This window comes from Paenibacillus ginsengihumi DSM 21568 (genome assembly GCF_000380965.1).
In the GTDB taxonomy this organism is placed as follows: Bacteria; Bacillota; Bacilli; order Paenibacillales; family NBRC-103111; genus Paenibacillus_G; species Paenibacillus_G ginsengihumi.
Genome location: NZ_KB905549.1, coordinates 156,500 through 214,170 on the forward strand (window position 1 = coordinate 156,500; position 57,671 = coordinate 214,170).

General features: G+C 57.0%; 50 protein-coding genes (1 of these 50 cut by a window edge). 13 read left to right on the plus strand and 37 right to left on the minus strand.

What is annotated here, in order from left to right; genetic code table 11:
- Positions 1–154: 154 nt before the first annotated feature.
- From F591_RS0102035 to F591_RS0102080, 10 genes are all read right to left on the minus strand, one after another.
- Positions 155–1,624, minus strand: a complete 1,470-nt coding sequence (locus F591_RS0102035) for a sulfatase (RefSeq protein WP_019532915.1) — start codon at positions 1,622–1,624, stop codon at positions 155–157.
- 313 nt (positions 1,625–1,937) lie between these two features.
- Complete coding sequence (locus F591_RS27200) at positions 1,938–3,374, minus strand: sulfatase family protein (protein ID WP_019532916.1); 1,437 nt, start codon at positions 3,372–3,374, stop codon at positions 1,938–1,940.
- Positions 3,375–3,487: 113 nt separating this feature from the next.
- Positions 3,488–4,360: a carbohydrate ABC transporter permease gene (locus tag F591_RS0102045; RefSeq protein ID WP_019532917.1), complete on the minus strand. Its 873-nt coding sequence runs from the start codon at positions 4,358–4,360 to the stop codon at positions 3,488–3,490.
- Between the two features lies 1 nt (position 4,361).
- The gene (locus F591_RS0102050; RefSeq protein WP_051109076.1) at positions 4,362–5,318 is read right to left on the minus strand and encodes an ABC transporter permease; all 957 of its coding nucleotides are present in this window, start codon (positions 5,316–5,318) and stop codon (positions 4,362–4,364) included.
- Positions 5,319–5,385: 67 nt separating this feature from the next.
- Positions 5,386–7,038: a sulfatase family protein gene (locus F591_RS0102055; protein WP_019532919.1), complete on the minus strand. Its 1,653-nt coding sequence runs from the start codon at positions 7,036–7,038 to the stop codon at positions 5,386–5,388.
- A gap of 106 nt (positions 7,039–7,144) precedes the next feature.
- Positions 7,145–8,653 carry an extracellular solute-binding protein gene (locus F591_RS0102060; protein ID WP_019532920.1) on the minus strand — a complete coding sequence of 503 codons (1,509 nt, stop codon included), beginning with the start codon at positions 8,651–8,653 and terminating at the stop codon, positions 7,145–7,147.
- Positions 8,654–8,746: 93 nt separating this feature from the next.
- Complete coding sequence (locus F591_RS0102065) at positions 8,747–10,549, minus strand: cache domain-containing sensor histidine kinase (RefSeq protein ID WP_019532921.1); 1,803 nt, start codon at positions 10,547–10,549, stop codon at positions 8,747–8,749.
- A complete protein-coding gene (locus F591_RS0102070) occupies positions 10,546–11,559 on the minus strand; it encodes a response regulator transcription factor (protein WP_019532922.1) in 1,014 nt (337 codons plus the stop codon). The genes F591_RS0102065 and F591_RS0102070 overlap by 4 nt, the downstream gene beginning before the upstream one ends.
- A gap of 225 nt (positions 11,560–11,784) precedes the next feature.
- Complete coding sequence (locus F591_RS0102075) at positions 11,785–13,104, minus strand: sulfatase family protein (RefSeq protein ID WP_019532923.1); 1,320 nt, start codon at positions 13,102–13,104, stop codon at positions 11,785–11,787.
- A gap of 98 nt (positions 13,105–13,202) precedes the next feature.
- Positions 13,203–13,979 (minus strand): IclR family transcriptional regulator, encoded by a 777-nt coding sequence (locus F591_RS0102080; RefSeq protein WP_019532924.1) that lies wholly within the window; start codon positions 13,977–13,979, stop codon positions 13,203–13,205.
- Positions 13,980–14,212: 233 nt separating this feature from the next.
- Here F591_RS0102080 and F591_RS0102085 point away from each other — a divergent pair, with 233 nt between their 5' ends.
- The 3 genes from F591_RS0102085 to F591_RS0102095 are packed head-to-tail and all read left to right on the plus strand — an operon-like array spanning position 14,213 to position 16,784.
- Complete coding sequence (locus F591_RS0102085) at positions 14,213–15,148, plus strand: fumarylacetoacetate hydrolase family protein (RefSeq protein ID WP_019532925.1); 936 nt, start codon at positions 14,213–14,215, stop codon at positions 15,146–15,148.
- Between the two features lie 20 nt (positions 15,149–15,168).
- Positions 15,169–15,651: a DinB family protein gene (locus F591_RS0102090; protein ID WP_281166686.1), complete on the plus strand. Its 483-nt coding sequence runs from the start codon at positions 15,169–15,171 to the stop codon at positions 15,649–15,651.
- A gap of 29 nt (positions 15,652–15,680) precedes the next feature.
- Positions 15,681–16,784: a cupin domain-containing protein gene (locus F591_RS0102095; RefSeq protein WP_019532927.1), complete on the plus strand. Its 1,104-nt coding sequence runs from the start codon at positions 15,681–15,683 to the stop codon at positions 16,782–16,784.
- Positions 16,785–16,930: 146 nt separating this feature from the next.
- Here the strand turns inward: F591_RS0102095 and F591_RS0102100 are convergent, their stop codons facing one another.
- The 6 genes from F591_RS0102100 to F591_RS0102125 all read right to left on the minus strand — a co-directional run bounded on the left by F591_RS0102100 (position 16,931) and on the right by F591_RS0102125 (position 25,124).
- Entirely contained in the window at positions 16,931–18,739 is a 1,809-nt protein-coding gene (locus F591_RS0102100; protein ID WP_019532928.1) for a cache domain-containing sensor histidine kinase, read from the minus strand.
- 4 nt (positions 18,740–18,743) lie between these two features.
- The gene (locus F591_RS0102105) at positions 18,744–19,754 is read right to left on the minus strand and encodes a helix-turn-helix domain-containing protein (protein WP_019532929.1); all 1,011 of its coding nucleotides are present in this window, start codon (positions 19,752–19,754) and stop codon (positions 18,744–18,746) included.
- Positions 19,755–20,025: 271 nt separating this feature from the next.
- Positions 20,026–20,895, minus strand: coding sequence for a carbohydrate ABC transporter permease (locus F591_RS0102110; RefSeq protein ID WP_019532930.1), 870 nt, complete (start codon positions 20,893–20,895; stop codon positions 20,026–20,028).
- 2 nt (positions 20,896–20,897) lie between these two features.
- Positions 20,898–21,848 carry an ABC transporter permease gene (locus tag F591_RS0102115; RefSeq protein WP_019532931.1) on the minus strand — a complete coding sequence of 317 codons (951 nt, stop codon included), beginning with the start codon at positions 21,846–21,848 and terminating at the stop codon, positions 20,898–20,900.
- Positions 21,849–21,929: 81 nt separating this feature from the next.
- Entirely contained in the window at positions 21,930–23,459 is a 1,530-nt protein-coding gene (locus F591_RS0102120) for an extracellular solute-binding protein (protein WP_019532932.1), read from the minus strand.
- Between the two features lie 198 nt (positions 23,460–23,657).
- Positions 23,658–25,124 (minus strand): sulfatase family protein, encoded by a 1,467-nt coding sequence (locus F591_RS0102125; RefSeq protein ID WP_019532933.1) that lies wholly within the window; start codon positions 25,122–25,124, stop codon positions 23,658–23,660.
- Between the two features lie 641 nt (positions 25,125–25,765).
- Here F591_RS0102125 and F591_RS0102130 point away from each other — a divergent pair.
- Together F591_RS0102130 and F591_RS0102135 are read left to right on the plus strand one after the other, a co-directional pair.
- Entirely contained in the window at positions 25,766–27,163 is a 1,398-nt protein-coding gene (locus F591_RS0102130; RefSeq protein WP_019532934.1) for a sulfatase family protein, read from the plus strand.
- Positions 27,164–27,654: 491 nt separating this feature from the next.
- Positions 27,655–28,164 carry a hypothetical protein gene (locus F591_RS0102135; RefSeq protein ID WP_019532935.1) on the plus strand — a complete coding sequence of 170 codons (510 nt, stop codon included), beginning with the start codon at positions 27,655–27,657 and terminating at the stop codon, positions 28,162–28,164.
- Here the strand turns inward: F591_RS0102135 and F591_RS0102140 are convergent.
- From F591_RS0102140 to F591_RS0102160, 5 genes are all read right to left on the minus strand, one after another.
- Positions 28,080–29,102, minus strand: coding sequence for a formylglycine-generating enzyme family protein (locus F591_RS0102140; protein WP_019532936.1), 1,023 nt, complete (start codon positions 29,100–29,102; stop codon positions 28,080–28,082). The genes F591_RS0102135 and F591_RS0102140 overlap by 85 nt on opposite strands.
- Positions 29,103–30,249: 1,147 nt before the next feature.
- Positions 30,250–31,098, minus strand: a complete 849-nt coding sequence (locus F591_RS0102145) for an ABC transporter permease (RefSeq protein ID WP_019532937.1) — start codon at positions 31,096–31,098, stop codon at positions 30,250–30,252.
- Between the two features lie 5 nt (positions 31,099–31,103).
- Positions 31,104–31,919, minus strand: a complete 816-nt coding sequence (locus tag F591_RS0102150) for an ABC transporter permease (protein WP_019532938.1) — start codon at positions 31,917–31,919, stop codon at positions 31,104–31,106.
- Positions 31,882–32,946 carry an ABC transporter ATP-binding protein gene (locus F591_RS0102155; RefSeq protein WP_019532939.1) on the minus strand — a complete coding sequence of 355 codons (1,065 nt, stop codon included), beginning with the start codon at positions 32,944–32,946 and terminating at the stop codon, positions 31,882–31,884. The genes F591_RS0102150 and F591_RS0102155 overlap by 38 nt, the downstream gene beginning before the upstream one ends.
- Before the next feature lie 156 nt (positions 32,947–33,102).
- Positions 33,103–33,390: an acetylxylan esterase gene (locus tag F591_RS0102160; protein ID WP_245580967.1), complete on the minus strand. Its 288-nt coding sequence runs from the start codon at positions 33,388–33,390 to the stop codon at positions 33,103–33,105.
- Between the two features lie 217 nt (positions 33,391–33,607).
- On the opposite strand from F591_RS0102160, the gene F591_RS0102165 reads away from it, so the two are divergent.
- Positions 33,608–33,910 (plus strand): hypothetical protein, encoded by a 303-nt coding sequence (locus F591_RS0102165; protein WP_019532940.1) that lies wholly within the window; start codon positions 33,608–33,610, stop codon positions 33,908–33,910.
- A 571-nt stretch (positions 33,911–34,481) separates the two neighbouring features.
- On the opposite strand, the gene F591_RS0102170 is transcribed toward F591_RS0102165, so the two are convergent.
- The gene (locus F591_RS0102170) at positions 34,482–35,000 is read right to left on the minus strand and encodes a cysteine dioxygenase (protein ID WP_019532941.1); all 519 of its coding nucleotides are present in this window, start codon (positions 34,998–35,000) and stop codon (positions 34,482–34,484) included.
- A gap of 236 nt (positions 35,001–35,236) precedes the next feature.
- On the opposite strand from F591_RS0102170, the gene F591_RS0102175 reads away from it, so the two are divergent.
- The 5 genes from F591_RS0102175 (at position 35,237) to F591_RS0102195 (ending at position 40,708) form a co-directional block, all read left to right on the plus strand.
- Positions 35,237–35,971, plus strand: a complete 735-nt coding sequence (locus tag F591_RS0102175; RefSeq protein ID WP_425414339.1) for a response regulator transcription factor — start codon at positions 35,237–35,239, stop codon at positions 35,969–35,971.
- A complete protein-coding gene (locus F591_RS0102180) occupies positions 35,964–37,772 on the plus strand; it encodes a sensor histidine kinase (RefSeq protein ID WP_019532943.1) in 1,809 nt (602 codons plus the stop codon). The genes F591_RS0102175 and F591_RS0102180 overlap by 8 nt, the downstream gene beginning before the upstream one ends.
- Before the next feature lie 227 nt (positions 37,773–37,999).
- Positions 38,000–38,800, plus strand: coding sequence for an HAD-IIA family hydrolase (locus F591_RS0102185; RefSeq protein ID WP_019532944.1), 801 nt, complete (start codon positions 38,000–38,002; stop codon positions 38,798–38,800).
- Positions 38,801–38,991: 191 nt separating this feature from the next.
- The gene (locus F591_RS0102190; RefSeq protein ID WP_026326317.1) at positions 38,992–39,894 is read left to right on the plus strand and encodes a LysR family transcriptional regulator; all 903 of its coding nucleotides are present in this window, start codon (positions 38,992–38,994) and stop codon (positions 39,892–39,894) included.
- A gap of 7 nt (positions 39,895–39,901) precedes the next feature.
- A complete protein-coding gene (locus F591_RS0102195) occupies positions 39,902–40,708 on the plus strand; it encodes a histidinol-phosphatase (RefSeq protein WP_019532946.1) in 807 nt (268 codons plus the stop codon).
- Between the two features lie 182 nt (positions 40,709–40,890).
- Here the strand turns inward: F591_RS0102195 and F591_RS0102200 are convergent, their stop codons facing one another.
- The 6 genes from F591_RS0102200 to F591_RS0102225 form a co-directional block, all read right to left on the minus strand.
- Positions 40,891–41,664: a hypothetical protein gene (locus F591_RS0102200; protein ID WP_019532947.1), complete on the minus strand. Its 774-nt coding sequence runs from the start codon at positions 41,662–41,664 to the stop codon at positions 40,891–40,893.
- 67 nt (positions 41,665–41,731) lie between these two features.
- Positions 41,732–41,878: a hypothetical protein gene (locus F591_RS31895; protein ID WP_019532948.1), complete on the minus strand. Its 147-nt coding sequence runs from the start codon at positions 41,876–41,878 to the stop codon at positions 41,732–41,734.
- Between the two features lie 6 nt (positions 41,879–41,884).
- A complete protein-coding gene (locus tag F591_RS0102210; protein WP_019532949.1) occupies positions 41,885–43,105 on the minus strand; it encodes a Ger(x)C family spore germination protein in 1,221 nt (406 codons plus the stop codon).
- Entirely contained in the window at positions 43,089–44,204 is a 1,116-nt protein-coding gene (locus F591_RS0102215) for a GerAB/ArcD/ProY family transporter (RefSeq protein ID WP_019532950.1), read from the minus strand. The genes F591_RS0102210 and F591_RS0102215 overlap by 17 nt, the downstream gene beginning before the upstream one ends.
- Before the next feature lie 27 nt (positions 44,205–44,231).
- Positions 44,232–45,815 (minus strand): spore germination protein, encoded by a 1,584-nt coding sequence (locus F591_RS0102220; RefSeq protein WP_019532951.1) that lies wholly within the window; start codon positions 45,813–45,815, stop codon positions 44,232–44,234.
- Between the two features lie 176 nt (positions 45,816–45,991).
- Positions 45,992–46,810 carry a phytanoyl-CoA dioxygenase family protein gene (locus F591_RS0102225; RefSeq protein WP_019532952.1) on the minus strand — a complete coding sequence of 273 codons (819 nt, stop codon included), beginning with the start codon at positions 46,808–46,810 and terminating at the stop codon, positions 45,992–45,994.
- A 91-nt stretch (positions 46,811–46,901) separates the two neighbouring features.
- Between F591_RS0102225 and F591_RS0102230 the strand changes: the two genes are divergently transcribed.
- Entirely contained in the window at positions 46,902–47,744 is an 843-nt protein-coding gene (locus F591_RS0102230) for a helix-turn-helix domain-containing protein (protein ID WP_019532953.1), read from the plus strand.
- Between the two features lie 131 nt (positions 47,745–47,875).
- Here the strand turns inward: F591_RS0102230 and F591_RS0102235 are convergent, their stop codons facing one another.
- The 9 genes from F591_RS0102235 to F591_RS0102270 form a co-directional block, all read right to left on the minus strand.
- Positions 47,876–48,643, minus strand: a complete 768-nt coding sequence (locus F591_RS0102235; RefSeq protein ID WP_019532954.1) for a glycerophosphodiester phosphodiesterase — start codon at positions 48,641–48,643, stop codon at positions 47,876–47,878.
- Between the two features lie 157 nt (positions 48,644–48,800).
- Complete coding sequence (locus tag F591_RS27205) at positions 48,801–49,580, minus strand: MgtC/SapB family protein (RefSeq protein ID WP_019532955.1); 780 nt, start codon at positions 49,578–49,580, stop codon at positions 48,801–48,803.
- 58 nt (positions 49,581–49,638) lie between these two features.
- On the minus strand, positions 49,639–50,196 hold the full coding sequence (locus tag F591_RS0102245; protein WP_019532956.1) for a glycerol-3-phosphate responsive antiterminator: 558 nt from the start codon (positions 50,194–50,196) through the stop codon (positions 49,639–49,641).
- 18 nt (positions 50,197–50,214) lie between these two features.
- Complete coding sequence (locus F591_RS0102250; protein ID WP_019532957.1) at positions 50,215–50,985, minus strand: HAD-IIA family hydrolase; 771 nt, start codon at positions 50,983–50,985, stop codon at positions 50,215–50,217.
- 403 nt (positions 50,986–51,388) lie between these two features.
- Positions 51,389–52,045 carry a YheC/YheD family protein gene (locus tag F591_RS0102255; protein WP_019532958.1) on the minus strand — a complete coding sequence of 219 codons (657 nt, stop codon included), beginning with the start codon at positions 52,043–52,045 and terminating at the stop codon, positions 51,389–51,391.
- A gap of 317 nt (positions 52,046–52,362) precedes the next feature.
- Positions 52,363–52,551, minus strand: coding sequence for a protein YhfH (gene yhfH, locus F591_RS0102260; protein ID WP_019532959.1), 189 nt, complete (start codon positions 52,549–52,551; stop codon positions 52,363–52,365).
- 94 nt (positions 52,552–52,645) lie between these two features.
- The gene (locus F591_RS31165) at positions 52,646–52,978 is read right to left on the minus strand and encodes a hypothetical protein (RefSeq protein ID WP_156829420.1); all 333 of its coding nucleotides are present in this window, start codon (positions 52,976–52,978) and stop codon (positions 52,646–52,648) included.
- A gap of 493 nt (positions 52,979–53,471) precedes the next feature.
- Positions 53,472–55,019 carry a glycoside hydrolase family 43 protein gene (locus F591_RS0102265; protein WP_019532960.1) on the minus strand — a complete coding sequence of 516 codons (1,548 nt, stop codon included), beginning with the start codon at positions 55,017–55,019 and terminating at the stop codon, positions 53,472–53,474.
- Between the two features lie 60 nt (positions 55,020–55,079).
- Positions 55,080–56,660: a glycoside hydrolase family 43 protein gene (locus F591_RS0102270; protein ID WP_019532961.1), complete on the minus strand. Its 1,581-nt coding sequence runs from the start codon at positions 56,658–56,660 to the stop codon at positions 55,080–55,082.
- A gap of 224 nt (positions 56,661–56,884) precedes the next feature.
- Between F591_RS0102270 and F591_RS0102275 the strand changes: the two genes are divergently transcribed.
- Positions 56,885–57,671: the 5' portion of a sugar phosphate isomerase/epimerase family protein gene (locus F591_RS0102275; protein ID WP_019532962.1), read on the plus strand. 59 nt of this gene lie beyond the right edge of the window; the window shows 787 of its 846 coding nt (coding positions 1–787); its start codon is at positions 56,885–56,887; its stop codon lies beyond the right edge, outside the window.

Sequence of the window (57,671 nt, forward strand, 5' to 3'; positions counted from 1 at the left end):
CCGCCTGCGCCCGGAATCCCGCCTGCGTACGGGGCTCCGCCTGCGCTCGGGACCTTGCCTGCGCCCGGGATCCCACCGGGGCCCAAGGACACAGCCCTATTTCGCGCTGGACGCCTGTGGCCAGGCCCGTATGCCTATTGGAAGCGCGGCTGCCTTATTCCAAGCCCAAACGCACGAACTGTTCGGCGGGGGCCGATTCCGCCCGCATCGCTTCCTTCAATCTTGCGGCATAGAACGCTTCGAGCTCGGCATTCCTTATAGGGGCGAGCTGATCGTAGTCTTCCCTGATGTTGAACAGCAGCGACTCGCGGGCGTGCTTCAGCTGCATGAACGGACGGCCCTCCTGGCTGTACGGAAAACGGAACACCGGATAGTTCGTATAAGACAAAAAACGGCCGGTTTCGATGCGCGCGGGATCTCCGGTCCCGTAATAGCTTCTGAACGTGGTCGGCATCGCCGTATAGGCATAGCACGGCACGTTATCTTCTCTGACCGGCGCCCGCATATACGTATGCTCGCCGTCCGTCAAGTTGACCGTCAGTCCGAACATCCCGTACAACGCATAGTCCCGCAGCTTCTCCTGCGACCCGTCGATCAGGCGCAGCAGCGACTGGCCGCGCACCGTCTCGGGAATGGGGATGTCGAAGAAATCAAGCACGGTCGGCATCAGATCGATGTTTTGCGTCAGCGCTGCAATCCGCCGGCCGGAAGCGCGCATGCCCGGCACATGGATCAGGAGCGGCAGATGGGCAAGCTCGTTGTATACGTGCATGAAGTTTTTCCCGGTCAGCTCATGCTCGCCCAGCAGCAGCCCGTGGTCGGTCGTGAAAATGACCAAAGTATCGTCCCACAGCTCCAGCCTGTCCATCGTGTCCAGCAGCTTGCCGAGCCAATGGTCGATCATCGTGAGATTGGCCGCGTACCGTTTGCGCAAATGTCGGATAGCTTCCGGCGGCTCCATGACTTTGTCGTACCAGGGCCAATTAAAGCGCGGCCCCTCGTAATCGTCGCCATAGAGCTCCAGATAGCGCTGCGGCGCATCGAACGGTTCATGCGGGTCGAACGCTTCCACCATCAGAAAAAATCGGTCGGCATCGCGGTTGTCCTCCAACCATCTGCAGGCGGCCTGCATCGTTTGCGGCCCCGGGTAATCCGTTTCCGCCACGATCGCGCGGCGGTTTTTTTCGTACTGCGGACGGGTCTGACCAAGAAGCTTCGGCGGCATTTGCGGGGGACACACCCTGGATACCCACGGGTCGTTCTCCTGTCCCCGATGGAAATCCCATGTATCGAACGTTTGGCAATAGTTCTCGCCGCCTGTCGCGAAGTAATGATAGTGGTCAGTCACCATATGCGAAAATACGCCGTGCGACTTCAGCGTTTGCGTCAGCGTCCGGTCGAACGGCTCCATGCCTCCCCAGCCTCGCTCCAGAAAATCGAGCCGCCCCGTCAGCAAATCTCTGCGGGCCGGCATGCAGGGAAGCGACCCTGCCCAATGCTGGTCGAACACTACGGATTTCTTCGCCAGTCTTGAGATATTCGGCGTCTTCACCCAGGTTTGCCCGTTATAGGCCTGCAGCATCCTGCGATTCAAGGTATCGAGCAAAATGACGATCGCTTTCATCGGCGTCATCCTTTCAAATTTGAAGCAGTTTGATGCTCATGAGGAGGCTACTTGTCGATCATGAAGCTGCCCAATGATCTAAGGCTACTCGTTGATCATGAAGCTGCCCAATGATCATAAGGCTACTCGTGGATCATAAAGCTGTTCAATGCTCATGCAGCTACTCGTGGATCATAAAGCTGCTCAACGATCATGAGGCTATTCGTTGGATCATAAAGCTGTTCAATGCTCATGCAGCTACTCGTGGATCATAAAGCTGCTCAACGATCATGAGGCTATTCGTTGATCATAAAGCTGTTCAATGCTCATCAAGCTATTCGATGCTCGGAAGCCGCGTCGCTTCCGGCGGCACTGCCCATCGTTCGGGCTCGGGAACGTCGACGACGCTTCCCCATTTGCCTAGCAGCGCATAATGCTCCGCCAGCTCCTCGTGCCTCTCAATGATCGTTTCGATATCCCAGGTTTGCCGCAGATGCTCCTGAAACGAACGCGCGACGCCGGGCTGCTCGGCATGAACGTTGCGCAGCTCCAGCGGGTCCTCCTCCAGGTCGAACAGCTGGTTGAACGCTTCGTGGAAGGCGTAGGCCGCATACTTCCACTTGCCCTTGCGCAGCATGCGGCACGGAATCGTCCGGCCCTCGTATCGGTATACGGTTTCGCTTACGATCATGCGGTCGAGGTCTTCTTCCCCGCCGGCAATCTGCTTCGCGATACTTTGGCCGTCGAGTCTCGGCGGAAGTGCGCTGGCCCCGATCAGCTCGCACAGCGTAGGGCCTACGTCCATAATGCTGACAGGCTGCGATAGCGCGCGGCCCGGCGCTACCCCGTCACCTGCGAAGATCATCGGAATCTTCGCGGAGCCTTCGTAGAAGGTGCGCTTCCCAAGCAGCCCATGCTCCCCGGCCTGTTCGCCGTGATCGGACAAGTAGAGGAACACCCCCTTGCGCCCCTGCCGCTTCAGGTAATCGTTCCAGGCCGCGCGGACTTCGCCGACATGCCCGTCGATCGTCTCGATCATCCCGAAGTAGGCCGCCCGAACCTTGCGCAATATCTCCTCGTTCAGCGACTCCTGGCGCAGCGCGGCGAGCATCCGGTTGGCGCTCTCCTCGCGGAATGACGCCGGGATATCCACCCGCTCCTTGTAATAAGCGTATCGTTCCGGCGGAGCGACGAACGTATGGTGGGGGCCATACGTTCCAACGACGATGCACTGCGGCTTGTCATGGTCCCGGCTCAAGTAATCCAGAGCGGCCCGAACGACGGCTTTGTCGTATTCCAGCACGGGCGAGGTGCCCCCGCCGACCACCTTCAAGCTCTGATTCGCCATCGTTCCCGCATAAGGGCCCAGATCGGTTCTTGCCTTGCCGTACCGGCCCCAGAACAGCGGCGTCATCTCCCCCATAATCCGCTTGGTGAAGCCGTGGCGCTGATCCTCGCCCAGGAAGTGCATGCGCCCGCACAGAACAGTCTCGTATCCTTCGGCCGCAATGCTGTGCAGGAAGGTCGTCTGGGCGCTGCCCAGAGCGCCCTCGTTCGTATAAATTCCCGTTTTTTCGGGCAATTGGCCCGTGAGCATCGATACTCTCGCCGGCACGCATTGAGGCGCCGCCGTATAAGCGCAGCGCATCGCCGTCCCTTCGGCTGCCAGCCGGTCCAGATGCGGGGTGCGCACGATGCCGTGCCCCGCATAGCCTGTATAATTCGCGTGATGCTGGTCTGACAAAAATACCAGAATATCCGGCCTGCTCACCTTGATCGCCCCCCCTTGTTACTCTTGCACCAACTTGCTACCCTTTCACCGACTTGCTACCCTTTCACCGACTTGCTACCCTTTCACCGACTTGTTACTCTTGCACCGACTTGTTACCCTTTCACCGAGCCTAACATCATGCCCTTGTTAAAATGCTTCTGCAGGAACGGATAGACGACGAGCAGCGGCAGCGCCGTAATGATGACCGCCGCCATCTTGACCGCCGGCGTATATTGGAAGGCTCCCGCCTGCTCCTCCATTCCGGATGAGGAGACGACCAGCATCTGGCGCAAATACACTTGAAGCGGCCAGTCGGCAGAATTGTTGATGAACAGAATGGCGTAAAAATAAGTGTTCCAGTTAAATACTGCATAGAACAGCGTAAAGGTCGCGATCGAAGGCATGGACAGCGGGATGATGATTCGCCAAAACAGCCTGAGCTCCGAACAGCCGTCGATGCGCGCCGCTTCCTCCAGCTCGCTGGGGATCGTTTGAAAGAAGCTGCGCATGACGATCAGGTTAAAGGGAGCGATCGCCGAATTCAGATACAACGCCCAGTAGCTGTTGATCAGGCCCAACTCCCGGATCACCAGATAGGTCGGAATAATGCCGCCGGAGAAGATCATCGTGAACAGGACCATGAAGTTGAGCACGCGGCGGCCCTTCAGCCATGTTTTGGACAATCCGTAAGCCATCAAGCTGGTCAATACAATGTTAATTGCGGTTCCGCAAACGGTAATGACAACGGAGTTATTGAAAGAGGTAAGAAAGTTGTCATTGCTCAGCAAATAACCGTAGGCCTCGATCGTCCATTCCTTGGGAAAGAGGAAGAAGCCGCGATTGAGAATTTCGTGCTCTGTCGCAAACGAGCTGGACACGACATAAATGAACGGGCCGAGCAAGCAAACCAGCGCTGCAAGCAAGAACAAGTAAATCGATCCGGTAAACAGGGGATCTTTTCCACGCGAGTCGTAGCTGATTTTCATGTTAGTAAACCCCCTCTTCGCCAAATTTCTTGGACAATCGGTTCGCAAAGACAATCAGGATCAGCCCTACGGCCGACTTGAACAATCCGACAGCCGTGGTGTAGCTGAACTCGCCCTGCAGCACGCCTGTTCGGTATACGTACGTATCGAACACATCCGAAACCGACAGGTTCAAAGGATTTTGCATGAGATAAATATGCTCGAAGCCGATATCCATCACATGGCCCAGTCTTAGAATAAACAGAATCACGATGACCGATCTTAAAGCCGGCAAGGTGACGTGCCACAGCTGCTTCCAGCGGTTCGCCCCGTCGACGACGGCCGCTTCGTACAAGGTCGGGTCAATGGACGCCAGCGCCGCCAGGAAAATGATCGCGTTCCAGCCGGCTTCCTTCCAGATGTTCTGAATCAAATACGTCGCCCGGAAATAGTCCGGGTTCGTCATAATTTCCAAAGGCGGCATGTCGGCATTTATGAGCGCTTTGTTGATCGCGCCATCCTGCGTGGAGAAGAGGATGACCGTGATCCCTACCACGACGACCCACGACAGAAAGTGCGGCATATAAATGACCGTCTGGACCGTCTTGCGGAACCATTGCAGCCTAACTTCGTTCAACACGACAGCGATCAGAACCGGCGCCGGGAAAAACAGGAATAAGTTTAAAGCGCTTAAAATCATCGTATTTTTGAACAGACCCCAAAAGTCGGGCTCTCCGAACAGCCGGGCAAAATGCGCGAACCCGACCCATTCGCTGTTCAGGAATCCGCCGAACGGGCTGTAATCCTGAAACGCAATCAGAACCCCGCCCATCGGGATATAACGGAAAATAAGGAAAAACAAAAATCCCGGCAGGATCATGAGATAGAGCGGAAGCCCTCTTCTCCATTCCTTCCGCGCGCTTCTCTTGAGCCCGCTTGCCTGCTTCCTGCCCAGTTGTACACTTGCTTCAGGCCGCATCGTCGCTCCCCCTGTATCGTTGAGTATGGTGATGGCTTTATCATAATCGCTGCGCTTTTTGGTGTCGTTATCCGATATTCTGATTTGCAATACAAAAGCGGGCGGTCGTCTCCTCGCTGTCCTCGTACCCGATCCGGACCGCTTTGGCGCGGATCGTTACCGAACCGGAACGAAGCATAATCGGACCGGTGTACAGCCTCCAATGCGGTGCGGGGCCTTCCTCCGTCGTGTAGGCGAGCGAGGCGCCCTGCGTCGCGGAATGCAGAAGAATGGCGGTCGGCTCTGCAAAAACGCCCTCGTTCTGCGGCGTAATTCCGTGGCAGACGCTGTTGATGGGCACGAAGATCGGCGCTGCCGTCTTTGGCTGCTTCCCGCCCGGCCACATCTGCAGGGTCATCTGCGCTTCCGGCACGTCGCCCCATACGTCGTATTTGGCCCGCCACTCGTCCAGCGCGCCGCGAAGCCGCTCCAGCGTCTCCCGGTAACGGGGATCGGCGGCCAAATTACGCGTTTCATAAGGATCGCTGTCGCAATCGTACAGCTCTTCCGCCGGACGCCGCGTATGCATGAGCAGCCGCTCCTCCCCTTCAAGCTGCCCTGACAGCTCCAATCGCCACAGCTCCTGAAACATCGGATGGTTGTGGCTGAATTTGATCCACTGCAAGTAAGGCTTTTCCGGATAATAATTCCGAATATATTTAAAGCGCTTGTCCCTTACGGCCCTGACCATATCGTAAGACTCGTCGTACCGGTCGCGAGTAGCGAAGATGCATTCCCTGGGCTTCGCCTTCTCACCGAGGAATGGCTGGCCTTGCAGATGGCACGGCAGGATCGCTCCGGTTAACGACAGCACCGTGGGAGCAAGGTCGATCAGGCTGACCAGCTCATCGCTGACTTGCCCCGGCGGCACAAGTCCCGGCGCACGGACGATCAGCGGGACGCGAATGCCGGCGTCGTAAGGCCAGCGTTTGGCGCGCGGCAACCCTTCGCCGTGGTCGCTCCACAGGAAGACGATCGTATTCTCTGCCTCCCCGTCCTCCTCCAGCTCGCGCAGCAGCTTGCCGACGAAAGCGTCGGCCTCGGCGATCAGATCGTAATATTTGGCGAGCGATTCCCGCGACTTCGGCGTGTCCGGAATGTAGGGAGGAAGCTGCACGCGGTCCGGATCGGTACCCCTTGCGACATCGCCGGCTTGCTCCGGGAAGGTGTGCTTGCGGATCATATCGCCCCACATGGCGCTTTCATGCGTCAGCATATGATTGAATACGGCAAAAAAAGGCTGGCCCGGCCGGCGGTGCCGCCAGTGCGCGTCCCGGCCGTCTTCGTCCCACGCCGTGAGCGGAGAAGCGAATTGATAATCGGTTTTGAAATTGTTCGTGCAATAATAGCCTTCCGCGCGCAAATATTCCGGGAATGCCTTGACATAAGCGGGAGGAACGGCGGCATAAGGCGTCGGCAACTCCGGCGTATAAGGATTGACGTGCTCTGTCCGCATATGGTGCGCTCCGATGGCCGTCGGATACATGCCTGTAATGATCGCCGATCGGCTTGGGGAGCACACGCCGGCCACCGCGAACGCATTGCGGTAGAGCCGGCCCTCCGCGGCCAGGCGATCGATATTCGGCGTTCGCGCGAGCGGGTCTCCGTAGCAGCCGAATCGCGGGCTCGTATCCTCCAGCGAAATCCACAAGATGTTAGGCTTCTGCAATGACGATTGCATTCGCAGCTCATTCCTTTCCAATATCAAATAAAAATCCCCCTTCAAGCATCACTCGCAGCTCCGGCGCCAGGCCCGTGACATCTTGAAGGAGGATTCAACTAAAAAGCTACTGTGTCCTGGAGGCGTTGATTTCTTCGATAATTTGCTCTCCGCCTCCTGCGAGCCAATCTGCCGAAGCCTTCTCGATGGTCTCGACCGGCTGCTGTCCCATAATGATTTTGGTTACTGCCTCCATGAACTTGCCGTTCAAGGTGGCCCCTCTTTTGTTCAGCGTATCGGATTCCAGCCCTGCGGCAGGATTGCTCCACTTATGCTTCTCGTTGGCGGCAAACATACTGCGGATTCTTTCGTGCTTCTCCGGCTCCTCCCACTTGTACATTTGAATGCCGGGATCGAACGGACGATACGCCCAGTTATTGATCAGATTTTGCCTGTCTTTGTCTGCCGCTTCGAGCTTCTCGTATTTGTCTTCGGAAATTTTCTTGTAATGCACACCTTCGATTCCATGCTTGATGAAATCCGAGCCTTCCGGAGACAGGAAATAATCGAGCATCTTCAAGATGCGCTGCTGCTTGTTCTCGTCGATATGCTTGTTGATGGCGACCTTATCGAGCGAGGCGAGCGTCCATGTCCCCGTGAGGCCGGTCGGTCCTTTCGGCGGCTCGATCGGCGTCACCACGGCATTCGGCGCCAGCTGGGTCACCTTGTTGATCGATTCGTCCCATTGGTTCGGGTTCAGATAAGAAATCCCGATTTTATTGCCTTCAAACTTCTCGATGACGGCCCTCACCTTGTTAACGGCAAAATCTTTATCCAGAGCGCCTTCGGTATACGCCTTGTTCATGTAGGTCAGGAAGTTCTTCCACTCTTCCACCTGGGTCTGGTAAGGCATCAATTTGCCGTCTTTCTCGATCCATTCGTTCCCCAGACCGAAGCCGGCCATGATGTGCTCGGCTTCCATAATCTTGTGGGTTGCCGGATCGATGTAGAAGGATATTCCGGTCGTATCGTGCTGGCCGTTGCCGTCCGGGTCCTGGGTCGCGAACGCTTTGGCCACCTCGAGCAGCTCATCCAGCGTCGTCGGTACCTGCAGATTAAGCTTCTTCAGCCAATCCTCGCGAATCGACAAGCTGTCTCTCGCTTCCGTAAGATAGAACGGCAAGCCGTAAATGTGTCCCTCGGGATTCAATTTCTCCAGCTGCTCCTTGGGAATCGCCGCCAAATTCGGATACTGCGCCAGCGAAGGCTGCAGATCAAGGAACAGTCCTTGCTTCTTCCACTTGTTGAATTCATTGTAGGACACAAAGAAGATGTCCGGGAAATCGTTCGAAGCCGCCATGACGTTCAGCTTCTCCTGATAATTCGCCGCAGGAACCCATTGAATTTTCAAATCGATATTAAATTTCTCGTTCAAGGCTTGAATCATCGGATGCTTCTCCGGCCATCCGCCGCCCTGGAAGGCGCGAACCATCCACGTAATCTCCAGCTTTTCGCTCATGTCGCCAGCCGCCGCCGGGTTTTCCGCCGTCTTGCCGCTGCTTGCTTGGTTCGAGCAGCCGAAGGCGATGCTCAGCGGCAGAAGCAGCGAAATGCCTGCAAATAGTATTTTTTTCATCGATGAACCCCTTTCTCGTTTGACGTTACAACGCTTATTATACTGAGACTGACTGAGAGCGCTTTACACAATTCTCTGATTTTTTATCTTTCCCTATGATTCCTCATGCGTTCTTATCGGGATTCGTATAGAGACAATCGTTCCCCGGTCATGAAAGGAGGAAATGCGCACCCCGTAGCCTTCGCCGTATTTTAACAGCAGCCGGGCATGCACGTTGGCGATGCCGAGCGAATCCGATTGCACATATTCATGGAGGTTGCCGTCGGCAACGATGCGTTCCAGCCGGGCGAAAATTTCCGACTGCTTCGCCTCCGCCATGCCGTCGCCGTTATCGACAATTTCGATCACCAGATCGCTGCCGTCGTCGAAAGCGCTGACGATGATCGCCGCCTGACCGCCACTTGGCTCCACGGCGTACTTCACCGCATTTTCGACAATGGGCTGCAGCGTCAGCTTGATCAGCAGGCAGCGATGGAACTTGGGATCGACGGCGATGCGGCTTTGGAATTTCGGAAAGCGAATATGCGTAATTTCAAGATATTTCTCGAGCACGGCCAGCTCCTCTTTCAGCGTAACCTCTTTATCCGAAATTTTGGCCGTATAGCGGTATACATCCGCCAAATTGGCGGCCATGCTGACGACAAGCTCGTCGTTGTTGATGAGCGCGATGCTTTTGATGACGTCCAATGTATTGTAGAGCAGGTGGGGATTGATTTGATTTTGCAGCGCCTGAATATACGCCTCCCGTTGGCGCAGGCGTCCCTGCAGCTCCTCCAGCTTCAGGTTAGCAATGGTGTTTATCTGCTCGTCCAATTGCTCGACCATCTTGTTAAAGCTGTAGTTCAGCTTCATGAATTCGTTGCGCCCTGGATGATATTCCGCGCGGGTCTGGTAATTCCCTTGAAAGACCAGGTCCATCTTCCGCTTGAGATGCAGCACCGGACGGGTAAACAGGCTGGATGTCAGCGGAACGAGAAAAATCACCATCGCGGCGATGAGCAGGAACGACAGGATGGTCGCGTTTCGCGCGGCGTAAAATCCGCTGGCCATCTCGTCGAACGGGACGATGGCCACGATCTTCCAGCCCGACAGCTTCAGGCTGCTGACGGACATTAGTACGTCCGTGCCGTTGTACGGCTGCTGGCTGACGCCGCCGACCGCCGGCATGCGCAGCGCCCGCAGCGGGGTATCCGCCAGCTTGCGGCCGCGCCACTCCTTCTCGGGATGATAGACGATCGTATCGTCCTCCGAGACCATCATGAAATGGCCCGTCTGCCCCAGCTTCGAGCGCTCGAAGATCGCTTCGATTTCGGTCAGGTTAAAGTCAATGACGATGGAACCGAGCGGCTTCAAGGTCCCTGTGCTGTATACCGGATTGATAATCGTGATCACCGACATGCCGAGAATTTGCGGGTAGGTGATATCGTGCGTCGGGATGAGAACGCGCTCTTCGGCAAAAGGCACCTCGTACCAAGGCTCCTTCCGGGCGTCGATCGAACTGAAATAAGAGCTGCGCATCGCCAGCACTCTCCCGTCCAGCGACTTCATAAACATACCTTGGATTTCGCTGTAATTTAAGGCGACATACCGGCTGAGCTGGGATTGAATTTCGTCGATCTCGAAGCTGGAGAGCGGCTCGCCTTCATACCATCGCTGAAACAGCTGCGTATTCGTAAACGTCTTCGTCGATTTGGACAGCTGATCCAAATAAAACTCCATATGATGATTCAAGCGCTCGGTCGCCTCTTCCGTGACCGTATGGAAATCCTGCCTGACGGCATTGCTGTAATTGTAGTGCGAGAAGATGCCCATCAGAATGACGGAAACGAGGCATATCGCCATAAACAAGGCGACCATGCTCACTTTGATCGAGAACCGCATCCAAAATCGTCTCATACGCCCATCCCTTTGCGATATTCATTCGGCGACCAGCCGGTTACATTTTTGAATACGCGGTTAAAATAAGGAACAGAGGAAAATCCGACGATCTCTGCCACCTGATAAATTTTCAGATCCGGTTCGAGCAGCAGCTCCTTCGCTTTTTGAATCCGGATCTGGTTCAAATAGTTGATGAAGGAATCGTTCGTATGCTGCTTGAACAGCGCGCTGAAATGCGAGACGCTCAGGCCCACGTATTCGGCGATGTGCGACAGGCTGATCTCCTGCATGTAGTTCTTCTCCGCATAATCGCACGCTTTCTTGACGACAAGACGAACAGGCCTCTTATCCTGGGTTTGACTGAGCTGGCACCACTGCTCTGTTAGCTGCTGAATATGCCGTTTCAACGATTCTTCGCTTTCGTCCGCCACCAAAGCTTTTTTATAATCCGGGTAGTGGAACTCCAGCAAATCGCTTATTTTGCCGGCCAGAATGCGAAGCAGACCGATTTTGGAGCCCGGATGGCTCTTCCGGTTCGCCACAATCGATTTCAGCAGACTCGACAGCTCCGCGTGCAGCCGGTCCACGTCCATCTCCTGAATATGATTCATAAAGGCTTGAATCGCCATCAACTGCTCGTGAACGGGAGATAGCATCTCGAGCCGATAGATCGACCGTTCTAACGCTTCCTTCAGCATTTCCTGGCGAACGGGCTTCAGCACATACTCGGAAACCCCGTAGCGAATGCCCTGCTGCGCATAGGCGAAATTGTCGTAACCGCTAACAATAATGCTGACGATCGGAAATTTGATGTCATCGATCTGCTTCAGCAAGGACAGTCCGTCCAGCTTGGGCATCATGATATCCGTAATCAAGACCGTCGGGCACAGCTCCTGAATCAGATTCCAGGCTTCCATGCCGTTATTGGCTTCTCCCACTACTTTAAATCCGCCGCCAATTCGCTCTATCATTTCAACGATACCCCCGCGGACCCAATGTTCATCTTCCGCCACAAGGACATGGTACATTGTAAGCGCCTCCCATTTTGTCGTATAAAGTAGGTTTTGCTCGAATTTTGTCACATATAATTATTCTGGCTCGATTCGAATTCTCCTTTAATGCGCATACCGGAACTTCCTGCCTGGAGAGCGGAAAGGGTATGGACGGCCTGGTAATGCTTCCACCCCATACCCTTTCCCTGCAAGACATGTTCCAGCCATACAAAAAGGAGGCGACCGGTCGCCCCCCGCGTTTCACAAGCTTTTCCAATTGCTCTTCGGGTCCTGAATGGCCGGCCGCGTCAGTCCGCCGGTCTCGTCCCACCACGCTTTGACCGTTCGGTGCAAGCGCAGCCGCGTCTCGTTCAGCTCGGGACGGCCGGCTACGTTCTCGATCTCGTCAGGGTCCTCTTGAAGGTTATACATCTCCTCCAGATCGTCGTCCAAATAATACACATATTTCCATTCCTTCGTCTGGATGCCGATCATCGGATGATGTCCCCAGTAAGCCTTGTAATGCTCGAAGAACACATGCTCGTCCTGCGGCGGCTCCGATCTTTCCAGCACGGGCAGCAAAGAGCCTCCTTCGCATTCCTCGGGCACCGCGATCCCGGCGGCATCCAGCAGCGTCCCCGGAATCGCGGCCGTAGAGACGAGGTCGGGAATGACCTTCCGCTTCGGCTCGGCGCCCGGGACATACAGGATCAGCGGAACATTATAGAGCTCCTTATACGGGAGAACCCCTTTCAGCCGCAGCCGGTGAGCTCCCTGCATGTCCCCGTGATCGCTGGTAAACAGAATCGCCGTATTGTCAAGCAGCTTCCTCGCTTCCAGCTTATCCATGATGCGGCCCAAATACGCATCCACAAGCGCCAGCATCGCTCTGTACCGCTGCGCGTCGCGCCGCACCAGCTCTTCGCTGAGCAGCGATTCGCCTTTGGCCGAGCGCTCCCGCTGAAACGGCGGCTTGCCGGACAAGTCGTCCTTGTAGAAGCTGTCTGGCACAGGCATCTCCTCAAGCGGGAATTGCCCTGCATAGCGCTCAATAAGCTCAAAAGGGTGATCGACGGGCGAGTTCGGATGCGGCATATACCAGTTCAGCTTCATAAAGAACGGCTTGGCGCCGTCGTAATCGTCCAAATAATTTAACGCTTGCGCCGTCGTTCTGGCATCCTTGTAGCTGTGGAAGCGGGGATCGGGATTAGCCCCTGCCAGCTCCATCCCGTCCGTGCGGTAATCGGTGACCTGGAACTCGTGATCGGCCGGCGACAAGCCAAGATGCCACTTGCCGAAATACACCGTCTCATATCCCGCTTGATTAAACGGCTTGGCAATGCTCCATTCCTGCGGGTCCAGCACATGCCCGATCTGATATACTCCCACTTGGTGCGGAAACTTCCCGGTCATCCAGGTGGCGCGGGACGGCGAACATTGCGCCGATGTGCTGATCGCTCCCGTAAATCGCACGGATCGCTCCGCCAGCCTGTCGAGATTCGGCGTCACGTAGCTCGGGTCTGCGCAGCCCATGGCGCTTGCCTGCTGCTGGTCCGTCGAAATCATGATCACGTTCTTCATACTTAAGCACCTCGGCTTCACGCTGTTTTCTTTCACTTTAAACCAAGGCGCCGGGCATGTCCTTCTACAAATCGCTGTTTTCTTATCCAAACCTGCCGTTACTTCCCCGACGGGCGAAAATGGTATCCGAACGCCTCCGAGACCTCGTTCCTCATCTTGAGCAAGTATTGGCTCATCATCTCGTCCATCCGGCTGGCGATCGTGCCGCTGAAGCCGACGACGACGATGACGCCGAGCAGCCTGGCTTCAAAGTTGAAAATCGGCACGGCGATGGAGGAGATGCTGGACACCAGCGGCTCGCTGGCAAACGCGATAGCATGCTCGCGAACCGCTTCCAGGTCTTCGGCAAGCGTCTGCCGCTGCGCTTCGTCCAGCCGCTCCCATTCCTTGCGCAGCCAATCGTCTGCGAACGGTTCGCCGGCGAATGCTGCGAACACCTTGCCTGCTGCGGACGTGACGGGCAGGACGGTGCCGATCTGCGCGCCGATGTTCAGCCCTTCCAGGCTGTTGATCAAGCGGATGACCATCGGACCGTTATGAGACCACATGGTCAGCAGCACCGTATTTTTGCAGGCGCTATTGATTTCGTGAAGAAAGGGCATGACCCTCTCGATCACGTTTTCCTGGTTGACCGCCTTCATCCCGTATTCGACGAGCTTGCTTCCGAGCGAATACAGCCCGCTGCTTTTATCCCGATAAAGCAATCCGGCCAGCGTGAGCGTATTCAAATATTTGTGCAGATTGCTCTTGCTCATCCCGGCCATTTCGTAAATTTCGTTATACTTCAGCGCTCTGCCGCTGGAGGCGACGATATCGAGAACCGCGCAGCCGACCTGCAGCGACTGAATCACGTTGCTTGCTTTCGTATCCGTCATGTATGACAACCTTTCCGATAAGGATGCTTTTTTCCCATCATAACTTCTACAAAGTGCCGCCGCAAGACAGCGCCTGTCCCCCTTTCCCGCTCCAGGACCGAACGAAGACAGCGCAAAAAATGCGTGTTGACAATCAAAGCGATTTGATTTTGAATAGTTTTAGAGAACTTATTTCTCTATTTGTGTAGTTTATTCCTGTAAAGCTGCAATATTTCGTTAAGGAGGCTGTTACTTTGAAGCTGGTCAGTTACACGGTTAACGGAATCACAAGAATCGGCTGTATCGCCGGCGAGCAGGTGATCGATCTGAATTACGCCTACCGCTCGCAGCTGGAAGCCGCCGGCTCCCTTCGCGCCGCCCACATCGCCGAGGCGTATGTGCCGGCTGATATGGTCGAGTTTCTGCAAGGCGGGGAAGAAAGCATGAGCCTGGCGCGGGAAGCCGCAGACTACGCCGTTCAGCATGCCGACACCTTGAAATATCCGGCCATATTCAACGCCCAGGACGTCAAAATCGAAGCTCCGGTCTTAACCCCCGGGAAAATGATCTGCGTCGGCCATAACTATCGCGAGCATATTTTGGAGATGAAGCGCGAGCTGCCGGAATTCCCGGTCGTTTTTGCCAAATATGCCAGCACGATTATCGGGCCGCAGGACGACATCCCGTTCTATCCCATTTCGGAGCAGCTTGATTATGAGGCCGAATTCGCCTTCGTGATCGGGAAGCGGGCCAGGAACGTATCCCAGGCCGACGCGCTGAATTATGTAGCCGGTTACACGATCGCCAACGACGTTACCTATCGCGACATTCAGCGAAGAACGATTCAATGGATGCAGGGAAAAGCGGTGGACGGCAGCGCCCCGATGGGACCGTGGCTCGTCACGAGCGACGAGCTGACAGACCCTTCCGGACTGGAGGTCGTGCTGACCGTGAACGGAGAAGAGCGCCAGCGCTCCAACACGGCCAATCTTGTATTTACCGTGCCGCGGCTCGTCGAATTTTTGTCCGGCCTGATGACACTGGAGCCCGGCGACGTCATATTGACGGGCACTCCGGGCGGCGTCGGCGTGGCCCGCGAGCCTCAAGTGTTCCTGAAGGACGGCGACGTCGTGCGCATCGAGATCGATCGAATCGGAGCATTGGAAAATAAAGTGCGAAAAGCAGACTGAGGAGGCCGGAAGCCGTGAACATGCAAGAAGCGATCGCAAGCATCCAGCAAAGCCTGGATACGACGGTTGAGATGTGCAAGGATTTGCCGCAGGAGCTGCTTCGCTGGAAGCCTGCGGAAGATAAGTGGTCGGTCATCGAAGTGCTGTGCCATGTCGAGGAGGCGATTCCGTATTGGCTGGATGAAGTCGGCAAGCTCGTCGAATCCCCCGGGGCCGAGTGGGGACGCGGCTTGCAGGACGTGCGGCGCCTCGCTGCCGTAGCCGCAGCGGAGAGCCGCCCGTTAGGGGAAGTGCTTGCGGCGATCCGGCAAGCCAAGGAGCAGGTTCAATCCGTCCTTGGCCCGTTGACCGCGGAGCAGCTCGGGCAGGCAGCGCCGAGCCGCAATCCCCGGTTCGGCACGAAGCCGCTGTCCTTCGTCATCGAGCATTTGCTCGTCGAGCATGCCGCCAAGCATGCGGAGCAAATCGCCCGCAATATCGAGCAGTACAAGCAAGCCGGCTAGCATACTACACGAAACGAGGTTGAAGACTTATGGCGGAAAAGAACGATTTTTTTCAAAGCCAAACGGTGCTGGACTTTAACAAGTCTCTCGAGCCTTTTCATCTGGGCCCGTTATGGCATGCCATTCCGGAGCTGATGCATAAACAGCCTACGCCGCAAGCCGTTCCGTATCTATGGAAATGGGAAACGCTTTATGCGAAGTTAATGGAAGCCAAGGACATCTTCACCCCTGAACGCGGCGGCGAAAGGCGGGCCATTTATTTGCAAAATCCCGGCTTGACCGGCCGCCAGCCCTGGGGCTGGGCCTCCACCACGCAGACCTTATATGCCGCCGTGCAGTTGATCCTGCCGGGCGAGACGGCCCCGTCGCATCGCCATACGCAAAGCGCGCTGCGCTTTATTATGAAAGGTGAAGGCGCTTACTCTATCGTGCAGGGCGAACGGATCTTCATGGAGGAAGGGGATTTCCTCACTACGCCGAAAGGGCTATGGCACGGTCACGGCCACCCAGGCGACAAGCCGATGATCTGGATGGATTGTCTCGACATTCCGACCATTTACGCCATCGGGGGGACGTTCTTCGAGCATTATCCCGAGACGATCGAGCAGCCGCAGGCGCCCGACAATTATTCGTCCCACCGCTATGCCGGCGGCATGGTCCGTCCCATATCCGACCGCCGTCCCCAGGCCGCTCCGCTCGGATCGTACAAATGGGCGCAGACGCTTGCCGCCCTTGACGGCCTGAGCCAGTACGAGCCCGATCCGTACGACGGTTATGCGGTCGAATATATCAATCCGTCGAACGGCAGGACTGCGAGTCCGAACATCGCCTCCTGGATGCAGAAGCTGCCCCAGGGCTTCCATTCCAAGGCGCACCGGCATACCCATTCGGTGATCTATCAGGTGTTCAAAGGCTGCGGCTATTCCATCATCGACGGCGTGCGCTTCGATTGGTCCGAAGGCGACTTCCTCGTCATCCCGAACTGGGCGCTGCATGAGCATGTCGCCTTGGCCGATTCCTATCTGTTCTCGGCAAGCGACCTGCCGATTATGGAGAAATTCGAGGTGGACCGGGAGGAAGGTTACGAAGGGCAGCAGGCCGTCACCGGCGTGTTCGAGCCTTTGCTGCCTTGATTCGGCTGGCTTGAGGGAGGAAAGGATATGGGGCTCCAGCCGCTGTTGAAGTCATATTCCTTCATTAGGCTGTGCGGCAGGAACGCGACTTCAAGGCGGCCCGTAAACTTCCCCCCTATCCTTACTCCTTGCAGCGTCCCCATGATTCATGAATTAATCAGCGGCAGACGGATCGATACGACTGTCCCCCGTTCTACGAACGAGTTCACCGTAAGTCCGAACGCTCCCCCGTATTGGAGAACAATCCGCGCATGCACATTGGCCATCCCGAGCGATTGACGTTCCCCGTATCCGTGCCGGTCATAGTTCGTAATTTGCGCAAGGGTGTCATTGAGCTGCTCCAAGCGGTCGGGACGGATGCCCGGCCCATTATCGGCCACCTCGATGACAAGCTGGGAATCGTCGTCGAAAGCATTCACAATGATGCTTCCTCGGCCCGCTCGCGGCTCGATGGCATACTTCACCGCATTTTCCACAATGGGCTGAATGATGAGCTTGGGGATCAGGCAGCGCATATATTTGTCGTTCACGCTGAACTGACTGCGAAAAACGCCGGGAAAGCGGACGTGCACAATCGACAAATAGTGCTTGAGCTGGGTTAATTCCTCCTCCAGCCTGACGGTCGCGTTCGTATCCTGCGCGGTATAGCGGTAAAAATCGGCCAGGCCGCGAACCATGGTCACCATTTCCGGCATGTCCTCCAAATAAGCCATGCTCTTGATAATGTCGAGCGAATTGTACAAAAAATGCGGATTGATCTGGGTTTGCAGAGCTTTGATCAAAGCTTCCTTCTCCCTGAGCTGCAAACGGACCTCCTTCAGCTGCAGGCTGCTTACCGTTTCCAGCAATTCGCCGATTCTTTCGATCATCGTATTAAAGCTCCGGTTCAGGTACTGGAATTCGTCATGCCCGGAGACGTACGAGGCGCGCACGGACAAGTCGCCCCGCTCCACGCTGCCCATGACGTGTCTGAGATGCAGGATCGGCCGCACGAACGCATTGGATAGAAACGGAACGGCAAACACGATGCACAAGGCAATGATCAGAAAGGCAATCAGCATTGCATTGGGCGTATTTTTCGTGGCCGACGCCATCTCGTCGAACGGCACGATGGACACGTAAGTCCACCCGGTCGTTTCCGATTTCGCGGCCGCTACGAGCGTGCTTCGCCCTTCCCACTGCTGCACGGATGCGCTTTCGCTGTCCGCAAGATCCAGCCTGCCGAGCATCGTTTGGCTGCGCGCCTGCCCGAGCCAGCTGTACTCCGGATAATACACAATGGAATCGTCCTCGGAAACGATAAAGAAGCGGCCGTCCGGAGCCAGGTTCGCCTTCTCGAACGTGCGCCGGATTTCGTCCAAATGAAAATCGATCACCAGCTTCCCCAGAAAATCCATCGTGGCAACGCTGTATATCGGCATTTCCAGGGAAAGCACGCGCACATCGCCCGAGGTATACTTCACCGCATGCGTCGCAATGACCGATACTTGTTCCGGAAAGCCGTTCCGGGACCAAGGCTCTTCCTTAAAGACATCTTCCGAGAGGACCGACAGATTGGACATCGCCAGCGTTCGGCCGTCCGGCGTCAGCAGGAACATCCCGACGATTTCCGGATAGTTCAGCGCCACGTACCGCTTCAGCACATTTTGAACGTCGACCCTTTGCTCCGGGGTAAACTGCTGGCCATGCAGCAGCCATTGCTGGACGAGATCGTCCTTCGCGACAGATGAGGTCGACTTGGCAAGCTGGTACAAATAAAAATCAATGTGATGATTCAGCCGCAGCGTTGCTTCCCGGGAGATGCGGTAGAAATCCCGCTTGATGCCGGCGGAATAGTAGCCGTAAGATAAGCTGCCCATAATGATGATCGTCAGCAGCCCGACCAATAAAAAGGCGATCGTCAGCTTCGTTCGAATCGAAAACCGAAAATGAATTTTCGCTATCGCTTTTCTCATAGGCTTACACATTCATCGCTCTTCGGTATTCATTCGGCGATTGTCCCGTCAGCTTCTTGAATACGCGGTTGAAGTGGGGCAAGGAATTAAATCCGACCTTCTCAGATATTTCGTATACCTTCAGCTCGCCTTCGAGGAGCAGTTGCTTCGCCTGCCGGATTCTCAGCTCGTTCAAATAGTTCACAAACGAGCGGCCGGTGAATTTTTTGAACAGCACGCTGAATTGGGAGACGCTGATATGAAAGCGCCGGGTCATGTCCGGGACGGATAAATCTTCGGCATAATGAGCCTGTATATATTCGCACGCTTTGCGGATCACTTGACGCATCTCGCCGTTGAACAGCGCATTGTAATAACGCTGCCAGTGCTCGGTCAGCTGTTGAAAATGAACCCTGATCGATTCCGGCCGGTTGCCTTCGACGGTCAACCGCTGAAAGGACGGGTTCATCGCTTGAATCGAATCGTTCATCTTACCCGAAAATGTTTTGAATAAAACGATTTTCTCGCTTTCCTGCAAGGAATCGGCTTCCGCAATGCGCTGTACGAGGCGGGCCTGCCCGGCAAAGAGCTCCTCGGGAGCCATATCGGTCATTTTGTCCAAATAATGCTGAATCGCCACAAAGAACGGTCTCAAATGAGCGAATTGCGGCATTCTATCCTGCGCTCGCTCAAGCGCCCTGTGCAGCTCTTCCTCCAGCACAGGCTTCAGCAAAAAATCGCTTACATGATAGCGCAGCGCCTGGCGCGCATATTCGAATTCGTTATAGCCTGTCAGAATGACGGTAATGACCGGCAACTGCCGGTCGAAGATTTCGCGGGCAAGCCACAGCCCGTCCTGCCCCGGCATCATGATATCCGTGACGACGATCGTCGGCCACACATTATAGATCAGCTCGAGCGCTTCCTCTCCGTTGCCCGCTTCGGCGACGACTTCATAGGTTCCTCCTGCTTCCACCATCTCGGCCACTGCGCTGCGTATCCAAAGCTCGTCTTCGACAATCATGACCTGGTACATGGGAACACCGTCCGTTATATTATGATAGACGCCTATGACGAGCGATTCCTTTCGTCATCGGTCGTCACCTGCGGTATTGAAAATTCGTCGAAGCACTTCGCCAAATTTTCAAGATAGACGCCTATGACGAGCGCTTCCTGCCGTCATCGGTCGTCACCTGCGGTATTGAAAATTCGTCGAAGCACTTCGCCCAATTTTCAAGATAGACGCCTATGACGAGCGCTTCCTGCCGTCATCGTCCATTATATCATATCGGTCGGGCCTGACCGTGTTATCCTTTTACCGAGCCGACAAGCATGCCTTTATCGAAATATTTTTGAAAAAACGGGTACATGATCAGCATCGGAATCGAGGCCATCACCACGACGGCCATCTGCACTGGCGGGCCATATTCGTATCCGTTCGAGACGGATTCCAGGGAATTGCCCGACTCCAGCACAATTTGCCGTAAAAACACCTGCAGCGGCTGCTTCTGCGAATCGCTGATGAATAGAATCGCCTGAAAATACGAGTTCCAGTAAAAGGACGCATAAAACATAATGAATGTCGTCACCGAGGCCAGGGATAGAGGCAGAATGACCCTGAAAAACAACGTCCATTCCCCGCAGCCGTCGATGCGCGCCGCTTCCTCCAGCTCCTTCGGCGTATTCTGAAAAAAGCTTCTCATTACAATCAGGTTAAAGGGCAAAATCGCGTTGTTCAAAAATAAGGCCCAGTAGGTGTTCAGCAGTCCAAGCTGGCTCGTCAGCAAATAGGTGGGGATAATCCCTCCGCTGAAGAGCAGCGTGAACAGAACCATCACATTGAACGCTTTCCTGCCCCTCAGCCACGTCCGCGACAGCCCGTAGGCCATGAGCGTCGTCACCGATATGCTGATCGCCGTCCCGCCCAAAGTAATCTTGATCGCATTCCAATAAGAGGCGGTAAAGTTGTGGTTGTTGAACAAATAACCGTACGAATTCAGCGTCCAATCCCTAGGTATAAGATAGAACCCGCGCGACAGCATCTCGCTTTTGGTGGAGAACGAGCTGAGCAGCACGTACAGGCACGGAAGCAGCACCATGAGCAGGATCAGAGCGAGCGCGAAGTATATGACGGCGTCGAATAACGAGAACGATTTGGCGGCTGGCCCGCTTTTCATAATTAATACACCCCTTCCTCGCCGATTTTCCGGGACGCCCGGTTGGCCAAATAAACCAGCGCCAGCCCGATCAGCGCTTTAAACAAGCCGACCGCCGTCGTATAGCTGAACTCCGCCTCGATAATGCCGACCCGGTATACGTACGTGTCGAACACTTCCGATATATCGATATTCAGCGAATTTTGCAGCAGCAAAATATGCTCGAAGCCTGTATCCATGACATGGCCCAATCTTAAAATAAACAAAATGATGATGGTCGAGCGAAGCGCCGGCAGGTTGATATGCCATATTTGCCGCAGCCGGCTGGCGCCGTCCACCCTGGCCGCCTCATACAGCGTCGGATCGACGGAAGCGAGCGCAGCGAGAAAGATGATCGCGCTCCAGCCCGCCTCCTTCCAAATGACCTGAAGCAAATACACGATGCGGAAATACTCGGGATTGGTCATCACCTCGATACGCTCGTACCCCCAGGTGGACAGGAGATTGTTAATCCCTCCGTCCTGGGCGGAGAACAACAGCACGGTCATGCTGACAATGACGACCCAGCTTAAAAAATGCGGAACGTAAAGCAGCGTCTGCGCCCCTTTCTTAAACCACTTGAGCCGGACCTCGTTCAAGAGAAGGGACAGGAGGATCGGTACGGGAAAAAACAAAAACAGGTTCAAGGCGCTGATCACCAGCGTATTGCGAAATATTTTCCAGAAATCCGGATCTTGAAACAGCCGCCGGAAGTTGTCGAAGCCGACCCATTGGCTTTGCAAAAAGCCGTCAAACGGATCGTAATGTTGAAAGGCGATCAGGATGCCGCCCATCGGAATATATTTGAACACGATGAAAAACAATACGCCCGGCAAAATCATCAAATAGACGGGCAAGCCTCGCTTCCATTCCGCCCATTGGCGCCGCTTCTGCCTGCTGTCCGCTGCCTTCGATGGTGTAAACGCTATGCTCAAGCCTGCAACCTCCCTTAAGTTCGAACAACCTGAATGACCGCGGGCATCATCCGGGTTGACGCCATTTCTGAGACGGACCCGTTACTTCGCATTCTGATAGGCTTCGTTCATTTCCTCGATGATGGCGTCTCCGCCGCTTGCTCTCCACTCGGCGATCGCCTGATCGATCGTTTCCATCGGCGCTTGACCTGCGATCACCTTCACCATCGCGTCCATCCACTTTTTGTCGATCGTCGTGCCAAGCTTCGTCGCCGTTTCCGATACGAAGCCGAAGCCGTCATTTTTGATTTTGACTTTTTCGTTGTTGTCGAAATACGATTTGATGGTTGCCACCTCTTGCGGGTCCATCCATTTGTAAATCAGGAACATCGGGTCGAACCGCTTGAAAAACCAGCCGACAAGCAAAAATTGTCTGTCCTTCACCGACGCCTCCAGCTGCTCGTACTGCGTGTCGGAAATTTTCTTGTAATGGACGCCTTCAATGCCGTGCTTGATCAGATCGTATCCTTCGTCAGACAGCATGTAATCCAGCATTTTTAGAATTCTTTGCTGCTTTTGCGGATCGATCTTCGCATTGATGACGATCTTGTCTCCCGTCGGCAAGGACGAGGTCCCCCGCTGGCCGGAAGCGCCCGCCGGCGGCATCAGTTGCACCAGCTCCGCCTTCGGGTCCAGTTTGGTCAGCGGAGGCAGCGTTTCCGTAAACAGCTGCTGCGGGTTGACGTTGGCGATTCCCGCCTTTCCGGCCTCCAGCTTGTTCAGCGAATCACGCGCCTTGAGAATCGGAAAATCTTTGTCCAGCACGCCTTCCGCATACGCTTTGCGCATAAATCCGATAAAGTCTTTAAGCTCCTCGCTCTGCACCTGCATCGGAATCAGCTTGCCGCTCTCATCGAGCTTCCATTTGTTGGCCAGCCCGAAGCTGGCGGTCAGAAATGCGGCCGTGCCGCCGAAGCCGAATGTGCCGCTGGGATTGATCTCCATGGAGAAGCCGACTGTATCCTGCTTGCCGTTCCCGTCCGGGTCATTCAAAGCGAACGCTTTGGCTACCTCGTAAAATTCGTCGATCGTCTCCGGCATCTTCAGCCCCAGCCGGTCGAGCCAGTCCTTGCGGATGGCCAGCGAGTCTCTCGCTTCCTGATAATAAAACGGGATGCCGTAATACTTGTCCTTCGGGTTAAAATGCTGCAGCGACTCTTCCGCAATATACTTGACAATGTTCGGATATTTGCCGAGCTCCGGCTTCACGTCCATAAAGACGTTTTTGGCCTGCCATTTCACAAACTCCGTATTGGTCATATAGAAGACGTCCGGAAAGTTGTTGGATGCGGCCATCACATTCAGCTTTTCCTGGTAGTTGGCCGATGGAACCCATTCGATCTTCAGATCGATATTGAGCCGCTTGTTCAGCTCGTCGATCACCGGATGATTGGGCGGCCAGCCGCCTCCGGCGTAGCTTCGCGTCATCAGGTTGATCGTTATTTTTTCGCCGGGGTCGTCCTCCCCGCTCCCTGTTCCTTGGTTATTGGCTCCGGAATTGCCGGCGCAGCCTGCCATGGCCGCTGCGCTCAGCAGCAAAATGCTCAAAGAAAGCGCTGTCATTCTTTTCATGCTTAGCAAGTCCTCCCTTGTATACTTTGATTGCAATGTACTAATCCGCGGCATCCGCCGCCATGAACGGATAGAAGCCTATGACGAACGAAGCCTTCTGTCATCGGGCGTCACCTTCGGTACTGATCATTCGCCGCTGGACTTCGTCGAACGACCAGGACAGTCCGGTTTATTTGCCTATGATCCGAAGCGCGCATGCTACTTTTCCCTGGCATCCCGCGCATGGGGCACCACGTCGCAGGTCGTTTGGTAAAAATCGAGCAGCCGCTCTTTTAAGGAGAGCAGGACAGGGGCCAAGGAGCTGTCATGAATCCGGTTTTCGGTTTCTCCGGGATCTCGCTCCAAATCGTACAGCTCGTCGGTTTCGTACAACCGGCGGACGTACTTGTACCGCTTGGTGCGAATCATCGTCGCCTTCGTATGCTCCGGTCCTTCGCTGCGCTGCATCTCGCCTCTGGGCCAGTACAGCATGGAAGGGTCCGCATTGGCCGGGGCCGACTCGTTGCAGTGGAATTCGCCGTGCAATCGCCCGCCCTCGCAGAAGACGGCATCCCGGTGCTCGTCGGCCTCGCCGGCGACAACCGGGGCCAATGATTTTCCGAAATGCGTATAGTCCGGCACAATGCCTGCGTAATCATGCACGGTAGCCGGCAGATCGACCAGCTCCGCCAGCGCATCGCGGATTCCCGGCTTGACCCCGGCGGACGCCGGCGGTTTGACGATGAAGGGCACGCGGGTCAGGCAATCCTCAAACGTATTTTGCGTTTTCTCCACCAACCCGTAATCCCCGGTGAAATCGCCGTGATCCGAGAAGAAAAACAGCGCCGTATCGTCGTAAATGCCGGCCTCCTTAAGCGCTTCCACAAGCAGGCCGAATTGATGGTCCACTCGCGCGCACATGCCGTAATAGGTGGCGCGCAGCTCCGTCCACCGCTCCTCCGTCCAGCCCTGCATGTTGTATCTCTCGCGCAGCCCCGACAGCATGGACGGCTTGTCGCCTCGAAGCTCGTGCGCGGCGATCCGCTTCGGCAGCACGGATCTGTCGATCCGGCTGTACCACGGCTCCTCCACCGCGTAGGGGGGATGCGGGTAAAGGATCGGCAAATAAAGGCATAACGGCTGATCTTTGGGCGCCTGCTTGATGAACTCGATCGCGCCCAGGATGTTGGCCCAGTCCGAGTCGTAATAGAACGGCTCTTCTTCTTCCAGCGCGATTTTCCCGACGTAGAACGAGTAATACGTATCGCTTCCCGGCAGCCCGCGCCGCAAATCGCCGCCAAAGGAAGGCCTGGGATTGCGCTCCGGCGCGTATTTGATATCGCAGTACGCAGCAAAGCCGTTTTTGGCCGGAACGAGATCGTTTTTGCCGCCCCACCAGACGAAATATCCGGCATCCTTCAACGTTTTGAGCAGTACCGGCTCGTCTGGCTGCATCATATGATACATCGTGCGGTGACCTCTGACGTGCGGATACCACCCGGACATGAATGAGCAGCGGCTCGGCGTGCACACGGGATTTTGGCAGAACGCGTTCCTGAAGGAAACGGCCTCGCCGGCCACAAGGCGGTCGAGATTGGGCGTAACGGCAGCCCGGTTGCCCATATGGCCGAGAACGTCGCCTCGCCATTGGTCGGGGTTGAACAGAACGATATGCGGTCTCTTCATGGAAAGCTGCCTCCTTGCTGCAGGATGCTTACACTATACGGCATACAGCGCCGCGGAGTCGTTAACGGATTTTCCGGATTGTTTGCACATTTTTTGGAGATGGACGTCTACACTAGATTAATCCTATTATTCCGATAACCAAACGGTAATCTCTCATCGTTATCCAGGGAATCCTGTATTCCGTCGGGAACGGATTGCAGCGCGCGTGCTTCTTCATCGGTTGGCGCCTTTGATTACTGAAGCAGAACGAAAGAACAATCCGCACAGCTTGGCCAGAGTATGACATGTGCTGGAGAAGCGAAACGTTCGCGTTCGCCTTGGTTCCCGGATTTCTACCGCTGCGATTTGGAAACAGGCCATCCGGAAGCAACAGCGATCAGAAAGTATATGTCACACGGCGGACCTGGATGAAAACCGTTGTTCAACCTATATAGACTTTATGCGGCCAATCCCGGACAATCCGTGAAGAAATCGGACAATCCGCAATCGATGGCGGGCGAATTCGCTGATATATTCAAGATGGACGCCTGTGACGAACACATTCCTCGTCATCGGCCGCCCCCTTCGGTACTGATCATTTGCGGAAAGTCGTCATCAAATTATCAGAATAGTGCAATCGACAACGAAAGGAGCTCTGACAAGTGAGCCAGCCCAACATTTTGCTGATCATGGCCGACCAATTCCGCTACGATTGGATGAGCTGCGCGGGTGCGGATTTTGTGGATACCGTAAGCCTCGACCGCATCGCCGCCCGGGGAATCCGGTTCGCAAGAGCCGCCTGCAACAGCCCGGTATGCGGGCCGAGCCGCTGCTCGCTCGCGGCTGGGGTATACCCTCATCGGACGGGAACGCTCGAAAACTTTGTCAATTACCCTTTGGAGCAGCCGACCTACTACCAGGCGCTGAGACAGGCGGGGTACCGCGTGGCGCTCGTCGGCAAAAGCGACCTGCACAAGGGAGATCATTTCTACGGAATGAACGGGGATCTTCCCGTGATGCATCATCTGGGCTTTACGAACCCTCACGAAACCGAAGGCAAAATGAATGCGGCCTTCCGCCGGAACCGACTCATGAGCTTCGACATCGACCCGGACGACGACAGCCATATCGCCGGGCCGTATCAGCGTTATTTGCGGGATCGCGGTCTGCTTACCGCATTCACGGAAGATTACCGCCGCCGTTTCGCGGACTGGAAGTTTTGGAACGCCTGGCCGTCGCCGCTTCCGGCGGAGCACTTCCACGACAGCTATATCGGGCGCACGGCGTGCGAATTTCTGGAGCGCGTATCCGTGGAGACGCCGTGGCATCTGTTCGTCAGCTTCGTCGGGCCGCACGACCCGTGGGATGCTCCCGCCGGGTATGTGGACGCCTTCGCCGATACATCGTTTCCCGCTTCGATCAAGGACGATTTGGGGAGCAAGCCGGCATGGGTTCGGCAAAAGGCCCAAAAGCACTCGGACGGCATGTCGGACAGCGATCTGAATAAAGTAAAACGACATTATGCCGCGGCTATCAAGCTGATTGACGACTGGATAGGACAAATCCTCGATACATTGCAGCGGCGGGGAATGTCCGATCATACCGTCGTGATCTTTTGCGCGGATCATGGGGAGATGATGGGCGATCACGGACTGTTTCAAAAGAGCACGATGTACGAAGGCGCGCTGCGCATCCCTCTGATCATCGCCGATCCGCGGGAAGCTTGGACCGGGACGAGCGACGCGCTGGCAGAGCTGATGGACCTGCATCCGACCATTTTGGAACTGGCCGGCGTCGATAGCTCGCAGTGCCGTCTGGACGGGCGATCGCTGGTTCCCCAATTGAAGCGCGGGGCCGGGCCGCACAAGGACTATCAATTCAGCGAGCTGAACAATACGCGCATGATCTTCGACGGCAGATATAAGCTGATCGAGAATCATAATGACATAAACGAATTATACGATCTGCAGGAAGACCCGCATGAGCTGACCAACCTCGTTGACCATCGCCCTGAACAGGTGCGGCGGTTAATGGGAGAAATGCAGCTTTTGCGAAAATAAGATGGCTGCAAAAAGGGAAGACGATATCGCTCGCCTTCCCTTCAGTTTTCTACCTCTCAAGGCTTCGGTGCCGAACGATGGCTGTCCCTTGACTTGAGAGGGAGAGAAGCCCGGCTTCGGCTGCTGTTCCGGTCGTGTTCTTTGATCCATATCTACGGCTGTACACACGACTGGGGTGGAGGATCGTAACCTTTCCGCCCAATCCCCTTCCCCTGTGCCGCGTTCCCATCGGTCATGTGATGCGGATTCGGCGAAGTGGCCGCCCTGTTCCGCCTCAGTCTAAGCCTCAGCTATGGCCTCGGCCGCGGCCGCGGCCCGTGGAATAGCGGTGACGAATCCTGCATTTTGTACAACATTTTCCGTATCTTTCGCGCTAGATACAGGGAAATGTTGTATTTTGTGCAACATTTTGGGTCAAATTGACTTCAAACCCGGGAACATCGCCCAAAATGCTGCACTTTCTACAACATTGAGCCGCGAATGCCGTTTATTTGCCCGATTTTGTTGTACAAAATACAACATTGTTCATTGGCGAGCATCGTCTGTCTTCCCCGTCGCTGCTTCGCGGCGACCTGAGAGACTATGGCTTCGCCGCGCACTGCGCGCAGCTTCCGGCAGGCGGTGCGCTTTTTGGCGGTGCGCCTTGCCGCTTCCGCATCGCCGGCTACCTGGATTCGATCCGCCGCTTCCGCATCGCCGGCTATCTGGATTCGATCCGCCGCTTCCGCATCGCCAGCTACCTGGATTCGATCCGCTGCTGCCGCATCGCCGGCTATCTGGATTCGATCCGCCGCATCTGCATCGCCGGCTACCTGGATTCGATCCGCTGCTGCCGCATCGCCGGCTATCTGGATTCGATCCGCCGCTTCCGCATCGCCAGCTACCTGGATTCGATCCGCTGCTGCCGCATCGCCGGCTACTTGTCCGCCTTCACGACGCGGAAGCCGCAGTTGCCGGTCGAGCTATCCGGCGTGTTGCTGCTTCGCGCCGCAACCCGGTAGCGGTTGCAGTAGGAGCGATGGCACAGGTAAGAACCGCCGCGCATCGATCTTCTGCCGGTTTCCTTGGCAAAAAGCGGATTCTCCGCCGCCGTCTCCAGGTGGTAGCGGGGGCTGAACCAATCCGCGCACCACTCCCAGACGTTCCCCGATACGTTGTAGAGGCCGTACCCGTTCGGCTCGAACGAGCGGGCGGGAGCGGTGCCGACATAGCCGTCGCTGGCATTGTTTTTCTCGGGAAACTTCCCCTGGAAAATGTTGCACATATGCTTGCCTCCCGGCTTCAGCAGATTGCCCCACGGATAGGTCATCCCCTCCAGCCCGCCGCGCGCAGCGTATTCCCATTCGGCTTCGGTCGGCAGCCGCGTGCCCGCCCATTCGCAGAACGCCATCGCGTCGTTCCAGGAGACGTGAATGACCGGATGGTCCATGCGATCCTCGATCGTCGAATCGGGTCCTTCCGGATGGCTCCAATCGGCCCCTTCGACGACGTACCACCACGGCGTCTGCACCGGCACGTCCTTCACCTTGCTCGCCACCTGCTCGCTGACGAGCAGATGGAACACGTACGACCAGCCGAACTTCTCCGCTTCGGTGATGTAGCCGGTCGCCTGGACGAAAGCTTGAAACTGGGCATTCGTGACCGTGCAAGCGGAGATTTGGAACGCATCGACCTTCACCCGGCGAACCGGCCCTTCCCCGTCGCTCGGAAAACCTTCGGCGTCATTCGTTCCCATCCAGAACTCGCCGCCGGGGATGCTCACCCAATCGATCGCCGCCATCTTCTCCGGTTCGGCCTTCGGCGAACCCGCGGCGCCCGAAGTTTTCGGCTCCGTCTTCGCCGGTTCCGAACTAAGCGAAGCTGTGCCCGCCGCCTTCGATAACGGTTTCAACTCTACCTGTTGCCTGCCTGCCGCGCAGCAAGAATTTATTTCGTTCACGCGTTTCGCCCCCTTTAATCCGATAAACGCCTATGACGAGCGACTCCTTTCGTCATCGGTCGTCACCTGCGGTATTGAAAAATTCGCCGGAGGGTTCCGTCCAATTTTTCAAGATAGACGCCTATGACGAACGACTCCTTCGTCATCAGTTGTCACCTTCGGTGCTGAAAATTCGCCGATAAGCTTCGTCGAATTTTCAAGATAGCCCCAGCATAATCGTTTTCCTGCTGCCTTGCAACGATGAACCATTTGCCAATGCGGATGCATAGAGACCAGCGTCCCCGCTTTAGAACGCCGCCCGGAATCTTGCTTGGTTTCGCTTGCCTGCTCCGCTGTTCTTTCATATTACAACACTTATTTCTAAAATGGAATAAAGATATTTATGGATTCATTGGAATTTTAGATTCGCAAAGGATGCGAACCGGATCAACTCGAAAAACAACGAAACTTTTTATCACATTAAGAAAAACATAGCCTTCGACAAGGTTATCGTGTAAACCTATATTTTGCTGCAACCGATACCAAGCCGGCCGGGGAGTTCCGCGTTAGCGCCGCCTATCCCCGGGCACACTCAGGCACATGAGGCGACGAATCCTGCAAAAAATGCAACATTTTCCGCATCCTTCGTGCCAGTGGAAGGGGAATGTTGTATTTTGTGCAACAATTTAGGAAATATTAGCTTCGAATCGAAGAATATCGCCCGAAATGTTGCACTTTCTACAACATTGAGCCGCAAGTGCGGGTTATTGCTCGGTTTTTGTTGTACAGAATACAACATTTGCTATCTTGAAAAATCAGCTTAGCCTACAAGCTGAATTTTCAACACCGCAGGTGACGACCGATGACGACAGGAATCGCTCGTCATAGGCGTCTATATTGGAAAATTCGACGAAGTCCTTCGGCGAATTTTCAGGCACCGCAGGTGACGCCGATGACAACAGGAATCGTTCGTCATATTGAAAATAGCCCGCGGTCATCATCTCTAACGCTGGTGACAAACGCTATTTAGCTGAAACGCAGCCTTTGAAAAATATAACACTCGCCGGGTAGCGCTATTTGGTCCAAAACGCTGCATCGGGCAGCCTCAAATGTCGAATAAGGCTGCTCACTTGCGTTACAATTTCAAATCGAGCGTTTCTCAGCCGCGTTACATGCGCAAATCCATACGGTTGCCGGAGCTATATTTTCGAAGACCAGCATAAAACAGCCCGATGCCCCCGCACGTCACGAGGAGCGTCATGCCCAGCGCTTGCGCCAGAAAGAGCGGTTCCGCCTCCCGCAGCAGCCCGATCGGCAAATAGCTGATAAAGCCGGCGGGAATGACCGTGAACATGACCAGCCGGCCCAGCCCGCGAAAAATGCCTGTCGGGTAGGTGGAAAAGTTCAGGAACGCGCTGAACAGCTGTTTCGCTATCCCTTCGGCGTTCCCGATGAAAAAAGCGAGCGAATGCGCAGCGACGACAAAAAACAGAAAAAGCAGCATGGCGATCAGCAGCGCCAGCGCGAACTTCAGCGTGCCGATCCACGTCGCATCGCCGAAGGCCGCGAACAGAATCAGGGCGAACAGCACATCGCCGATGGCAGAGACGGACATGCGGCTGATCAGAATGTGCAGCAGCACCGGCTTCGGCTGTGTCAGGTAAAGGTCGATCTGCCCCCCGGCGATCAGGCTCGCCAGCCGGTAGGCATTGCCGAAGAAGACAGCCGACAGGCCGTAGCCGCCGGCGCTCACCGCCCACATCATCATCACGTCGCGCAGCTCCCAGCCGTTCACGACCGGAAAGCGCAAAAAGTATAGTCCCCAAAACAAGATCCAGACGGCATTGTTCACCATCATCATCCCCGCCGTCATGAGGAAGCTGAGCCGGAACTCCATCGCTCCGGCAAGGTTGAGCTTCCAACAGGCCAGCACGAAGCGGACGAGGCCCCATGCTCCTTGCCGCTGCGGCGGATCGCCGGCGCGGCGGCGGACGAGGCCGTATCGATGCGGAGCCATCGTTCTTACCCCCCGTTCACGTTCAGCTTGCGCACAGCAAGCCGGTACACAAGCAGCACGGCGCCGGCCAGCGCAGCGATCCAGAACCACTGCACGCACGTCATCCAGGCAAGCTCCACACTGTCCCAGCGCACCGCCGCCTTGGCCGGAAAATAAAGCACCGTCTGAAACGGCAGCCAGCGGCAAACGTCCTGCAGCGCGCCGGGAAACAGCTCCAGCGGCATCAGCATCCCGCCGATCGTAAACAGCAGCTTATGGTAGACGAATTCCAGCCCGCGCGTCTCTTCGACCCAGAAGGCGCACAGCGCCAGCAGCATATTCAGCAGAAAATTGACCGTGATGCCGCCGGCGGCCATCCAGAGGAAGCCGATCCAGCCGAATCCGAGGGACGGCCAGCCGAACGCGAGGCAGCCGATCGCGAGGCCGACGGCCAGATTGACGGCCAGCCGGACCGCCACTTCGCCCGCATAAGCGGCATAATGATACCCGATATAGCTGTAGGGCTTCGTCAGCCTGTAGCCGACCTCGCCGCTTTTTACTTCTTCCTCCACGCGGGTTGTCAGGCTGGGGAAGGCTATCGTCAGCGATTCGGCAAGCAGGATGTACCAGATGAGCTGCCCCATGCTGTAGCCGGCAATCGTCTCCGTGCCTTCCCCTTCGTAGGTCGCCTGCCAAAGCTGAACGAAAATATACATGATGACGATCAGGAACACCGAACGTGTCAGAAAATCGGCAATATACGCCAGGTGATTGCGCAGCGTTACCCGCCCGATCGCCCCGTATTTAAGCGCCTTCTGCGCCCAGGCCGTGCCGCGGTTCACCCTCCCCGCCTCCTTCTCCGTTCCCGTTATCCGCTGGCGCTTCTCCGGAAAGCTGCCTGGCGTAAATATAGGCGATAATATCTTCCATCGGCGGGTCGGCGATCGTAATGTCGGAGACGCGGTAATGGCCGACCAGCCGCACAAGTACCTCCTCCATGCTGGTCGCGGCCGTATCGACGGCCAGCTCCAGCTCCGTCTCCGAGCATGCTTTCACCCGAACGCCGGGACACACGAACGGAGCGCCCGGCTCAAGCAGCCGCAGCTTAATCGTTTTGCTGCGCAACAGCTCGCGCTTCATCGCCTCTACCGAATCGTCGAAAATCGTCCTGCCGTGATTAATGACGATCGCGCGGCGGCACAGCTCCTCGATATCGCCGGCATCGTGCGAGGTGAGGAAGACCGTCGTCCCCTCTTCGCGGTTCAGCTCGCGGATCAGTTCGCGAATGTGCCGCTTGGCGACGACGTCGAGACCGATCGTCGGCTCGTCGAGAAAGACGATGCTCGGGCGATGCAGCAGGGCGGCGACGATCTCGCAGCGCATTCGCTCGCCGAGCGACAGCTTGCGCACCGGCGTGCGCAGGTACGGCTCCAGGCCGAACCGGCCGACCAGCCGGTCACGCCTGGCGATGAAGTCGACCCGCGGCAGCTCGTAGATGCGGCTCATCAGCTCGAAGCTGTCGATCGGCGGCAAATGGTACCACAGCTGCGACTTCTGCCCGAATACGGAGCCGATCCGATAGGCCAGACGCTGCCGCTGCATCCAGGGGCACAGTCCCAGCACTTCCGCATAGCCTTCGCTCGGATGCAGAATGCCCGTCAGCATCTTGATCGTCGTCGACTTGCCGGCCCCGTTCGGGCCGAGGAAGGCCAGCGTCTCTCCTTCCCGAACAGTCAGGTCGATACCGTGAACCGCTGTCTTATCCACGTACTTCGGCCGGAGCAATGCGCGCAGACTTCCGGCCAGGCCTGGCTCCTTGCGCTTGACGGCGAACCGCTTGCTCAAGCCTTCGATGCGTATCGCGTGCATCCTTATCCCCTCTCCTTTCCTCCGCTAAAGCGAAAAAGACCCCGGCCAGTTACGCCATGACGGCGGAACTTGCGCGAGGTCTTTTATCCCTACGGTGTGGCGCCCTATCGGCTGCGCCTGGATTCGCTTGGTTCGCCCGGACGCGCCGGCGGATCCCTAGAATCCCTTCCACTCAATGTCATATATTACCATAGCTGACTTGCCCGCATCAACCTTTTTTTCTCCCGCCTTACGTGTGCGAATGAGGTCCCGGCCGCCTGATAAATTCCACACGCTTGCGAAAATGATCCCCGCTGACGGCATGTCCATTGAACGGAAACATATCTCCTTCGGCACGGTCAGCCGGTTGTATACCGCACAGATCGTTTCGGGAAGACACACCGTATCCTTGAGCCCTGCCGGGATCATCACGGGACAGCGCAGCCGGCCGCACAAATTCAGCATGTCGAAATCGCCGAGCAGGCGAAGCACCTGCTCCTGCGCCTCGGGATGTAGAGCTCCTGCAGCCTCCGTTCCAAAAAATGCGAGGTCGTTCACCCCCGGATTGTTGGAAGAATCGTTGTCTTTCCCATCATATTCCTCGTCCTTTTGAACTGTCTACTGGCAAAACGCTGCCAGAACGATATAATGGTTGTATCAAGACGCAAAGGATGATGAAGCTATGCAGCCAAGTACGGCAAGAACGCTGAACTTGATTCAGCTGATTCTGGAGATCGGCATCGTCGCGGGCTATTTGATCGGCCTCGTGCCATTGGCGTACGCCTGGTCCGGCACTTGGGTCGTGCCGCTTGCGGTCATCAACGTCATTATCGCGGCGCTTACCGGCAACGGGACGCTCATGATGACCATCATCAACGCCGTGCTGTCGATCGTCAGCTGGATTCCGCTCGTCGGCTACGTGACCCGCCTCGCCGGAGCCGCGGTATCGGTCATCAACATCATGAATCTGAGACGGCGAGTTTGAGGCATAATTCGTTCCTTGCGAAAGGGCACCCGCCTCTTCGGTATCAAGCCGATACCGCGTCCGCCTTCGCATCCGCCTTGCGGGCAAAGGCCGGGCCAAGGGCTCCTGCCCTTTATGCCCGGTCTTTGTCATGCAGCTGACCTGCCTTCCGCGCATCTTGCCGCCTTGCATCTGACCGACCTACACCTGGTCGACTTACAGCTAGTCGACCTACATCTGGTCACCTGCATCTGACCGACCTACACCTGGTCGACCTACATCTGGTCACCCGCATCTGACCGACCTACACCTGGTCGACTTACAGCTAGTCGACCTACATCTGGTCACCTGCATCTGACCGACCTACACCTGGTCGACCTACATCTGGTCACCCGCATCTGACCGACCTACACCTGGTCGACCTACATCTGGTCACTTGCATCTGACCTACACTTGGTCAACTTACAGCTAGTCGACTACATCTGGCCGACTTGCTCTGGCCGCTCGGCACCTGTCCGCCTCGCAGATCCCGCTTCTGCGCCGGCCGTGCCCCCGGAAAACCGTCAGACAAGCCGCACGCCCGGCCCCGGCGCTAAATGACAAAATCGAGTACCTGCTCATACAGATAATACGTCTTGCTTGCGCTAAGGCGCGGCGCATACAGATGAAGCGATACCGCGCGGCTATGGCCGGGATTGGCCAGCTGATGAATTTGCCCGATCGGCGCGGCGTATTCGCCGCCCTCTGCAATGGCGCGCTCGCCGCGCAGCAGCGGATAGCCGAATTCGTCCAGCCGGTACAGCCGGTTGACCAGGCTTCCTTCCAGCACGACGCCGCAGCCGATCGAGGCGCCGTGATCGTGAATGCAGGTCGCGCTGCCGGCCGGTATGTGAATCAGCACCAGTTCTGCCCAAGGCGCTTCGAACAGCACGCGCCGTCCGTACGGTCCGCGGGCCTCCGGCACCTCCCGGCGCCAATCGGGGAGTGCTTCCCGCACCTGCTCCAGCACCTCCGTTAGCTCCTCCAGCGCAGCCGCTCCCCGCATAGGGACCTGCCTCTTCAGCTTCAACCACGCCTCCATGACGTGCTCGACGCTTTTGATAGTCAACATCGTTGTCAGCCTCCCGCAGATTAGGTAGGATGGAAATCGGGTACCCGGAATGTTTTGCGAGCCCATCATAAGTGTTGCTTTGATTTCTTATCAGATTTTTTTATAATTCGGGCATCAGCGCATCCCATCGTTACTTACTATGTATTCGCACAGGCGCATCCGGGTGTTTGTCCCTGGGAAATCCGCTTAAGATTGTTTTAAGAATTCCATCACGATCCTGTTAAGAATTGTCCGGTATGCTGACATACAAAAGAGCTGATTCGAAGGAGGGATTTTCCTTGGCGCAGCCGACCATTCTTCTGGTGGACGACGAAAAGGAAATTATCGACTTGCTGGAAATTTATTTGAAGAACGAAGGCTACCGGCTGCTGCGGGCGTCCAACGGCCTGGAAGCGCTGAGCGTGCTGAGCAAGGAGACGGTCGATCTGATCGTCCTGGACATCATGATGCCCAAGATGGACGGCATCGAGGCATGTCTTAAAATTCGCGAGCAAAAAAACATGCCGATCATCATGCTCTCGGCCAAGAGTCAGGATATGGACAAAATTCTCGGTCTCAGCTCCGGCGCCGACGATTACGTCAGCAAGCCGTTCAATCCGCTGGAGCTGCTGGCGCGCATCAAGTCCCAGCTGAGACGGTATACCCGGCTGAACGTGCCGCAGGCGAATACGTCTCACGAAATCGAAGTGGACGAGCTGACGATGAACACGCTGACGCACGAGGTCAAGGTAGACGGGCGCGAGATCAAGCTGACGCCCCGCGAGTTCGCCATTCTGGAGCTGCTGGCCAGACATCGCGGCACCGTCTGGAGCATCGAGAAAATATACGAGGCCGTCTGGCAGGAGCCGTATTTCGATTCGGACAATACCGTCATGGTACACATCCGCAAAATCCGGGAAAAGATCGAGGATAATCCGCGCAAGCCGAAATTTATCAAAACGGTGTGGGGGGTCGGCTACAAAGTTGAATAGGCCCTTCTATCGAAAGCCCAAACCGCCCAAGGCGCGCAAACCGATCCTCGAGCGCTTTCCGTTCACGTGGTTTCCGTTTACGCTTGTGCGCAGCCTGATCCTGTTCCTGATCGACGTCGTCCAGATGACGCGCCAACAAATCGAGCGGAGCATCCGCATGCAGCTGATGCTGACGTTCGCCGTCTGCCTTGCCGCCGCCTTCGCCGCCTACGGTCTCAGCTCGGCCTTGTTCGGGCAGGTCAAGAAGGAGCCGGTCATCGATTACTCGCAAGGGGTCAGCCGCATCGACAGGGATGCCCGGCAGTTGGCCCGCATGTTGGAGCCCGTCCCGGACGAGAACGAGGACGAGGAAATCGAGGAATTCTACGAGGAGGAAATCCCCAATCTCCCGGCCGGAAGCGAAGCTGTGGAGAGCAGCGATGCGCAGGAGCCGGCTTCAGGCAGCGAGGCGGCGGCGCCGACTTCCCCGGGCTACGGCTCCTCAAACCAGCCGCCCCTGGCGCAGCGCAGCACCGCAGCTGCAGAGCTCTCCGAAGCCAAGCAGCGGGAGAAAAGCGCCAGAACGGAGGCACGACGCCAACAGGATGAAATGCGCCGCAAGCATTTTCTCGAAGAAGTCGAGCGTCTCGCCAAATATGAACATTTGAAAATTACGATTACCGATCTGGAGGGTAAAGCGCTGTTTCGCAGCGACAATGCGACGGAGACGACGGTCGACGTGCATACGGTGATCCGCAATGCGATGGATTCCCGCTACAACAGCTTATCCAACCAGCGCCAGGAATTTTCCAGCTTCTACCCCGTGACCTACAACGGGCAAAAATCGTACCTGATCGTCTCCGGCATACCCGAGCCGTATATCAGCTACCGCAAGGGCTCCAGCCCCGTCTCGATGCTGTCTGCGCTGGCCTTGTTTATTTTTTTGTTCTATTATTTGACGCGCCAAAAAATGCGATACATCGAGGAGCTTGCGGGCGGTCTGCGCATCGTGGCGACAGGCAATCTGGATTACCGCGTGCAGGAGCGGTCGCAGGACGAGCTGGGCGCGCTGGCCCGCGACATGAACCTGATGGCCGAGCAGCTGCAGCGCAAGATCGAGGAAGAACGCCGCGCGGAGCGGCTGAAGAACGAGCTCGTCACCAATGTCTCGCACGATCTGCGCACGCCGCTTACCCTGATCATGGGCTATTTGCGCCTGCTTCACGACAAAAGCTATGAAACGCCCGAGCAGGCGGCCAGCTATGTCAGCATCGCCTACAGCAAGGCGGAGAAGCTGAAGGCGCTGATCGACGATCTGTTCGAATATACGAAGCTGTCCAATCAGGACGTGCCGCTGAACCGCCGGGGCACTGCCATGAACGATCTGCTGGAGCAGCTCCTCGAGGAGCATGTGACGATCGCCGAGGAGCAGCAGCTGTCGATCGTCCGCAGCATTCCGCATGACAAGCTGTTCGTGCAGATCGATGTCGACAAGATGATCCGCGTCTTCGAGAATTTGCTCGGCAACGCCATCAAATACAGCGAGAAGCCGGGAACGGTGACGGTCGGAATGGCCGCAGAGAAGCGCCATGTAGTGATCCGCATCAGCAACAAGGCCGACCCGCTGACCGGGGAGGAGCTGAGCCGCCTGTTCGACCGGTTCTACCGGGTAGACAAGGCCAGATCGTCCGATACCGGCGGCTCGGGCCTGGGGCTGGCCATCGCCAAAAGCATCGTCGAGGCGCATGGCGGCACGATCTGGGCGGAGTCGGAGAACAAGGAGATTCACTTTTACGTCAAGCTGCCGCGCTTTAACACCTAAGCCGCGTTCGTTCCATGCCGGTGCTGCCTTCACCTGCTTGCGCCCCTCGCCCCGGCATGGCGCTTCGCCTCATCCTCCCCTGACTCGGCCGGCCCGGCGCTTTTCGCGCTGCACATCTGCGGCGCCCGGCCGCCTGCGCACGCATAGCGCAGGCGGCCTTGTTTTTGTTACAATGCAAAGAGAATCGCAAGTGAGAACATGGACACGACGGATGGAGGAGACGAAACATGCCCGGATTTTTGCTCGATCTTGACGGGACGCTGTATCACGGGGACCGGCCGATTCCTCACGCCGCGGATTTTGTCGCGTCGCTGAGGAAGGAAGGCAACCCCTTCCTGTTCGTAACCAACAATTCTTCGCGAGAGCCGGAGCAGGTAGCGGCCCATCTGCGGGCAACGGGCATCGACGCCCGGCCGGAAGAGGTGCTGACGTCGTCGCAAGCCGCGGCGCTGTTCGTGCGGGAGCAGCAGTGGGGCGACCGGGTATACTGCATCGGAGAAGCCGGCCTGCGCGCGGAGCTGCGAAGGTGCGGGTTCATCCTGCAGGACGAGACGGCAGCCGGGGTGGAAGCGGGGACGGCCGATGCCGTCGTCCAGGGCATTGACCGCAGCTTCGACTACGCCAAGCTGCTCGCCGCCGTCCGGCACATTCGCGCGGGCGCCCGGTATGTGCTGACGAACCCGGATCATCTGCTGCCGTGGAACGGCGAGCTGACGCCGGGGGCCGGGTCGATCGCGGCAGCCATCGAGCGCGCGGCGGAATGCGCGCCGGTTGTGATCGGCAAGCCTTCGCCGATCATCATGCGCTACGCGATTGCCCGCCTCGGCCTGGACGCCCGCGACATCTGGGTCGTCGGCGACAATCTGCGCACCGACATCGCCGGCGGCGCGAACGCCGGCTGCCGCACCGCGCTCGTCCTGACGGGGCTCGTCGCGGAGCGGGACGCCGCAGAGCGGCTGCGGGAAAGCGCCGTGCAGCCGGACCTGGTGTGCCGCGATTTGGCCGACCTGCGGGCACAGCTATCTTAAATTACTGTAAATCCGCGGGCTGCGCATTTGCCCTGACCTGGGAAGTAGAATATAATAAAAACAGCCAAGAAATTGCGTTTATACCATTAGCCGCCTCGATAAAAATTCGTTATTCGCACCAGGCAATCAGCTGTGTTGTACGGATGGAGCGCGGCCGCTTGGACGAATCGTGCAAGGAGGGGAGGAACGACGTGAACCTGAACCAATTGGAAACGCTCATAACCATCTCCAAGACGATGAGCTTCCGCAAAGCGGGCGAAATTTTGAATTTGACCCAGCCGGCGGTGTCCGCGCAGATCAAGAGTCTCGAGGACGAATTCAAGACCGTGCTGATCGACCGCAACCAGCCGGTCACCTTGACCGACAGCGGCAAAGTGTTTCTCGAGCATGCGGAGATCATCTTGCAGACGGTGGAAGACCTGAAGCAGCGGCTGCTCGATTTGAATCAGACGCCGCAAGGCCATATTCACCTGGGAACGACGACGTCGATCGCCATTCAAATTTTGCCGCGCGTCTTATCGTACTTCCAGAATCAGTTCCCGCTGATCAAAACAACGATACATTCCATGACAACCTCGCAAATTATGCAGAGCGTCGAGAACGGCTCGATCGATATCGGCATCACCTATTTGTTCGACAAGCATCCGGCCCTGGAAAGCTCGGTGCTCTACTACGATACGTTCGAGCTTGTCGTTGCTCCGGAGCATCCGCTTGCCCGCTATGCGCACATCCCCATCGAACAGCTGCACGAGCTGCCTCTGATCATGCTCTCGCCGGAGACGGCGGGCCGCCGTTTTGTCGATCAGATTTTGAAGCAGATGTACATAACGCCGCAGGTCGTGATGGAGCTGTCCAGCAGCGAGGAAGTCAAGCGGATGGTCGAGCTGAATTTGGGCGCGGCCATTATTTCCAAGATGTCGATTCAGAATGAGCTGCGACTGGGCACACTGAAGACGATCATGGTCAACGAGCTGGCCATCAGCCATCCCGTCGGCGTCGTGCACAAGTCAGGCCGCTATGTCAGCTCGGCGCTGCAGCAATTTTTGCAGGATTTGAAAGGGATGCAGGAAATTGATTTCATAGGATCGGAGTGAGGAGCGCATGAAATTTGATTTGCATACGCATCACAAGCGGTGCGGCCACGCGGTCGGCACGATCCGCGATTATATTGAAGCCGGCATATCCCGCGGCTTGTCCGTGATCGGCATTTCCGACCATTCGCCTTATTTTGCAAGCGAGCTCGATCAGGAGCAGCCGGGAATCGCCATGGCCAAGAGCGAGTTCGCCCGTTACGTGGAAGAGGTGCTTTCCTTAAAAGAGGAATACAAAGGAAAAATCGATGTGCTGCTTGGCGTGGAATCCGACTTTTTCCCGGAGCATGCGGAGCTCTACCGGCAAATCTACGAAGGCTATCCCTTCGATTATATTATCGGCTCGGTGCACTTGTCCGGGGGTGTCAGCATCTTCAACAAGAAGCGCTGGAACGGACTCACCGAAGAGCAGAAGGTCGAGCAAAAAGAAATTTATTACGACCTCATCGAGCAATCGGCCAAGAGCGGGATGTTCCAGATTCTCGGCCATATCGATGCGATGCGCGGCTTTTATCCGGCCTTCTCCGAGATTAAGACGGAAGCGGTGGACCGCACGCTGAAGACGATCGGGGAATGCGGCATCGCGATCGAGATCAATACGTCCGGCAAAACGAAGGACTGCGGCGGCTGGTATCCGATCGACGCCATTCTGGAGCGGGCGCTGCACTACGGCGTGAAGGTCACGTTCGGCTCCGACGCCCACAAGCCCGAGCGGGTCGGCGACGACTGGGACGAGGTGGCCGCGAGACTGAAGGAGATCGGATACCGCGAGTGGGTCTATTACAAAGAGAAGCAAATGCAGGTTGTACCGCTTTGAGCCGCGGCATAATGCCTGTTCGGCGATGCGAACGTTTCGAGCATCGCCGAACAGGCATTTTTTTCGCGTATTTAAGCGCTTCTCCCGCCGGCAGCATCCGACCCGGCATGGACACGATGACCTGCCGGGCCGGTGAACAGCCTCCTGGCATGGCATCGTCGACGCTAAAGATCGGGCTCAGGCTATTGGACCTGAGACGCCCCTGCGTCGTTCGAGATTTGCCCGGCGGAAGCCTGCGGAGCCGCAGTTTGGCCGATCGCCCCCGTCACGTAGTCGCTTGCCCAATTGACCATGCCGTCCATGAGCATCAGCACCAGATTGACGACATCCTTGTCCGTCAGGCCGCCGCCCGCTTGGGAGCTGACGAAGTTCGACGTCTTCGCTTCGAGGGCGAGGATCATCGTCTTCAGCTGCAAAAAATCGCCCGCCAGCGAAGCAACCGACATATAAGAGCCCGCTGGTTGATTTTGCCCCTGGCCTTGCGGCTGGTTTTGTCCTTGACCGGCAGCTTGTCCTCCCCCTCTGTTCGCTCCCTGGCCTTGGCCTTGCCTGTTCCGGCCCCGGCCTTGAGCCTGGCCCTGACCCTGTCCCTGGCTTTGCATCGCATCTTGCTCCTGCCCCTGCTCCTGTCCTTGGCTTTGCATCGCATCTTGCTCCTGCCCTTGCTCTTGCCCTTGCCCCTGCCTTGAATCTTGTCCTTGGGCTCCGCCCTGCTGATCCTGGCCCTGACCGGCTCCTTGCTCGCGAACAGCCCTCTGCTCCCGCCCCTGCCTGCCGTCTTGAGCTTGCTGTCCCATGTCTCCTTGCCCTTGTTGCCCTTGGCCCGGACCGCTCTGGTCGGCCCTTCTGTTTTTTTGCTCCAACATCTGCCTCATCGCGGCGATTTCCTGCATAAGGATGGCATTTTGCTCGGAAACCGCCTGAATTTGCGCCATCATTTCTTGTGATCTGATCATAAACGGATTCCTCCCTTTCTCCTAAGTATTCGCTTAGCGCAGAAATTCACGCAGACGTCATGCCCTGTTAGTTATTTCCATTTTTCCACGGAGGATCGCCATATTCATGCAGCTTCCGGTTGAGCTTATAGATCGTCCAAGGAATCAGCCCGCTGAGCGCAGCGCAGAAGAGAACCTTGCCGGTTGGAATCATTTCGTACAGTTGCTTGAGCATCTTTCGTCACCTGGTCATTTTGGCTTTGTTAATCGTCCCGTAGCGGCGCAGCTTGACTTTGGCTTCAACGGTAATTTCCGATGCGGCGAATAAACGCCTACCGTGTTCCCAATCAGGCTCGATTTGTTTCCATACGCGATAATGATCCTGACGCAGCTTGTCGCCGAAGCCGGCGACGTCTTTGCCGAACTCCTTCTGCATTTTACGAATCGTATCTTGAGCCAGGCGCACAATCTCGTTAGCGATGATTTCCTCTATCTCATCGATCGTTTTCAATTTGGTCAAATCCCGGCTGGAGAACGTTTCGGCAAGGCTTCCTTCAGCCGAGATACGCACGTGAAATTTAGGCCGCATCGGGTCGCTGACATCCGCACGGATCGTCCGCGAAGTCTGCTCATTCTCGAAGTTGGACAATCGGCCGTCCAGCTTGAAGTTGACGATGCCGCCCTTGATTTTGGCATTCAAATAATTAAGCCCTTCCGTCTCTTCCTCACCCAGAAATCCGACGAACGTATTCGTTTTGCCGTCCATGATAGCGGCGCCCGCCACCTTGACCCCGTCGCCTTGACCGACGATCCGCTGAACGACATAGCTCTCTTCCCGAAGCAGATGCTCATGGATGTCGCCGATCCTCGTCTCCGGAAGCATTCTGGCATTTTCTTTTTGATTTTTCGTAATCGAATCGATATACATCGCATTGACCTTCTCGGTTCGCGGAACGAGCTCCAGCACCCTGCGGGCCTCTCCTTTGGAGATCATCACCTTCGTCTCGCGGCGCATCCCCGGATCGCGAATATAAAAATCAAGGATGTCGGCAAAGCCCTTTTTGGCAACCTCCTCGGAAACGACAATGACTTTCAAATGCTCGAAATAAGGCGAACGGCTGGCCCGTACGGCTATTTCTCTTTTGATTTGCGCCATTTCATCGCCCTGGGAGGTCAAGTTATGAAATCCGCGGTCTTGCGAGCCGGCGGCCTGGTCTCCCCTGCTGCTGAGAGCTGACGGCACGACGAATTGATAGGTTACCGAATAAAGATTCTTGCCTCTCGGTTTGTCGGGAGCTTCCCGCACCTCCTTCGAGCGGTCAGCCTTGGATAAGTCGATGGCAACTCCGACAACGAACCCCCGCTCGTCGATCTCCACCCGATCCCAGCAGCCTGACAAGGTCAGCACGAGCAGCGAGCCGAGCAAAAGCCGCATGAAGCGGCAGTTAATGATTCGTTTCATTCGTTCTCACCCCGCGAAGCGATGCGATAACCAGCAGCAATAGAGGGATTAAAATAGCTCCTGCGATCCCCATCAGCGCGTTGATCGTTCCCATGAAGGCATTTTCGACAATGTTTTGTCCCAGCATGGCAACAAGGTAGATAAGGGGGCCGAGGATACACAACCACGTTATTTTCCGGACGCCTCGATACATCGATTGAAGAAAACTGGCGGCTCCGTCCATCGCCAAGCATCCGGTATTGAAGATCGCCATATTCCAGATGATGAAGAACAGCGACTCGAATCGTTCGAAGAACTGGCCCGGAATCGTAATCTCTTTGGCCAATTCGATGGTCGGATATATGATTTGCGTTACGCCTTCGTGGGAAAAAACCGCAATGCAGTAGAGATAAATAAGCGGATACAAGACAACGGGGAAAATCATGCCGGCAACCACCGCCTTGGACGCTTGTTCTGGCCGCTGCATGAGGGCCGCGTAGATCAGAACGGTATCAAAGCCCAGCAGCGAGAAGATCGTTTCAAACATCCCCTTGCCAATTCCGCGCCAATCCGTAACAAACATCGGCTTTAAATTGTTCAATTCGAAATTGTCGAAGTTCAAAACGATCGCCAGGACCGTAACGACCATGGAAAGCGGAAAAAACAGCATATTCAAGCGAATGATCCCTATTCTCTTCCCGCTAACGGCATACTGGATGATCAGCAAAAACATCAGGGCGATCACTTCAACAGGCGTCTGGTTGAAAATATACTGCTTGGAAATGTCCGCGATCGCCCTGATTTCGTAAGCGACAAACCCCAGGCAATAGAAGATAAATAACCAGGTGAACAATTGAGCCACCGGCTTGGAAACGAGCAGAGCCGCATATTCGTAATAAGACAGCCTCGGAAAGCGTGCAGGGAGGAGAGCCAACAGCCACGCCGCGCCGAGAGCGATCAGCCCTGACAGAAGAATGGAAATCCAGCCGTCCGACGATTGCGTCGCTTCCCCTACCGTTCGCGGCAGCGACAGGATGCCGACGCCGATGACTTTGGAAGCGATCGCTACGGCCATTTCTTTGCTGCCTATTTCCATATCTCCGTACTCGAACGATTTCAACAGCTCAACACCTCCGGCGGCACTATGCTATTTGTTCAACCGGTCCGGATCGGCCGGTTGATTCACTTGCGGGCGCTTGTCGAGCTCCATCGGAGGCATCCGAACAATCAGATCTTTCCAGTCTCTGGCGAAGAAAGGGGCAAACGGCGCGGAATACGGAACGCCGAAGCTTGTCAAATTCACCAGATGAATGTTGATCATGATATATGCCAGTATGATGCCGTACAGGCCGAAGACGGCCGCAGCCAGCATAACCGCAAAGCGGAGCATCCGCAGCGAGATGGAGAACGCATACGACGGCAAAGTAAAGGACGATATCGCCGTAACCGCGACAATGATCACCATAATGGGACTGACGATGCCGGCCGACACCGCTGCCTCGCCGATAACGAGGCCACCGACGATGCCGATCGTCTGACCGATCGGCTTGGGCAGGCGAAGCCCCGCCTCCCGCAAGAGCTCGAGCGTCCCTTCCATAATGAAGGCCTCGACGACAGCCGGGAACGGCACGCCCTCCCGGGTGCCGGCAATGGAAAATGCGAGCTTCGAAGGAATCATGCCGTGATGAAATTCCACCAGAGCGATGTAGAGCGCAGGCATAAACGTCGACGCAAACGCCGCAATCAGCCGCAGCACGCGGATGAGCGATGCGATCAGCCAGTGCTCGTAATAATCTTCCGGGGACCGCAGCATGGACGCGAACGTCATCGGCATAATCAGCTGAAAAGGCGTTCCGTCGACCAAGAGCGCGGCCTTTCCCTGCAGCAATGCCGCGGAGACCTTATCCGGTCTTTCCGTGTTGATAATGAGCGGGAACGGCGTCAGGAAGCTGTCCGCAATCCACTGTTCGATATAGCCCGATCCTTCCGCATCGTCCATGTCGATGGAAAGCACCCGCCGTTCGATCTCAGCCAACAGCTGAGGGTGAACGATCCCGTCGATATAGCACAGCGTCACGTCTTTTTTGGCGCGCCGTCCGATCTTGTAGGTTTTGAAGCGAAGGTTGACGTCGCGGATCCGCCGCCTGATAAGCGCCATGTTCGTCCGGATGTTTTCCGTAAATCCTTCCTTGGGTCCGCGAATAAGCGACTCCGTCTGCGGCTCTTCGATTCCCCGGCTTTCCCAACCTTTGCTGTCGATGATCAGCGCCACATTGCTGCCGTCGACGAACAGCGCCGTATCGCCCGACAGCACCGACAGCATCACGTCGTCGAGCGTCGATGCCCGGGTTACCTGGTAAGTCGACAGCAGCTCCGCTTCCAACAGCGACACCGCTTCTTCACCGTTGGCCGGATGCGGTTTGCCGGCGATCGTGGCATATAGCTGAATATTTCTCAATACCTGGTCGTTGATCATTTTTTTATCGATCAATCCGTCGATGCAGGCGATGCCGCAGCGAATCCCGGTCTGACCCAGCGTAATTTCCCGAACGACCAGATCTTCGGCTTGGCCTACCGCATGCTTGATATTTTGCAAATTCGCCTTGACGCTGAGGAACAATGCGGGAACGAAATCCGGTGCGCCGGCATCGGCAGCTTGCGCCGCAGCCCGGACGTTAGCCGCTCGCCGCTTGACCTTCTGCGCCGACCTCCATCTCAACCATCTCAGCATAGGAAACCTCCGTTGCCTTAAGGAGCATGCATATTCAGGTGATAGGGTTTCCTTGGCTAGACATGAATATTACTGTAGCGACTGAAAATTTTTAAAGGAGGCCTTTCTTAACGAAAGACCTCCTTCGCACATACGAAAGATGCGGATGATCTATAAGCCGGCATGCCCTTGCCTGTTCAATGCGGCCCGGCGACGACATGCTCCGTACCGCACGGCCCACCGCTGTTGTCGAACCGGATGCCGTCCGCCTCCGTCCCGTCCCAGCGGTACAGCGGCTTGTAGTGCGTGGCGATTTTGACGGTCGAGGCGTTCGCATAGTGGCAAATAAAGGCGCGGCGAAATCGGTGCTCCGATTTGTTCGGATAAGAGCCGTGAATGACGCTGCCGTTAAAAAACAGCACATCCCCCGCCGCCATCCGGACCGGAACGGCACGGTAGCCTGCGGGAACCGGGACGTATTCTTTGGTGAACGATTCGTTCGGGTCGGCCGTTTGCGGGCATTCGACCGCCAGCCGGTTCGATTCAGGAACGACGAACAGCCCGCCGTTCTCCTCGTCTGCCGCATCGACCGCCGTCCAGGCAGCGATGCAGGTGCCCGGCTCCACCTTCAAATAGAAGTTGTCCTGATGCAGCGCCTGTCCCTTCGCTCCCGGCGGCTTGAAATAGAACATGCTCTGCGCCGCGAGCGGCTCTTCGCCGTACAGATCGGTCAGCACGTTCATCACCTTCGGATGAAGCATATATTTCATGGATGTCTCATCGACCCGATGAGGGTGCATCATCCGCGGGTAAGCCTTAAGAATATCGCCGCCGCTTTGCTCCAGCGGCAGCGGGTTGAAGCAGCCGGGAATCGGCCCTCCCGCATGCAGCTTCATGAAATGGTCGCGCAGCTCATCGGCCTCCTGCTTGAACAATCCCTTCAGAACGAGGTATCCCTCCGCATGAAACTGATCAAGCTGCTCTTTGGTCAGTACGCCGCCTTCCGGCTTGCGCATAACAATCTCCTCCCTTTTGGCGCAAAACATCGGATTGCTTTTTCCGATGCATTCATTTTAAAATGAAAACGTTCTAGGAGGAATGAAGCGTATGGCCGAAAACCTTAACGATCCTGCTACGAAAGAAACCGAAGCGCCGCCGCCGGGCATTCTTGCATCAGGCCACTTCCGCCAGCCCTATGGGTATTCCGCTTATCGTTCCCGCGGGACGAGGGACTGGCTGATCACTTATACGCTGTCCGGCCGCGGACAGTACCGGCTTCATGGGGAAGTCTATGAATGCGGGGAAGGCGACATCGTGCTGCTCCGTCCAGGCGCGCCCCATGACTATGCTACGCCGGAAGATAGCGTCTGGGAGTTCGTCTGGGCCCATTTCGTGCCTGAGCCGCGCTGGTCGCAGCGATTGCGGCTGCCCGAACGGGCGCCGGGCATGATCTTCCTGTCCCTCGAACGGCAGTCGGCGCGATCCCGGCTGCTGGAGGCGTTCCGGCGGCTGATCCGCTATTCCCGCGATAACGGGGAGCTAAGCGGCCTGTTGTCGCTAAACGCGATGGAGGAGATCGTGCTCCTGATCGCGCAGAACGAAACGCGCCGCGCGCCGCTCGACCCGAGAATCGGCGATCTCCTGGACTTCCTCAGCGCCAATCTCGAACGCTCCTTCACGCTGCAGGAGCTGGCCGATCAAGTGATGCTGTCGCCGTCCCGCCTGTCGCACCTGTTCAAGGAGCAGACCGGCGATTCGGTGCTCGAGACATTCCTCAAGCTGCGGCTGAAGCATGCCGCCCAGCTGCTGCGGCATACGACGCTGCCGGTATCCGAGGTGGCGGAGAAGGTCGGCTTCCGCAGCCCGTTTTATTTCACGAAGCAGTTTACCTCGTATTACGGCGTCAGCCCGAGCAAATATCGCTCGGGCTCCGAGGGAAATGCGCGGTAAGCCGCCCGCGCGGCCCCAGTATGCATGTCTGCGCCGCCAAGCTTTGGCCCCGGCCGACCGCAGCGGCTGTTCCCTCCCCGCGGACAAGCATCGTTTGTTTCCGTAAGCGCTCCCGGGGACGGAAGCCGAATTTACACTCCGGGCTTTTCCGCAACAGCGCTTCTGCGCTCCATAAGCAGCCGCAGCCGCTCGGGGTAATCGGTGATAATGCCCGAGACGCCGTAATCCAGCGCCAGGCTCATCTGCGCCTCGTCGTTGATCGTAAACGGGTACACCCGAAGCCCTTGCCGGATCGCGTCCTGCGTCTCTTCGGCGCTAAGCCTCTTGAACCGCGGGTGCAGCGAGTAAACCGGGACGTTCATGAACCGGGCCAGGTCGGCATGCCGCACCGCGTCGATATCGTACAGCAAGCCGATCTTGACGCGCGGCTCGAGCAGCTTCAGATAAAGCAGCGATTTGTGATCGAACGAGGAGACGACCGTGTTGCCGAGCCTGTCATATTGGCTGAGCAGCTCAAGCAGGGCCGGCTCCAGCCTGCGCCCGTACGATTCCTTGATTTCCACATTGATCATGACGTGCGGCGGCGTCAGCTCGAGCACCTCGCAGAGCAGCGGAATGCGTTCGCCGCGATAGGCTTCGCCGAACCAGGCGCCGGCATCCAGCTTCTTCAACTCGGAGACGGTCATGTCATGAATGGCCCCCGTTCCGTCCGTCGTCCGGTTCACCGTATCGTCGTGACAGACGACGATTTCCCCGTCCTTCGTCAAATGCACATCGAGCTCGATGCCGGTACAGCCCTGCGCCAGTCCGAGCCGGAATGCGGCCAGCGTATTTTCCGGCGCTTCTCCCCGGGCTCCCCGGTGGGCGATAATGAGCGGTTGCGTCGATGAATTCTGCATAAGTAAGTTCTCCCTCCGCCGCTGCCTTTCAAGGACAGCGTATTATTCGTTTAAGCGCCTGCGGCGCACGATTCCTTCGTCATCGCTCGTCGTCTGCGGCGCCAGAAAATTCGGCTCGTGAGGCATTGCCGATTTTGCCCGGGTGCCGTGCCGCCGGTCACAGCGAAGCCGAGGCCCCGGGACCGGGCCCCCCGCCCCCCGCCTGCGGACCTCCGGTTTCGAGCGGCGTCTCCACAGACAAAATATCGCTGGACGACGAAATCCGGTCGATCGCCCGCAGCAGCTTATCCGCCCCGCCTGCCTGCAGCTTGAAGGAAATATTCATAACGGCTTCGCCCTGCAAGGCAGGCCATTCGACAGGCGGCTGCTCCTCGTGGCTCATTTTTACATTGACAATCTGTATCCCTTCTTCGCCGAGGCGGGAAGCAATGCTCCCGAGCACGCCCGGGCGGTCGTAGATGCGCACGGTGACAGTCTGATGCCGCCGGTGGCGCATCCAATGCTTCTCCCACTTGTTCAGCAGGAACAGGCTGACAAGCACCATAACGGTAGCCAGCGCCGCGCAGTAGAAAAAACCGGCGCCGACGCACAGCCCGATCGCCGCCACGACCCAGATGGAGGCGGCGGTCGTCAGCCCCGAGACGGTCGAGCCCGTACGCAGAATCGCGCCTGCTCCCAGAAATCCGATGCCGCTGATCACCTGCGCGGCCAGCCGCGCCGGGTCCATCCGCACGTTGTACTCTGCCGCGAATTGAGAGAATCCATATATCGACAGCAGCATGATGGCCGCCGAACCGATGCAGACAAGAATATGCGTGCGGAAGCCGGCCGCATGATTGCTCCACTCCCGCTCGAAGCCAATCAGCCCGCCGAGCAAAGCGGCAAGCAGGATGCGGACTGTCAGCTCCCAATGCGTAATGTGCCAAATATCATCCATGTTATCCGCCCCTTTCCCCGCCGCCACGGCTCCCGTTGGATACCGCTTTGCCTTCCGCTTACATCCATAGGTGGGACGCTCCCGCCGATACCGCAAGCGCACCCGCCTTCAGCGCCTCGTCGATCTCGTCCTGGTAGCCGACCAGCCCTCCGGCAATGATCGGCAGCGGCGTCATCGCCGTCATCTCGCGAATGATGCGCGGCATCAGTCCAGGCATCACCTCGATCGCGTCGGGCTGGCTCTGCTCCACCGCCTTGATGCCCCGCTGCACGGCGCTGCGGTCGATCAGAAAAATGCGCTGAATCGTCATCAGCCCCTCTTCCTTGCCCGCCTTGATCAAATTGCTCTTCGTGGAGATGATCCCTGTCGGGCGAACATGTCTGGCGACGTAAGCGACGCCGCTGCGGTCTGCCGCGATGCCTTCGATGAATTCCATGTGCAGGAATACTTCTTTGCCCGCCTGCTTCACCCGCTCGGCCAATTCCTTAATATTGAATATCGATCCGGTCAGCAAAAAAATGACATTGACCCGGCTTTCGATCGCCAGCTGCACATCTTCCTCCTTCTGTACGGCCGCAATCGTCTGATGGTCGACCAGATCAACGATCGGATACATAGGCTGTCCCCCCTTTGGTTACAAGTGTACGATGTCCTTGATGCTCGGCAAAATGTAGCGCGGACGGTAAGGCGCCGTCTCTGCCATCTCCCTGGTGCTGACTCCGGTCAATACGAGGACGGAAGACATGCCTGCGTCGTTTCCCATCTTGATATCGGTCTCCAGCCGATCTCCGATCATATAGCAGCTGGCGCTGTCCAGGCCGAGATGCTCCATAGCCGCTTGAGCCGAAATGAGCGACGGCTTGCCGACGATAAGGTCGATCTCCCGGCCGGTCGCCGCTTCGAGTGCGGCGATGAACGTGCCGGTATCCGGCAGCTGTCCCCGCTCCAGCGGACAGGTGAAATCGGGGTTGGTGGCGACAATCTGCGCCCCCCGAACGGCTGCCTGATACAGAGCGTTCAGCTTGTCATAAGTGAACTGCCGGTCCCACGACAGGACGGCTAAGTCGGCCCGCTCCGGCTCATCGGTCAGCGGAATGCCGTGCTGGGCCAGTTCATCGCGGAGCGGCTGCTCTCCTATTACGTATACGCTTGATCCGGCAGGGAGATGCTTCTGCAAATAGCGCGCGGTAATCAGCGACGAGTTCAGCACATCGCAGGCATCGGTCGGTATGCCCATGCGGGTCAGCTTCCGGGCATACGATGCTCGCGCCGCGATCGAGCTATTGGACAGAAAGACGACCTTGTCCCCTCTTCGCCGCAAGGCGGCAATCGCCTCGGCGGCGCCGTCGATCATGCGGTCCCCCAAATAAACCGTACCGTCCAGATCAAAAATAAATCCTTTCATCGTTGCCACGCCTCGCTTCGCTTGTCGGGATGATGGCGGCGAGCTGAGCGGAAGAATAGTAAGAAAAGCTTTCGCTCGATGCCTCTTCGCCGATGTCGCCCGAAATCCTCCTCTTGCCGCAGCTTTTCTCGATCTAAATAAAAAACCTTTATCCCATGTAAACATACCCTTCTCGTCGAAGGGAGCGGTTTACGGATAAAGGTTACTCTTCTACTCAAACCAACACCGTATTATGCTGTTGTTATAGCATTATATGCCGGGAAGGCGGAGCTGTCAATGATTTTTCGCTCCATGCCCCGTTACTCGCCGGATGAAACCGCTCGCGCGCAAGCGGCCCGCTTCCGCCATACAGCGAAACCCGCCGCGCCAGGAATAGCGCGCTGGGCGAGCGGGCTTCGCAAGGCTACCTCGGCCGGGTATTGACCTCAAGAATCCAGATGCGTCCGGAACGATCCAGGCCAAAATCGTATCCGAGCGCCCCGATGCCGGGGAACGCCTCCTCCATCAGCCGCGTGCACGTATAAGCCAATCTTGTCATCTCTCTTTTCTTGGTCACTGCGCGGATCGAGGGCAGCGAGCGGCGGATGGCATCCGCCCCCCTCAGCTGAACTCCCCCTTGGGCCAGGTTGGTAACCGATAGCCCCGGAGAGGCCATCCGGCCGACCAGCGCCTTCAGCCGCCAGGCGCTCCCTTCCTTGACCAGCTTGACCCGATAGTCAACCGGCCGCCCTCTAATTTCCGCAAGCGAAATCCACCTTTGCAGGAAATATTTGCGTCCTCGGCGCAGCCGGTCGATGCCGCCCCGCAGAGCGGCAAGCGACCGGTAATGCCGCACCTTTCGGCCATTTTTCAAATAATATCCCTGTCCCCGCCGACCGACGAACAGCACTCCGCCGCCGCCTGAGCCTTTGACGGGCTTGGCGACTACCCGGCCGTACAGATCAAGCATTTTCCCCAGCCCGGATAATCCGTACGGACGCATAGGGGGCAAGTGAAGCGCCACATCCTGCTTTTTTTGCAATACGGCCGTCTTGGCCCATTTGTTGGAAACCGATCGCATGGCTCGATCCCTCCTTGCCGGCTTATATGCGCATACCCCAGCATATTCGCGGCAGCAGGGCAGCTCTTGGATATATGTCCCCTCGGCGAAGCCCAATCCGTCAAGCCGAATCGAACCGGCCGCCCGGCCGTCCAAACGGTCGAGCGGCGCGCCTCTTACGGGTCGGCCCCTCCGCTCGCGCGCCGGCTCCCGTCAGCAGTTCGGCTCGCCAATTGAGCCGAATGACACTGCCCGTCGATCGTCCCGAGCCTGGCGCGGGCATGGGCCTGTTCCCCGCTTCCCGCCTATGCAGGCGGCCATAAGGTTGACCAGGTTCTTCAGACGTGCCGGCGCTGCTCGTCCCCTATGGTCTTCTCTGCCGCCGGATAAATCGGGTAGAAAGTAACGCCTTTGCACGAGATACAGGTCGATTCGTAGCAGTCTGCCATTTCCTCCAACACAGCCCCGCACACCGAACAGCTCCGCTGCGGAAGGCTGTTCATCAAATCGGTCGAATTCATCAGCATGAAAATGTAACCCCTTTCATAAGTAAATTGTCGCTGCACCGGGATCGAGCATAACGATGAATCGCTACCTTGATCTTTGGATGGCGATCGTTCGTTATAAGGTTTGACGGCATAAGGTGAAGAAAGAACGAAAAAAGGGAGTGCGTCGATCATCAGGAAGCGCTTCGGTCCAGCAGAGAACGAAAATCGTCGAAGCAAGCGGAGCATAAAAAGCAGCAGATACAGAATTGTTATATAACAACGATTTATTATATCCCGTATTATATAACAAAATATTGCGATTGGCTATACCTTTTTTCAAACCGGATGGAAAATGGGCCGCGTCATCATTCGGCTCAACCAACCACGACAGATATCCCGGGTAATGCGGCGCAAGGGATGGCTCGAAATCATAAACCGAAGGCTGCATGCGGCCATGAATCACCATATGACCACTCTAACGTCAGTGACAAACGCCCTCTTGAAAATTTTGCGGTAATCCACCAGCTAAAATTCCAATACCGCAGGTGACGACCGATGACGATGGAATGGTTCGTCATAGGCGTCTATTTTGCAGAAAAACAGCCTTTTTAAAATGTAACGCAGGCTGTTAGGCTATTTGCTCGAAAACGCTCATTCTGGCAGCCAAACATGCCGAATAAGGCTGCTCGCTAGCGTTGCAATTTCAAATCGATGGTTTTGAGTGAAATAAGCTTTGCGGCTAGCGTTAGCTCAAGGTTCGCCCGGTCTCCTTCGCAGACCAGCTGCTTGAGGCCCTTCTTCCGTTCTCCCCATCCCCGAAAATGCTGTCAAAAAAAGAACGGATCGCGCAAAATAACGCAATCCGTTCCATTCCGCCGCATACCGACGGCACGCTTGACGCGAACCGAGGCCGATCTTCGCCGGCGCTTACGCCAGCAGCCCGAGTCCGGCGTCGGCGCTTACCCCAGCGGCCCGACGTCGAACCGGTCGACGTCGGCATAGCCCGCGCTGTCGTGAGCCTCGCTCAGCGCGAAGATCCCGGTCTTGGCCCCGACCCAGTGCCCCTCGGAGGCGGTAAACGCCGGGCCGGCCGGGACGAAGCGCTGACCGTCCAGGCTGTAGCTGAAGGAGCAGCGGGCATCGTCCTTAACGCTTACCCTGAGGAAGACGGTGTCCGCGTCTACCGCCGACCGCCATACGATGCGCTCTTCCTGCCGCTGCCCGTCGCGCTGAATCAGCTCGAAGCCGCCGCTGCCGTCGCGCTTCAGCGACAAAGTCCCGTACCGGTAGCCGAACACGACCAGTCCCGCCTCGTCGCCGGCTGCCGCTGCCGCCAGCGTCAGCTTGGCCGTCGCCGTGAAGGCCGGCGCGGGGAATTTCTGCATTAATAGATGAGGCGCGTCGTATATCGACGTCGCGCCTTCCGGCAGCGGCTTCGCATACAGGCGAATATGGCTGTCGCGCGCGCCAAGCGCATACCAGTCCTCCCGCCAATTCGCCTGCCATTGCCACTGCAACCCGAGACGATCGCCGTCGAAATCGTCAGAGGTCGCCGGCACCTGGATGGGATATGTCCGGCCGACGTTCGGCTTCCGATAATGCAATACGGGCTCGCCGACGCCGTCGGCATTCAGATTGTCGCCCATCAGCGGCCAGCCGTCCTCCCAGCGCACCGGCTGCAGATGGACGATGCGCCCGTACGCGCCTTTGTCCTGAAAATGAACGAACCACGACTCGCCCGACTCCAGCTCGACCCAGCCGCCCTGGTGCGGTCCGTTCACCGGAGTATTCCCTTGGTGCAGAACGATTTTGTCCTCATACGGGCCATCCACGCTGCGCGAGCGCAAAATCGTCTGCCAGCCGGTGGCCACGCCCCCGGCCGGCGCGAAAATGTAATAATATCCTTCGCGCTTGTACATCTTCGGCCCTTCCATCGTCGGGTGCGATTCCGTGCCGTCGAACACGATCTTGCCCTCGTCCAGCAGCCTCGTGCCGTCCGGCGCCATGCGGCACAGGCGCAGCTTATGCTTGATTCCGCAGCGGCTGCGGGCGAAGGCGTGCACCAGGTATGCATTGCCATCCTCGTCCCAGAACGGGCACGGGTCGATCCAGCCTTTCGCTTCGTGCACCAGATGAAGCGGACTCCACTCTCCCGCCGGGTCCTCCGCCGTCGTCATGTAAATCCCCTCGTCGGGCGCGCCGAAGAAAATCCAGAACTTGCCGGCGTGATAGCGAATGCTCGGCGCCCAGACGCCTTTGCCGTGCTGCACCGTATCGTAGCCGGGGAGATTAAGCCGCGGAAGCGCATGATTAATAATCGTCCAGTTCACCAGATCTTTGGAATGCAGAATCGGCAGTCCCGGCGTATGCGCGAAGCTGGAAGCGGTCATATAGAAATCGTCGCCGACCCGGATAACGTCCGGATCGCTGTAATCCGCATATAAAATCGGGTTGCGGAACGTGCCGTCTCCCTGATCCGCCACCCAAGCCTGCTTCTCGATGGTCATGCTGTCATCTCCGTTTCTTATATCGTTATGACTAATTTCCCGATAAACCCGGGGCAAGTCCTAATCTTCGACAGGCAAATACTCGAACCAGTCAAAATCCGCATAGTTCGAGCTCGTCCGGCCGTTCGCGCTGGCAAAGAGGCCGACATAAGCTCCGACGAAGCCGCCGGCCTTGTCCGTGCTCAGAATCGTGCCGTCGGCATCCTCGTGCAGCATCTCCCAAGCTTCCGCGGCAGTCGCGTAGTAGAAATGATACGACTGGCCGATCGCCTCCGCCTTCAAATACAGCCTGGCCGGCGCTAGGCCAGATGCCGACGGCAGCGGCCTGGAGGCAAGCACCCGCTCCTCCCCCTGCTCGCGCATAACTAGACGAATTTCCGCCGCGTCTCCGCTCATCCCGCACTCGAGCCGGTACTGAAAATCGCTGCTCTGCAGCAAAATCATGCCGGCCGCTTCATTGTCGCTGCGGGGAGCAAATTCCAGCGCCGTGCGCACGGAGAACGACATATGCTGCTGGCGCCGCCCGACGAAGCTCGGATTGTCCGTTCCCGTCGTCGTCTCCGGCTTCAGCCTGAGCCGCAAGTACCCCGGCCGCTCGGACAAGCTCCAGAAATCGCCGCGCGGCGTGCGAATAAAATTCCAGCGCAGATCAAGCTCCGGCGCGTCGAAGTTATCGCAAGCCGGCAAAGTCGGCCAGCGATGCTCCGGCAAATTCGGCCGCGCCGACTCCCATTCGACGATCCCTTTGCCCGGATTCACGACCGGCCAGCCGTTCTCCCACGCCATCGGCACAAGGAAGGTTTCGCGGCCCATGTTCCGGTAAGGCCCCCCGTACGGGCGCGACGCCAGGCAGACCATCCACCATTCGCCGTTCTGCGTCTCCACGATGTCGGCGTGCCCCACATTGACGATGCCGTAATTTTGGCCGAGGTGCCGATGTGTGAGAATCGGGTTCATTTTGCACGGCTCGTAAGGCCCTGTTATGCTTTGACTGCGCGCCACCGTCACCGCATGAGTAAAGCCTGTGCCGCCTTCGGCGATCAGCAAATAATACCAGCCGTTCACCTTGTACAGGTGCGGCCCTTCCTGGGCATGAGCCTGCTTCAGCGCGCCGTCCCACAGGCTGTATTTGGGCCCGACGAGCTGCTTGGTCTCAAGATCCAGCTCCTGCAGCCATATTTCCATATGCTTCGGGTACTGCTGCCCGGACGGAGGCTTACGGTTCCCCGTATAATACGCCTTGCCGTCGTCGTCGAAAAACAGCGAAGGATCGATGCCCGGCGCATCCTTCAGCCAATAAGGGTCCGACCACGGTCCCGCCGGATCGGTCGCGGTGACGAAAAAGTTTTTGCGCTCGCTTGTAGCGCTTTCAACCATCGTTGTAATCATATAGAACACGCCGTCGTGATATCTCAGCGTCGGAGCGTAGATGCCCTTGGAGCACGGGATGCCGTCGAGATTGAGCTGCGACGGGCGGTCCAGCACGTGGCCGAGCTGGCGCCAGTGAACAAGGTCCTTGCTGTGAAAAATCGGAACGCCGGGAAAATACTCGAACGTCGAGGTCACCATATAATAATCGTCGCCCACTCTGCAAATCGACGGATCGGGATAAAATCCCGGCAAAATGGGGTTGCGGAACATGCGTTGACCAGCCAAGCGGTAAGCTCTCTCCTTTCCTGTTAACGCCTTCATAATTTCTAATGATGCCTTAGGCTGCCGGTTTTGTCGATAATCATTTCATCATTTTTCCGGTTATTGCGGCCAAAAGACGCTCGGAAAAGCCGCGCGCAAGCTTTTCATATTTTATCCAAGCGGGCACATCGGTTACAATAGACTCAACGCACTCATTTGGGAGGCCTGATAGAATGAACATGAAAGTTGGCATTCGAGCACATGACTTTGGCCAATTGCCGCTGGAGGAGCTGGCGAGAAAGGTCGGCGAGCGCGGCTTCCGCTCGGTTCAGCTTGCCCTCGCGAAAGCGCTGTCCGATATCGACAGCACGACAGGCAAGCTGAGCCCGGGGCTCGCCAATCACATTGCGGAAGCGTTCGACAAGCAAGGCGTGCGCATCGCCATCCTCGGCTGCTATATCAATCCGGTTCACCCCGATCCTGAGCAGCGCCGTCAAGAAATTCGCCGTTTCAAGGAGCATTTGCGCTATGCCCGCGATTTCGGGACAAGCATCGTCGCGACAGAGACAGGGCGACGCGACACGTTCCGCGGCGAAAGCCCGGACGGATACGCAGAGAAGGCATGGTCCATATTTCGCGACACCGTCAGCGAGCTCGCGGAGGAAGCGGAAAAGTGGGGCGTGATTTTCGGCATCGAGCCGGCCACGACGCTCAACGTCTCCACCACGGACGATATGCTGCGCATCATGGAAGAGGTGCCTTCCACCAACATCGGCGTCGTGCTCGACCCGTGCAATTTGCTGGACGCCGACAACGTCGCGCGGCAGGACGAGGTGATCGAGCGGGCGTTCGCGGCGCTGGGTGACCGCATCGCCGCGTTCCACGCCAAGGATATCCTCACGCAGCCGAAGTTCGGCACCTACACCGGCCTCGGCCAGGGCGTGCTGAACTATCCGCTGTTCCTGAAGCGCGTCCGCGAGTTGAAGCCGCACGTGGATATTTTGCTGGAAGGCTTGACGC

Excerpts from the sequence above, each read along its gene's own strand:
- F591_RS0102195 (WP_019532946.1), top strand. The coding sequence starts at position 39,902 with ATGAAATTTGATTTGCATACGCATCACAAGCGGTGCGGCCACGCGGTC.
- F591_RS0102270 (WP_019532961.1), bottom strand. The coding sequence starts at position 56,660 with ATGTTCCGCAACCCCATTTTGCCGGGATTTTATCCCGATCCGTCGATT.
- F591_RS0102170 (WP_019532941.1), bottom strand. The coding sequence starts at position 35,000 with ATGTTGACTATCAAAAGCGTCGAGCACGTCATGGAGGCGTGGTTGAAG.
- F591_RS0102230 (WP_019532953.1), top strand. The coding sequence starts at position 46,902 with ATGGCCGAAAACCTTAACGATCCTGCTACGAAAGAAACCGAAGCGCCG.
- F591_RS0102050 (WP_051109076.1), bottom strand. The coding sequence starts at position 5,318 with ATGCGGCCTGAAGCAAGTGTACAACTGGGCAGGAAGCAGGCAAGCGGG.
- F591_RS0102055 (WP_019532919.1), bottom strand. The coding sequence starts at position 7,038 with ATGCAATCGTCATTGCAGAAGCCTAACATCTTGTGGATTTCGCTGGAG.
- F591_RS0102075 (WP_019532923.1), bottom strand. The coding sequence starts at position 13,104 with ATGAAGAACGTGATCATGATTTCGACGGACCAGCAGCAGGCAAGCGCC.
- F591_RS0102220 (WP_019532951.1), bottom strand. The coding sequence starts at position 45,815 with ATGCTGAGATGGTTGAGATGGAGGTCGGCGCAGAAGGTCAAGCGGCGA.
- F591_RS0102090 (WP_281166686.1), top strand. The coding sequence starts at position 15,169 with ATGCAAGAAGCGATCGCAAGCATCCAGCAAAGCCTGGATACGACGGTT.
- F591_RS0102125 (WP_019532933.1), bottom strand. The coding sequence starts at position 25,124 with ATGAAGAGACCGCATATCGTTCTGTTCAACCCCGACCAATGGCGAGGC.
- F591_RS0102235 (WP_019532954.1), bottom strand. The coding sequence starts at position 48,643 with ATGCAGAATTCATCGACGCAACCGCTCATTATCGCCCACCGGGGAGCC.
- F591_RS0102070 (WP_019532922.1), bottom strand. The coding sequence starts at position 11,559 with ATGTACCATGTCCTTGTGGCGGAAGATGAACATTGGGTCCGCGGGGGT.
- F591_RS0102045 (WP_019532917.1), bottom strand. The coding sequence starts at position 4,360 with ATGAAAATCAGCTACGACTCGCGTGGAAAAGATCCCCTGTTTACCGGA.
- yhfH (WP_019532959.1), bottom strand. The coding sequence starts at position 52,551 with ATGCTGATGAATTCGACCGATTTGATGAACAGCCTTCCGCAGCGGAGC.
- F591_RS0102095 (WP_019532927.1), top strand. The coding sequence starts at position 15,681 with ATGGCGGAAAAGAACGATTTTTTTCAAAGCCAAACGGTGCTGGACTTT.
- F591_RS0102080 (WP_019532924.1), bottom strand. The coding sequence starts at position 13,979 with ATGACGGATACGAAAGCAAGCAACGTGATTCAGTCGCTGCAGGTCGGC.
- F591_RS0102120 (WP_019532932.1), bottom strand. The coding sequence starts at position 23,459 with ATGAAAAGAATGACAGCGCTTTCTTTGAGCATTTTGCTGCTGAGCGCA.
- F591_RS0102185 (WP_019532944.1), top strand. The coding sequence starts at position 38,000 with ATGCCCGGATTTTTGCTCGATCTTGACGGGACGCTGTATCACGGGGAC.
- F591_RS0102175 (WP_425414339.1), top strand. The coding sequence starts at position 35,237 with ATGCTGACATACAAAAGAGCTGATTCGAAGGAGGGATTTTCCTTGGCG.
- F591_RS0102105 (WP_019532929.1), bottom strand. The coding sequence starts at position 19,754 with ATGTACCAGGTCATGATTGTCGAAGACGAGCTTTGGATACGCAGCGCA.
- F591_RS0102250 (WP_019532957.1), bottom strand. The coding sequence starts at position 50,985 with ATGAAAGGATTTATTTTTGATCTGGACGGTACGGTTTATTTGGGGGAC.
- F591_RS0102265 (WP_019532960.1), bottom strand. The coding sequence starts at position 55,019 with ATGACCATCGAGAAGCAGGCTTGGGTGGCGGATCAGGGAGACGGCACG.
- F591_RS0102155 (WP_019532939.1), bottom strand. The coding sequence starts at position 32,946 with ATGCACGCGATACGCATCGAAGGCTTGAGCAAGCGGTTCGCCGTCAAG.
- F591_RS0102035 (WP_019532915.1), bottom strand. The coding sequence starts at position 1,624 with ATGAAAGCGATCGTCATTTTGCTCGATACCTTGAATCGCAGGATGCTG.
- F591_RS0102060 (WP_019532920.1), bottom strand. The coding sequence starts at position 8,653 with ATGAAAAAAATACTATTTGCAGGCATTTCGCTGCTTCTGCCGCTGAGC.
- F591_RS0102145 (WP_019532937.1), bottom strand. The coding sequence starts at position 31,098 with ATGGCTCCGCATCGATACGGCCTCGTCCGCCGCCGCGCCGGCGATCCG.
- F591_RS0102160 (WP_245580967.1), bottom strand. The coding sequence starts at position 33,390 with ATGCTGAATTTGTGCGGCCGGCTGCGCTGTCCCGTGATGATCCCGGCA.
- F591_RS0102110 (WP_019532930.1), bottom strand. The coding sequence starts at position 20,895 with ATGAAAAGCGGGCCAGCCGCCAAATCGTTCTCGTTATTCGACGCCGTC.
- F591_RS0102225 (WP_019532952.1), bottom strand. The coding sequence starts at position 46,810 with ATGCGCAAGCCGGAAGGCGGCGTACTGACCAAAGAGCAGCTTGATCAG.
- F591_RS0102255 (WP_019532958.1), bottom strand. The coding sequence starts at position 52,045 with ATGCGATCGGTTTCCAACAAATGGGCCAAGACGGCCGTATTGCAAAAA.
- F591_RS31165 (WP_156829420.1), bottom strand. The coding sequence starts at position 52,978 with ATGGTGATTCATGGCCGCATGCAGCCTTCGGTTTATGATTTCGAGCCA.
- F591_RS0102210 (WP_019532949.1), bottom strand. The coding sequence starts at position 43,105 with ATGAAACGAATCATTAACTGCCGCTTCATGCGGCTTTTGCTCGGCTCG.
- F591_RS0102200 (WP_019532947.1), bottom strand. The coding sequence starts at position 41,664 with ATGATCAGATCACAAGAAATGATGGCGCAAATTCAGGCGGTTTCCGAG.
- F591_RS0102245 (WP_019532956.1), bottom strand. The coding sequence starts at position 50,196 with ATGTATCCGATCGTTGATCTGGTCGACCATCAGACGATTGCGGCCGTA.
- F591_RS0102065 (WP_019532921.1), bottom strand. The coding sequence starts at position 10,549 with ATGAGACGATTTTGGATGCGGTTCTCGATCAAAGTGAGCATGGTCGCC.
- F591_RS31895 (WP_019532948.1), bottom strand. The coding sequence starts at position 41,878 with ATGCTCAAGCAACTGTACGAAATGATTCCAACCGGCAAGGTTCTCTTC.
- F591_RS0102165 (WP_019532940.1), top strand. The coding sequence starts at position 33,608 with ATGCAGCCAAGTACGGCAAGAACGCTGAACTTGATTCAGCTGATTCTG.
- F591_RS0102100 (WP_019532928.1), bottom strand. The coding sequence starts at position 18,739 with ATGAGAAAAGCGATAGCGAAAATTCATTTTCGGTTTTCGATTCGAACG.
- F591_RS27205 (WP_019532955.1), bottom strand. The coding sequence starts at position 49,580 with ATGGATGATATTTGGCACATTACGCATTGGGAGCTGACAGTCCGCATC.